Source organism: Salipiger bermudensis HTCC2601, from assembly GCF_000153725.1.
Lineage (GTDB): Bacteria > Pseudomonadota > Alphaproteobacteria > Rhodobacterales > Rhodobacteraceae > Salipiger > Salipiger bermudensis.
The window spans coordinates 48,958-102,412 of record NZ_DS022280.1 but is presented as its reverse complement, the minus strand read 5'-3'; the positions used below and the strand labels follow the sequence as shown (position 1 = coordinate 102,412).

Here is a 53,455-nt window from a genome sequence, read left to right as displayed (position 1 = left end):
CGGCGCAGCGCCGTCTTCGAGCCGCGCGCTGCGGATCACCAGATCGAGGCTCATCGCGGCACTGCCCCTGCCACCGTGGTCCATGTAAGTTGCCGCATTGTCTGACCTCATCTGCGTCGGCTGGTGTCCCGCCGGATTACGTGGCTGCCGCGTGGAGCCTGTCAAAACCCCTGCCGGGACATCGCGCAGATTTGCACCGAACCGGAGACGCATCGCCCGCCTTGCCGGCAGTCCTTGCAATTGCTGTAGGAAATCGCGCCCCGAAGGTCTAGCACGGGCGGGACAACACACCTGCCGCACTCGCCGAGGAGCCCCCATGTCCACGACCCTGTCCATCGATCCCGAAACCCTCGGCCCCGAAGCGCGTATCGTGCACGACTATCTCGAGGCCTCGATGGTGCCCGACCCCGAGCGCGCCGCGACCTACATGGCGGACGACGTGGTCATCACCTTTACCGGCGGGCGGGTCTATCATCACCCCTCGGGCCCGGCCGGGTTCAACGCCATGCGCTACGCCTGGGTGAAGAAGGACATGCGTCAGTTCGACGTGGCTCGGGGCGCCGAGGGCACGGTGGTCTATTCCACCGGCTACCTCTACGGCGAATGGCATGATGGCACGGCGTTCGAGGGCAACCGGTATGTCGATCGCTTCGTGGTCGAGAACGGCAAGATCGTAAAGATGGATGTCTGGAACGACAGCGCCGAGCGCATCCTCTCCGCACGCGGCATCGAGGCCTGACGCTCGCGGGACGCGGCTCCGAACCGCATCCCGAAGAGCTCAGAGCTTGATGTCGTCGAGACGCTGGTCGCCCGGCAGCTTGGAGCGCTCGAGGATGATCTGCGAGATCGCCCGCGCCCGCACCGGCGTCAGGGCCGCCATGATCGGGGCGGCGTCACGCTCGTTCATCGTGCCGAGCACCATGACCGAGACCTCGATGTCGAGATCGTTCATGATCGCCGCGGCGTCCTTGGGCTTCATGTTGCGATAGAGCGCCACGAGCCGGTCGACATCCGACGTATGCGCCGCCTTCACCTTGTCGAGCAGCGCCTCGAGCTCGGTCTTGAGGTCCGCGAGCCGCTGCTGCTCGACCTCGAGCGTTTCCGCGGTCAGATCGAGCTCTGCCTCGCGCTTGGCGTGCTGCTCTTTCTGTGCTTCGAGCAGTTCGCGCTCCTGCTGGATCGAGGCGAGCAGCTCTTCCGGCGCCTCGCAGACCTTCGGCTCGGGCGTCGCCGCCGGGCTGTCGGCATCGGTGGCGGCAGCGGAGGCGGCGCTCACGAAGGGCGTGTTGTCGTCGGCGCCGGCGCTGGAAAAGCCGGGCTCATCCATCAGCGTGACGCCGATCTTGGCCACGACCGCAAGGGCGAGGCCGGCGAGAACGAAGGTGATCGGACGCATTCGGGATCAGGCCTCGCGCTGCCGGACGGTTTCGAAGAAGCCGCGCACCAGTTCGGACTTGCCCGAGGCCTTGGTGGCGCCGGCAGGGCGCGTCGGGCGCTCGCGGGAGGTGCGGAAGGACGGCTCGGCGCGCGTCATCTCCGGCTCACGCTCACGCTCGCGCTGGGGCCGCGGCTTGGGCTCGGCCTGCTGGCCCAGCGAGCGCAGCACCGACACGGTGCTTTCGCTCCGATCCACGGCCTCGGAAAAATTGCCGATCATCGGCTCCATGTCGCGCAGGACCCGCATCAGGCTGCGAACACGCCGATCCACCACCCAAGCATAGGTCAAGGTACCCACAAGCAACACAAGAATTGCGATATCAATCACGAAGGTCATCGGGGGAGTCCTTTTCTTCGTAGAGCTTTTCGGAGAGTTTCAGCGCGATCCGCCCATTCTTGCGGTGGCCGACCTCGGCGCGGGCAATCTCCTTGCCGGCACAGCACAGCGTCACCGGATCGTCGACCTGGATGCCAAGGTCGAGCACCTGTCCGGGCGCCCAGGCCAAGACGTCGCGCATCGGCAGCACCGCCTGCCCCATCACCGCCGACATCGGCACGTTGGTGCTTCCGAGCATGTCGGTCATCTTGAGCCGCCAGCCGCTGTCACCGCCGAGCTGTCCGCCGGTGAATTGCTGCGACAGGATGTGGCTCACCTTCTCGAACGCGGTGTTGGGCAGAACAAAGACCATCTCGCCGATCCGACCTTCGATGTCGATTGTCAGCCGGGCGCGCACGCAGGCGCTGGTCGGCGGTGCAAGAAGAAGCGCCTTGGGGTTGGTCTCGAGATGGCTGATGTCGAAATTCACCGGCGTGACCTTGGCGAAGGCGTTCGACAGTTCGGTCAGTACCGTCTCGGTGAAATTCTGACCGATGCGCTTCTCGATGCTGGTGAAGTTGCGGGTCTTCTTCTCGCCGGTGGCGACGGTCCGCCCGCCGAAGGTGATCTCGATGATGCCGAACAGCAGCTCCGGCGTCATGATCGCAGCGATGGTGCCGCCCCACTCCTCGGCCGTGGTGACCGAGATCAGCGAGGGGTCGGGCTGATCCTTGAGCGCATCCTGACAGCTGAGATAGTCGATGCCGCCGAGGCTGACTTCGGCCATGGCGCCGAGATAGCTCTTCAGCGTCTGCGCCAGAGACAGCGAGAAGCGGTCGAACACCACTTCGAGCATCGGCAGCCGGGCGTAGGAAAGCTTGGCGCGCTCGACGATCAGCTCCTCGACGGCGCGGGTGTCGGGGGTGAGGGTGCGTGCGGTGCTCATTGTACGATCAGGTCCGCGATGAGGAACTCCTGTGGCGCGTCGCTGTCCGAGATGGCGCGGGCACGGCGCAGAAGTTCGGACTTGAGCCGCACCAGCCCGATCGAACCCTGCAGGTCGTTCTCGTTGAGCTGCCGAAGGTACTCCTGGAAGCTGTCGCGCAGGAAGAGCTTGCGGCTCTCGATATTCTCGGCGCCTGAGACCCTGTTGTCATAGGCCAGCGCCAGGTTGAGCTTGAGAAAGCGCGTGGTCTGGCGCCCGGTGGCGGTGGTCGCGGTGATGTTGACGATGATCTCCTGGAACGGCGTCACAACGATATGCTCGCCCGGCAGCCCCGCCGGGGTCGCGGGAGCTGCGCCGTGCCCGTCCCCGGCCGCGTGATCTTCGACGGCATCCTCGCCAGAGGCGGCTGCCTCGTCCTCGGGATCGTCCGCCAGCCCCACGAGCTCCATCGCGCCCTGCGGCCCGACCGACGCCACGAAGCCGCCCGCGAGGGCCACGACGCACAGCAACAGCAGCGCAAATATGCGCAGCAGTGTCTTCTTTTTCGGCGTCTCAGCGTCCTGGGATGTCCCGGTTGAGTCGGCCATCGCCCCTGTTCTTCGAAGTTGTTCTAATCTTGCACCACAATGCGCAGAATGACTGTTTAAAGCAAGTATAAAAGGTGAGCTAGTTCTTGCCGGTCAAGAATAATTATGGTTATCCTTGGGCAAGGCTGGGGAATAGGCAGAACTTCGCGTGCAGGGCATTCTAGACAATCTGAAATCGTTGGGGTGGAAGCGTCTTACGGTGCTCGGCGGAGCTGGCGTGGCGATGGTTTTCGCCATGTTCTTCGGGCTTTCCGCGGTGACCACACCGGATTACGTGGCGCTCTACCGGGACCTCTCTCCTGCCGAAGCGGGGCGCATGGTCGAATCGCTTGAGCAGGCCGGAATTCGTTCGCGTACCGACATGGCGGGCACCGCGGTCAGCGTTCCGGGCGAAGACATGGCCCGGGCCCGGATGCTGCTGGCCGGCGCCGGCCTTCCGAATGACGGCACCCCGGGCTGGGAGATCTTCGACGAGGCCAGCGGGCTCGGCATGAACACCTTCATGCAGCGGGTGAACCGCGCCCGCGCCATGGAAGGCGAGCTGGCCCGTTCGATCCAGACCATCGACGGGGTCGAGGCCGCCCGCGTCCATCTGGTTCTGCCCGAGCGCGAGCCGTTCTCGCGCGAACGCCCGCGCCCCTCGGCCTCGGTGATCGTGCGCGGCTCGCGCCAGGTCGGGATGCGGCAGGCCCGCGCGATCCGGTCGCTGGTCGCCTCGGCGGTGCCCGATCTCGCCCCCGCGCAGGTCACCGTGCTGTCGGCCACCGGCGAGACCATTCTCTCCGAAGACGGCGAGGCGGGCAGCGAGGCGTCGCTGCAATCGGCCCGCGCCCAGATCGAGGACCGGCTGGGACAGCGCATCGCCCAGATCCTGAGCGCCCGCGTCGGCGCAGGCAACGCGCGGGTGCAGGTCAGCGTCGACCTCACCACCGAGCGGCAGGTGGTGCGCGAGCAGACCTACGACCCCGATCAGCGCGTCGTGCGCTCCACCGAGACCCGCGAGGAAACCCGCGAGGACCAGACCGCGGCGGGCGGCGAGGTCGGCGTCGCCGATGATATCCCCGCGGCGCTGGCCGCCGACGTGCCGGGCAACAACCGCAACACCGCCAACAGCACCAACGAGATCGTCAATTACGAGATCGGCGGCACCTCCTCCGAGACGGTGCGCGAGCCCGGCGACATCGAGAAGGTCTCGGTCGCGGTGCTGGTGAACGGCATCTACAACGTACAGGACGGCGGCGCTGTCGACTACGAAGAGCGCAGCCAGGAAGAGCTGCAGCGGCTCGAAGCGCTGGTCCAGAGCGCCATCGGCTTTGATGAGGCGCGCGGCGACAGCGTCGAAGTGGTGAGCCTGCGCTTCATGGACTACTCGATGGATGTCGGCGAGCCGGTGTCGCGCAGCTTTGCCCAGACGCTGACCGAGAACACCGGCACCATCCTGCGCGGCGTCTTCGCGCTGGCGCTGGTGGCGGCAGTGCTCGCTCTGGGCGTCCGACCGGCGCTGAACCGGGTCTTCGACCAGCCGGCGATTGCCGAGGGCGGCAGTGCCGATCTGCCCGGCCTTCCACCCTCTGGCAACCTCCCCGCCACCACCACGGGCGAGAGCGCCACCGCGTCGAACGCGCAGGGCGGCGGTGAGCGACCGGTCTACCAGACCGGCACCGTGCTCGACCCTCTACCCCCCGGCGCCGACGAGATGGTCGAACTGGCCGCGGTCCAGGGCGGCGTGCCGCGCGGCCTGATCAACACCGTGAGCGAACTGATCGAGCGCGAGCCCGAAGGCGCGATCACCGTGGTCCGGTCGTGGCTTGCTGAAGGACCGAACGCATGAGCTTTGTCTTCGACCGCAACTTCGACGCCGAGTTCGACGCCGCCCGCCGCGGCGAAGAGCCTGTGATCGGCGCGGTGTTTACCCGCGCGCAATTCGAAGAGGCCGTGGCAAACGCGCGCCGCGAGGGCTTCGAGGCCGGTGTCGCGCAGGGCCAGACCGAGACGCTGCAGGCGACCGAAGCCTCGGCCAGCCAGCGCCAGCTGTCGGCGCTGGAGGCGGTGACCCCTGCCCTGCGCCAGCTCATCGACGATGCCGACCGGCACCACGCCACGCTCGAGGGCCAGATGGTGGGCTTCGTGCTCGAGGTGTTCGAGCAGCTCGCCCCGGATGTCTCGGCGACACTCGCCACGGGTCAGGCCGAGCGCGAGGCGAAGAACGCCGTGCGCATGGCGCTCGGCTCGGCGGTGCTGCGGATCTGGTTCGCCCCCGGCGCGGTCGAGAGCTCGGGCGCCGAGGTGCAGCACGCCGCGCGGATCGCCGGACTTGGCGGGCGCATCGACATCAAGGCAGATCCCGATCTCGGCCCCGGTGACGTGCGCGCCGAATGGGATCACGGCGTGATGGCCTACAGCTTCAAGGACATCTGCGCCCGCATCCTGTCCTCGCTGGGCCAGACGCGGGACGAGATCGACCGAAGCCTCGAACAGGACAGGCAGGAGAGCAGGACATGAGCGAAGAGCTCGGAGACGACGTACAGGACACCGTGGTGCAGGCCGTGGCCGAAGAGGCCGCCGCCGAGCAAGCCAGCAAGGGCGGCGCCAACAGCATCGACGCGATGCTCAACGTGGGGCTCAACGTGCAGATCGTTCTGGGCCAGACCCGGATGCCGATCGCCCAGCTGCTCAAGCTCAGCCGCGGCTCGATCATCGAACTCGACAAGAGCATCGGGCAGCCGGTCGAGGTGGTCATCAACGACCGGCTCGTGGCGCGCGGCGATCTGGTGAAGCTCGAGGATGACCGGCTTGGCGTCTCGCTGATCGAGATCGTCAAGGATTACGTGTCCGAGAAATGATCCGGTGCGGCGGCCTTTCCAGAGCGGTCCTTCTCTGCCTGCTGGCAGCGGGGCTGTGCGGGCTGGCCGCCACCGAAGCCCATGCGCAATCGGCAGGCTCGGACCTGTTGGGCGCCATCGGCGATGCGCTGAGCTCGGCACCGGCGGGCTCGGACGAGCGCGCCACACTGTCGGGCCGCATCATCCAGCTGATCGCGGCGATGACGGTGCTGTCGCTGGCACCGGGGCTGCTGGTCATCATGACCAGCTTCACCCGCTTCGTGATCGTGTTCTCGATGCTGCGCTCGGCGCTCGGCCTGAACCAGTCGCCGCCCAACATGGTGCTGACCTCGATGGCGCTGTTCATGACCTTCTTTGTCATGCAGCCGGTCTTCGAGGACGCCTGGGAAGGCGGCGTCCAGCCGCTGATGGCCAATTCGATCACCGAGGAGCAGGCCCTGATGCGGGTCGGCGAGCCGTTCAAGCTGTTCATGTATGCCAACACGCGCGAGAAGGATCTGGCGCTGTTCCGGGACATCGCGGCGCGCAGCGAGGGCACGGTGCCCCCCGAGGAAAGCGCACCTGCGCCGCAGAGCGCCGAGGATGTCGGCTGGCGCGAACTGGTGCCGGCCTTCATGATCTCGGAGCTGCGCCGGGCCTTCTCGATCGGCTTCCTGATCTACCTGCCGTTTCTGGTCATAGACCTGATCGTGGCCTCGGTGCTGATGAGCGCGGGCATGATGATGCTGCCGCCGGTGCTGATCTCGCTGCCGTTCAAGGTGATCTTTTTCGTCCTCATCGACGGCTGGTACATGCTGGCCGGGTCTCTCATGGAAAGCTATCTCCCGCTGGCAGGCGGCGGGTAGCGTAAGGAAGGGTGCAGACTATGGCCGTTGCAGACATCAAGCGGACGACCTCTTCGTCGACGGGCTCGGGCAAACCGGCGCGGCGCCCGAAGAAGCTGACCGGCCCGCAGAAGGCGGCCGTGCTGTTCCTGTCACTGGGCGAGAAGCGCGGCTCGGCGCTGCTGCAACAGCTCGACGACGAGGAAATCCAGCAGATGACCCGGGCGATGTCGGGCCTCGGCTCGATCTCGTCCGAGACCGTCGAGCAGGTGCTGACCGATTTCGTGCAGGACATCACCAATGGCGGCGGCGTCGTCGGCTCGTTCGCGGCGGCCGAGAACCTGCTGCGCTCGCTGATGCCGGGTGACAAGGTCGACGGCATCCTTAAGGACATCCGCGGCCCGCTGAAGGAGCGCGATCTCTGGGCGCGGTTCAACACGCTCTCCGAGAACGTCATCGCAAACTACCTCAAGGGCGAGCACGAGCAGACCATCGCGGCGATCCTGTCGAACGTGAACACCGACGTGGCCGCCAAGGTGCTGCCGATCCTCGGGCCGGAAAAGATGCACAACGTGGTCGAAAGGATGATCCGCATGGAGGCGGTGCCGCATCACATGATGCAGCAGATCGAGGAATCGCTGCAGGCCGACATCATGAACGCCGGCGCCCAACCGACCACCGCCGAGCAGCACCAGCGCATGGCCGACCTGTTCAACAAGCTCGACCGCAACGCCTTTGACAACATGGCGCCCGAGCTCGAGGACAAGATCCCCGACACGTTCAACGCCATCCGCGCCAAAATGTTCACCTTCGAGGATCTGGCCAAGATGGAGGCGATGGACCTCGCCAAGATCATGCGCGGCGTGCCGGGCAACACCCTTCCTACGGCGCTGCGCGGTGCCACCGATATCGCCCGCGACGCCTTCCTCAACGCGCTGCCCGCGCGGTCGCGCGACATGCTGACCGAAGAGATGGAGAGCATGGGGCCGGTGCGGCGGCGCGACGTGAACGCGGCGCAGGCGCTGATGCTCGACTACGCCCGCCAGCTCGCCGACGACGATCAGGTCCGCCTGCCCTTCGGCGAGGACGAAGAGGATATCTTCTGAGGCGGAGCGCGCCCCCGGGCTTTAGCGGGCCTTGTAGCCGCTGAAGCCCTGGATCGCATCGATGTCGATGGTCGCGGGGATATAGCTTCCCGACGCAGCGCTGAGCGCACCCGAAAGCAGGGTCACGGCGGCGTTCGAGCTGGTGGCGATGTCGGATGTTGCATCGCTGATCGCCACGTAGCGTCGCACCAGATCATCGACGACGTCCGGATCCGACAGGGTCTCGAGGTCCAGCCGGTCGTTGATGATCGCCGCCTGCCTGTCGATGTCGATGCCGGCCAGCGCTTCGGGAAGGCCAAAGGCGGTGCGAAAGAACTCGGACAGGTCGCTGTCGCGCAGGATGTCGTAGGCCGAGTTGATGCTGCCGGCCTTGCGTCGGAACTCGAGCACCGTGCCGATGGCCTCGTTCTCGTCGCCCTTGCCGTTGACATATTGCGTGTCGACATACTTGTCGACGACCGCAGCTTTCCAGCTGGCGTCAAGGGTGTTGAGGTTGCCCTGCCCCTCCGGGCCGAAGCCCATCGCGTTGTGGAAATCCTTGAAGCGGGAATCCGTCAGCCGGTTGACCAGCGCGCTGCTGTCGTTGATGTCGCTCTCGAGGAGCTTCTCCATCATCGCCTTGCCAAAGATCTGGTCCTCGAGATCGTAGGCTTTCATGACGAAGCTGTAGAGACGGTAATCCTCGGTCAGATCCTCCACATTCTCGACATTGCCGATGTTGTCGAGAAAATACGCGATCTCGCGCGCGTGCTGCGGCTCGTTGCGGATCAGCTCCTGATCCTTGTCCTCGGTCGCGTTGACCAGCTGCAGCGCCACCGAGCTTGACATGCCCGCGATCGAGATCATGCGTCGACAAGCTCCGATTGCTGCGGCCCGAAGACCTCGTCCTCGCGCTTCATCAGCGGGCGCAGGTCGCGCAGCGCCGTGAAGTACTCGCCCTTGCTGACGTTGTTGGCTGCCTCAAAGACATGCGACCGCAGCTCGCTGCCGAACACCGGCACCAGCTCGGCCAGGCGTGTCTGGATCTCCTTGAGCAAGCGCTCGCGGCGGGCCGGCTCGATCAGCGCATTCTGGATCAGAAAATACACGATCCGGACGGGCGTCGAGGCCGCATCCGGTTTCAGCAGATCCGTTTCGCGAATGATGTCGGCGCGGTTCTCGACGGTGATCGTCGATTTGCGACCGCCATTGCGCATCATGCAGCCGTTGACGACGAAGCGTTCAAACGGCTTGAGCGTGAGATTGAGTGCCATCTTGAGTCACCGCTGCTGGGGTCGGGCGCTGGCCGGAAAGGCCGCCGAGAATGTTCTGGTTCACGTCTATCAGGGCCGGAAGGCCGTCGCCGCCGCCGATCACCACGCCGCAGGTGCGATCAACCCACATGGCGATCGACAGCAGGTTGGCGCGCAGCTCGGCCGGAAGCTGGTTGTTTTCGTCGGTCAGGTCGGTCCGGAGCCTGCTCCACAGGACACGGTTCTCCGCCACTGCGTCGCGCAGGCCGTGTGCCAGAACTGCCGTGCGTGCGAACTTGTCGCGCGCCGCCAGCCAGTTGGCGCGATGCTGCTCCATGCTGCCAGTGATGCGGGCGAAGACGCGGGCTTCGATCTGCTTGGGCGAGGCGCTTTCGCGGATCGTTTGTTTGTATGCCGAGATGCTCATTCCATTACTGCCTTTTCTCCCCCGGCTCCTTGCGGGGTGTTCCATCACGCGGGCCCGGTTGATCCGGTGCTCCGTTGGTGAGAGGGCGCCCGAGGGCGCCCCCCGATTGTCAGGTCAGCCGGTGGCCAGAGCCACCGTGCTGGATCAGCGGAAGAGCGACAGGATGTTCTGCGGCGCCTGGTTGGCGATCGACAGCGACTGGGTTGCCAGCTGCTGCTGCACCTGAAGGGCCTGAAGACGGGCCGCTTCCTCTTCCATGTTGGCATCGATCATCGAGCCCACGCCGGCGTCGATGTTGTCGACCACCGAGGAGAGGAACTCCTGCTGGTTCTCGAGAGACTTCTCCGACTGGCCGAGCTTGGTGGCGATATCGGTCACGGCACCTGCAACACCTTCGGTCGACGCCAGAACGCCGGCAAGGAATGCCTCGCCGGTCGCCGCATCAGCGTTGGCCGCAAAGCCCGTTGCGATTGCCTCGAAGTTGGCGACCTGCTTCTGCACGTCGTAGGTGTCGACCGTGATCGAGGTGGTCGCATAGGTGCCACCGGCACGGGTGATGCCGGTCACGACATTGCGGGCCACCGGAGCGGCACCGCCCGAGTCGCCAGCGGAGGTCAGGGCACCGTTCGCGGCTGCAACAGATGCCGCGGTGCCTGCTGCGGCACCTGCCGCCAGCATGTCGTCGCCATTGAAGGTCGACTGCTGCAGAGTGGTCTTCATCTGCTTGACCAGCTCGTTGAGATCATTCTCGATCTCGGCCTGGCCACCGGTGGCGCCCTGCGCGAAGGCCACCTTGTCGAGGAACTGCTGCCCGAGGTCGTTGATGGTCTCGGCACCAAGGCGCGCGGTGGCAACCGAGTTTTTGGTGAGGGTCAGACCTTCGTTGATCGACGCGTAGACCGAGCTGTCGCCCTTCATGGTCTCGGAGATCTGGAAGTAGGCGGCGTTGTCCTTGCCGGACTCGACCTTGAGGCCGGTGGAAATGCGGCTCTGCGTGCTCTCGAGGCTCGAGTTGATCTGACGCAGGGTCGACAGTGCGCTCATCGCGCTGGCATTGGTATTGATTGAGGACATTTTAACTGCTCCGAATTCTATCGTTACTGCCCGTCATTCTGACGGAAACCTATATTTTAAGCGGGACGACCCGCCAGACCGGTGCGACCGGCCTGCCGGGTCAGGACGTTGCGGATCAGCGGAACAGCGAAAGGATGTTCTGCGGCGCCTGGTTGGCGATCGACAGCGACTGGGTTGCCAGCTGCTGCTGCACCTGAAGGGCCTGAAGACGGGCCGCTTCTTCTTCCATGTTGGCATCGATCATCGAGCCCACACCGGCGTCGATGTTGTCGACCACCGAGGAGAGGAACTCCTGCTGGTTCTCGATCGACTTCTCGGACTGACCGAGTTTCGTCGCAATGTCGGTGACGTTGCCCAGAAGGCCTTCGGCCGTGTTCAGGGCGGTGGCAAGGAAGTTGTCGGTGGTGTCGCCTGCTGCCGCAGTCTCGCCGAAGCCCGTCACTGCGGTGCCGCCAGTCGTGGTGCCCGCGACTTCGACGATGGCTTTGAACTGCGCAACCAGCGACGCCATGTCGTGGGTCCCGACGGTGATCGAGGTGGTGCCATAGGTGCCACCTGCGCGGCTGATGCCGGTCACGGTGTTGCGATCGGTTCCAACAGTCGCATCGCCGTTGACCACTGCGGTGCCGATCGTACCATCAACAGCAGCAACCGCGTTGGTGGAGCCGCCGGTGCCCGCGAGGATATCAGCGTAGGAGCCTGCGCCCAGCATGTCGTCGCCGTTGAAGGTCGACTGGCTCAGCGTGGTTTCCATCTGCTTGACCAGCTCGGCGAGATCGCTCTCGATCTCGGAATGGCCGCCGGTGGCGCCTTGGGCAAAGGCCACCTTGTCGAGGAACTCCTGCGCCAGACCGTTGATGGTCTCGGCACCGAGGCGTGCGGTGGACACCGAGTTCTTGGTGAGGGTCAGGCCTTCGTTGATCGACGCGTAGACCGAGCTGTCGCCCTTCATGGTCTCGGAGATCTGGAAGTAGGCGGCGTTGTCCTTGCCGGACTCGACCTGAAGACCGGTGGAGATGCGGCTCTGCGTGCTCTCGAGATCCTTGTTGATCTGACGCAGGGTCGACAGCGCGTTCATCGCACTGGCGTTGGTATTGATAGAGGACATTATTTTCTGCTCCGATTTCTATCGTTGTCCTTCGTCTTTCTGACGAAAACGGTCCTGCCGTATCGCAGGCGTAACACGCGAAATCGAAACAGTGTAAAATTTTGGTTCTGTCGATTTAGATCGACTTGTCGAACCGTTGCGAGGGAGTCACAGGTCCTTCCTTGGGTGTGCCGTCACGATCATAGAGGCCGCGAAGGCTTTGACGATCCCGGATTCTTTCAATTTCCCGCGCAACATCCCCTGTGGCTTGGGTCATTCGCTTCAAAAGCGCCAGATCGGTGTGGATAAGATCGCGCAGATCGTCGAGTTTCTTGCGCAGTTTCTGGCTCTGCGGGTCGTCACGCCCGAGATATTTTTCCGCGGATCCAAATGCCGTCTCAATTTCGCCAAGAAGCTCGGTTTTGCGGGGATAGAGCTCTTCGACACGCGCCAATTGGCCCTGCCCGATGGCGGCAATCTCGTCCCGTAGCAGCCGGGCCAGCCGGTCGATCAGCTGCGCGGCCTCGACATGGGTCATCTCGGACATCGGCGTCACTCCATCTCTCGGGTCTGGCTATAGGCGGACAGCGCCCGTTCGAGGCTGGCCGAGAGCCCGGCCCCGCCCTGGTCGACGATCTCGCGGCTGAACGCCTCGGCAAGGAAAAAGCGCCAGTTCTCTTCGGCCTGCCCGCCGCCGAAATCACCGATCTCGACCTGCTTGAGCATCTCGTCGACCATCTGGGTGAGGAACATCGCCTCGAATTCCTTGATCGCGCTGTTCGGCGCATCGGGCGCCGCGGCGCCGGGCTGGGCGACCTGGGCGCCGGTGACCTGAAGCGCGGCCATGTTCGTGCTCACGTTCATCGCGCGGCTCCTCAGATGATTTCCAGATCGGCGTGCAGGGCGCCTGCGGCCTTGATCGCCTGCAGGATCGAGATCGTCTGCATGGCGCTCAGCCCGATGGCGTTGAGCGCATCGACGAGCCGTTGCAGGCTCACGTCGGCGCCTTCGAGAATGGTGAAATGCGCTTCCTGCTCCTCGACACCCACGGTGGTGCGCGGCACCACCACGGTCGTGCCGCCGATGGTGATCGGGTTGGGCTGGCTGACCACCGGGTCCTCGCGCACCATCACCGTCAGCCCGCCCTGGCTGACCGCCACCCGGTCGATGCGCACGTTCGCGCCGATCACGATGGTGCCGGTCTTGGCATCGACCACGACCTTGGCGATGCTGTCCGGCTCCAGCCGCAGGTTCTCGACCTCCGACAGCACCCCGGGCACATCGCCCTTGCCCGCGCCTTGGATGGCAAGCTCGACCGTGCCCGAGTCCAGCACGCGTGAGGAATTGCCGCCAAGCCGGTCGTTGATCGCGTCCGACATGCGCACGGCGGTGGTGAAGTCCGGATTGCGGAGCGTGATGCGCACCGAGTTCAGCGAGGAGAGCTGGAAATCGACCTCGTTCTCGACCGTGGCCCCGTTCTCGATCCGGGCCACCGTGGGCACGCCCTCGGTAATCGACGCGGCAACGCCGGTGGCCGAGAAGCCAGCCACCGCGATCGGGCCCTGCGCCACCGCATAGACCTCGCCATCGGCGCCGGTCAGCGGCGTGACGATCAGCGTGCCGCCGCGCAGCGAGGTGGCATCGCCCAGCGAGGACACCACCACGTCGATGGTCGAGCCAAGCCGCGCGAAGGGCGGCAGCATGGCGGTGACCATCACCGCGGCGGTGTTGGTTGTCTTGATGTTGTCATCGGACAGATTTCCGACCCCGAGACGCTCGAGCATCGCCTCGATGCTCTTCTCGGTGAAGGGCGAGTTGCGCAGGCTGTCGCCGGTGCCGTTGAGACCGACGACAAGGCCGTAGCCGACAAGCTGGTTCTCACGCACGCCCTCGAAGGTGGCGATGTCCTTGATCCGAACATCGGCCAACGCCGGCAGGGCAAGGCTGAGCGCGCCGATCAGCGCTAAGAGGCAGGCTGCAATCCGCATGGTCTTCCGGTTGGATCGGTTTCCGTTGCCTCAAGATTAAACATGGAAAAGGAGATGTCAGCAATGATTAAATCATGGATATCCATACTATCCTTGTCTTATGCTTGACCACCGGGCTTTAACAAAGCATGATCGTTGCATCCGCTCATGGATAACAAGATCCGAAGGCCCATCGGGAGTGCGTGGTGCATATCTATCTTTACGAGCCGCGGCCCAACGCATTCAAGGGCCTGCTGATCAGGCTGGACGAGGCCCAGTGGGACCCAGTGGCGGTGAACGACGACCTGTTCGACCGCGAGCTGGACCTGCTCGGAGCGGATGGCTACGCCGACCGGCCGGTGCTGCTGGCCGAGCATCCGCGTCTGGTGGAGCATATCTCGCGCCTGCGCCGGTCCGGGTGCCGCAATCCGATCCTTGTGCTGCGCGTGGCGCGCGACCCCGAAGCGGCGATGGACGCGCTCGATGCGGGAGCCGATGACGATATCGTCGGGCCGGTGACCGGGCTCGAGCTGCGCAGCCGCGTCAACGCCATCACCCGGCGCTTTCACGGTCACGCCGCGGGCACCCTGCGGATCGGCGACATCACTGCCTATTTCGACGGCCGCGACCCCGATGTCGGCGGCCAGCCGATGAAGCTGTCGCAGCGCGAATTGGCGATCTTCCAGCAGATCGCGCTGGCGGCGCCGCGGGTGGTGTCGAAATCGGTGATCTACGATGCGGTCTACGGCATGGCGCAGGACCAGCCCTTCGACAAGGTGATCGACGTCTACATCTGCCGCATCCGCAAGAAGATCGAAGAGATGTCCCCCTTGGGCGACCCGCATATCCGCACCATTCGCGGGCGCGGCTACAAGCTCTCGCCGGAAAGCGAGGCGGAGACCGCGCAGGATCGTCCCGCGCGCCTCCGCGTTGCCGCCGGTTCGGGATCAGCGCATGAAGTTCAGAAAGCTCAGCTGTGACAGCCGGGCGGTGGCCGCGTAGCTGGCCTGAAGCTGGGTCTCGAGCGCGGTGATCGTGGTCGCCGCCTCGTAGCTGTCGACCTCGACCATCTCCGCCACCCGGTTCTTGTAGAGATTGGCCCGGTCTTCCATGCGGGTATTGGCCTCGTCGATCCGTGCAGAGGCGGTGTCGAGCTTCATCCGGCTGTCGAGCAGTCCCGCGAGCCCCGCACTGAGGCGATCGTTGGCGGTCGAAATCCAGGTCTCGTAGGCGGCGGGATCGTCGATCTTTGCAACATCGGTCGCGGCCAGCATCGACAGCCCCTGGAACACCTGCCGGAACGCCTCGTCATTGGCCTGCACGCCGTAGGTCACCGTGATGCCGTCACCGATGCCCACCGACATTGGCGCCGTCCCGGTCGCGCCGGTGAAGAACAGCCCGTCAAAGGTCTGATCCGGATCGGCGGCGGTGTTGTCGAAGATCGCGTCGAGCTCGGCGATGCGCGCTTCGGCATCGGCGGCAGTGTCGAGACCACCGGCGAGAATGCCGTCGATCACCGCCTTCGGGGTCAGCCCGGTATCTGCACGCGCGCTGTCATAGTCCTGGATCGCGGAGGTTCCGTCGCTCGGGCCGGCGAACAGCGGGATGCCGCCGTAATTGACGTTCGCCATCGAAAGCAAAGAGTCCAGAGACGCCTGCGCCTCGGTCTGGATCCCGGCAGCGGTGCCCCCGTTCGTGCCGGCATTGGCGATCGACAGATCCAGTGTCCTCTGAATGGCTTCACCCATCGAACCGAGCGCGCCGCTCATGGTATCGAGCCGGCCGCCGAGAAGCGTGTTGGCGGCGATCTGCGCCTCGTCGCGTTCGAGCGAGGCGTTCAGGTTCAGCGCCTCCGAGGCGCTCGGGCCGAGGGATTTGTAGATGTCGCTCTTGACGCCGCTCGCCAACTCCTGCTCGGCCTTGGCGAGCTGGGTCTGCATCTCGGCATTGGCATTGCGCCGCAGAAGGTTGCTGTAGAGCGTCGAGGGGGCACGGGTGAAACCGATCATCGTGAGCTCCGGGGTCAGATCGCGCTGAGCAGGGTGTCGAGCATCTCGGAGACGACCGACAGGGTCTGCGCGTTGGCATTGTAGGATTGCTGGATGGCCGCAAGCTGCTGCAGCTCGTCATCGACATTCACGCCCATGAAGGACAGTCGCGAGCTCTGCACGGCGATGGCGCCCGCCGCGAGGCTCTCGGCCGAGGTCTCGGCGCTGGCGCGGGTGGTGTTCTGACTGGCGATCAGCGTCGAGATGTAGCTCGACAGGCTCATGTTGTCGCCGAGCCCGAGGCTCTCGTCGAAATTCATCGCGCCATCGAGCGTATCGAGGAAGGCCGTGACCTGCGTATTGTCGCCGGCAGGGCCGGGCGCATCGGCCCCAAGCCCGTCGCGAATGCGCCAGAGCGAGCCGCCACTCTCCGGCACCACGGCATCATTCACCGAGATGCGGCTGGCCAGCCCCGGCTCGAACGGATCCGAGAGCGCCGCGCCGTTGTCGGTGAAGAGGCCGGCCTCACCGGCGGCAAGGCTGGCATCTGCCGCGACCATGCCGTCGATCAGCGCCCGCGCCACCTCGTCGAGCTGGGACCGCATCTCGGGCAACACGGTGGTGACCAGCTCGATCTTGCCCGAAAGAGAACCCTCCGAGATGCCGCGCTTGCCGGCGACGCCGGGCGTGATCTCGATCTCGCCCGCGGTCAGGATGCCGGTGTCGGTGTCGAAGCTCAGGGTCTCCGCCTCGCCCCCCGTGATCAGCGCAGTGCCGCCGCCGGTGAAGATCTCGATGCGGCCCTTGCTGTCGGTGCGGGTGGTGAAATCGATGTATTCGGACAACGCGTCGAGCTCGGCGCCCAGCTCGTCCTGCAGTGCAAGCCGTGCGTCGGCGGACTGGCCCTGACCGGCGAGCCGTTCGCTCAGCCCGGCGATCTTCTCGAGCGTGCTGTTCACCGCCGCCACGTCGGACGAGATGCCATCCCCTGCCCTGTCGAGCGCCGCATCGAGATTGGCGCCGGCACGGTTCAGCGCCTGCGTCAGTTCCTGCGCATCGCCGACCGTCGCCCGCTGCAGCGCGGTGTCGGCGGGAGAGACCGCCAGCAGCCCGAGCGAACTCTGGAAATCGGTCAGCCGGGTCAGCACGGTGTCGGTGCTTTCGGTGTCGCCAAGCAGAGAGGTGTAGCTCTCAAGCCCTGCCGCGATGGCATCCTGCTTTGCCGTGCGTCCGACTTCGCCGCGATACATCGCGTCAAGCGCGCCATCGACGGCGCGGGTGATCTCGCTCACCTGCGCCGCACCCTGGACGTTGGTGGTGACCTGGGTCTCGCGCCGCGCGTAGCTGGCATTGTTGGCGTTGGCGATGTTGGTCGAAACGGTTTCTGCCCAGCGGGAGCTGGTGCTCATCCCGCTGCGCGCCGCGTTCAGGGCGGTGATCAGGCTCATGTCGTATTCCTATCCGGCGACCACGCCGATCAGCGCTTGAGGTTCACGGTCTCGTTCAGCATCTCGTCCGCCGTGGTGATGATCTTGGCGTTCGAGGAGTAGGCGCGCTGACGCTGGATCAGGCTGGTGAGCTCTTCGGCGATGTCGACATTGGCCGACTCCACCCCGCCAGAGGTCATCGTGCCGGTTTCGCCGGTGCCGGGCTGGCCAAGGTAGTAGCTGCCCGAGGTGTTCGACGTGTGGAAGGTCGAGTTGTTGCTGGTCTCGAGTCCGTTGGGGTTGGCGAAGGTCGCCAGCGGGATCGAATAGAGCGCCTTGCGGGTGCCGTTGTCGAACACGCCCCAGACATCGCCGAACTCGTCGAACTCGACCCGGGTCAGCGTGCCGCTCTCGCTGCCGTTGGGCCTGACCGTCATCGGGGTGTAGTCGCCCGAGAACTGGGTCAGCCCCTCGAAGCTGCCGGGCGCGCCGAGCGCCATGGTGACGACCTGCGGCTCGGTGCCGTTGTCGATCGTCAGGGTCATCTCGCCCGTGGCCGGGTCGAAGGCAAAACCCGCGGGTGCGGCGGCGGTGACGGTGACATCGCCATAAGCTGCCGGCGCACCGGCATTTTCGCCGGTGTCGTTGAAGCTCATCGTCACGGTGCCATACTCGGTCGTCGCATCCGAGACCGTCACCACCCACTCGTCATCGTTGACGGAGGGCTGGAAGGACAGCGTGAGCCGCTCGGACTCGCCAAGCGCGTTGAAATACTCCGCCGAGGTGACGAAGGCGTCGCCGGGCGTGTCGAGGCCGGTCTCCTGCGACGGCAGGTTGCCCGAGATTGAAACAGCGGTCGTCGCCGTGCCGCTGATCGTCTGGTTGGCGATGTTCACCGGCTCGAGGTCGTTGAAGCTGGCGCGGTCGACGGCGCCGAGGGTGCCGTCATCGCCGTAGCCGAAGCCCATCAGGTAGAGGCCGGCTGCATTGACGAGATTGCCGTCTTCATCGGGTTCGAAGCTGCCCACCCGGGTGAACATGTTGCCGGCGGTATAGGATGCGTCGATGTTCGAATTGACCACGAAGAAGCCGCTTCCGGTGATCGTCAGGTTCGAATTGACCGACGTGTCCATGAAGCTGCCTTCGGCCGTGTTCGAGTGCGTCACTTCCGTGGCGACTCCGGTCGAGAAGCTGCCGGAAGCCGAGGTCGAGCCGGAGGTGACCATCTGCGAGAAGCTGCGCCGATAGCCAACCGTGTCCGCGTTCGCGATGTTGTAAGAGATCTTTTCGACAGCCTTGGAGTTCGCCATCAGGCCGCTGACCCCGGATGCCATCGCGTTGGAAATGCTCATGTCCGCCTCGCCTTTTTTGTATCGGTGATACCTCACCGTTCGTTAACCAAATACCAGATCTCGGTTACACCATGTTTAAAGATCTGTTTGCTTGGCAATTTTTACGCGAATCTTGCCAGAATTTGGTCTTGCGAAGCAAGCTAGTTGAGTTGCTCTGATCCCGGCAAGGTTTCGAGCATCTCCGTCGCACCGTCGATCCTTGCCCGGGCAGTCTCTTCGCGCAGCGGCAGCAGGTCCGGCGCGGCCTGCGTGAGGCTGCGCAGAATGTCTTCCCAGGCGGGCAGTTCTGTCAGCGCCGGAAAGGCGCGCGCGATGTCGGCGGTCTGCGCCATGTCGTCGCTGCGATGCGCCGCGAGCAGGTAGCGGATGCTGTCCGGAAGCGGCATCTCATCGCCGAGCCGGTCGTGCAGCCGGCCATAGGCGGCGACGGCCTCGGGCCAGTCTCCCTCGTCGAAGCGGGCCTGCGCCCGCAGGCGCAGAACCTGCTCAGGGGCCGCGTCGCCATTGGCGCCAAAAAGCTCGCTCACCCGGCCAGCCTGCTCCAGGTAGCGCGCTGACACCATGTCGTAGCGCTCGCGCAGCGCGGCATCGGCCGGTGCCAGCGGCTGCGCCAGGAGCGCGCCAAGGGTCTCCCATTGCCCGCCAGCCGCCAGCGCCTCGGCCTCTTTCACCTTGAGGCGCTCGAGATGCCCCTCGCCCGGCTCGCTGATGCCGAGGTCCTGCCCGGCGGTGAGATAGTCATGAATGGTGGCGTATTCGCGTGCCGCCATCGTCGTCGCTCCGGCCTTCAGAAAGGTGTCGGCAAGCAGCTCGGCCGCTTCCGCGAAATCGGCGTTGAAGCGGAAGAACGGCGCGATGCGCTCGTGGTTGGCCATGTAGCGCCCGAGCGAGATCTCACGCGAGGCGCCCTTGCGGTAAAGCTCGTCTATCAGCACCCGCGCCTTCTGCCGCGCTTCAAGCGCTTCGGGGCTCTCGGGGTGGCGCACGATGATCCGCCCGTAGGTTTCGACCGCGCTCGCGGCATCCTCGGCGATGAGTTGCAGCGACGCGAGATCCCGCAGCGTCCGCGCTCCATCCTCGCCCCCGCGCCACATCTCGGCCTCCTGCGCCAGCAGCTCGACCGCCTCTTCCGGCGCGAGAGCGTCGTGTTCGAGCCCGAGGTCGACAAGCGCCCTGCGCGCCCGATGGGCCCAGAGGTCGCTCTCACCCTGCGCCTGCACGTAGCTGTCAAACGCGGCGAGCGGCGCATCCCCGGCCTCTGCAACGCGGCCCAGCAGGAAGTGATAGGCCGACCCGCGCTTGAGCGAGGGATAGGCCTCGAACGCCGCGGCAAGGTCCCGGGCGAGCCGCCATTGGCGCGTCTCGATGGCGCATTCGAGCAGCCCGGGCAGAACCCGCTCCTGCACCGGCTTCGAGAACCGCGCCAGACGGGTCACCGCGGCATCGAGCAGCGCACCTGTCTCCTCGCAGCGGCCCTCACGCACATGATTCAGCACAAGAAACAGGGGCTGGTCCGCCCATTCGCCGTGGCCCGGCTCGAGCAGCGACCGCGCGCGCTCGCTCAGGGGCCGGTCGAGCGGGTCGATCAGCCCGAGGGCCAGCTCGAAGGCGCTGGCGCGCAACTCGTGGGCCAGCGGCAGCCCCGGCCCCTGTACCCCTCCAAGCACCGACAGCCCTTCGGACGCGAGCCCGTGTGCAAAGTAGAATTCGGCCAGATCGGTCAGCGCGCGGGCCTGCGCCGGCTTGTGGTCACCGGCGTCGCGCAGCTTGCGCATCAGCGTGCGGCGCTCCTCAAGAAACGGCAATATCTCGCGCCGCTCCAGATAGAGCGGCGGCGGATTGATCACCTCGAGAGGGCTGAGCAGCGCCGGCGAAAAGCGGTCCTCGAGTGTCGAGGCAACGACTCCCGCCTCCCGCTCCGCCTGCGCCGGGGCGGCGCAGAGCAGAAGCGCGACAGCGGCCGCAAACGAGCCTCGAAGAGCGCAAGGATAGGCCACTTTCTTTGATCGCCTCGCCATGATAATACTTGCGTTATCCTAGCAAAGCCCGCATTCTTCGCAAGAAAAGAATGAACCGGCAAACATTGACAGGCATCGTGCATGGATAATTCGACCTACGTCGCGATCTCCAAGCTGACCGCGCTCGAGCGCCAGCTGGACGTGACTGCGAACAATATCGCCAATGCCAATTCCAGCGGCTTCAAGGCTGAGCGCGTGCTGTTCGAGACCTACCTGCAGAAAGACGATGCCTCGCTCGCCGGCGAGGGCACCAACTACGTGCTCGACCGCGGCTCCTATGTCGATGACACGCCGGGCGTCGTGGTGCAGACCGGCAATCCGCTCGACCTCGCGCTGACCGGTCAGGGCTGGTTCGCCTACGAGATGCCCGATGGCCGCATGGCCTACGGCCGCGATGGCCAGCTCGTGCTCGACGCGCAGGGCCAGGTGACCACCGCCAGCGGCGCCCAGATCCTCGACCTTGGGGGCGCGCCCCTGAACATCCCGCCGGAATTCGCCGCTTCGGTGACCATCTCGGACGATGGCGTGATCTCGTCTCCCGAGGGTGGCGTGATGGGGCAGGTCGGCATCTTCGAACTGCCCGACCGCCAGACGCTGAGCCGTGGCGGCGCCGGCATGTTCGTGCCGAACGCGGAGGCGCAGGGGCTGGCCCCCGACGAGACCGGCTCCAGCGTCATCCAGGGCGCGGTGGAAAGCAGCAATGTGCAGCCGGTGACCGAAGTCACGCGGCTGATCAACATCCAGCAGGCCTATCAGCACGCGCTCAACCTGGTCGCATCGGATGACGAACTGAAAAAAGAGATGCTGACCCGCATCGGACGGAACAGCTAAGCGAGGGACTGGAAGATGAAGGCACTGGGCATCGCCGCAACCGGCATGATGGCGCAACAGACGAATGTTGACGTGATCTCGAACAACATCGCCAACGCCAACACCACCGGCTTCAAGAGCGCGCGGGCATCGTTCACCGACCTCATCTACGAAAATCAGTCGCGCGAGGGGGCGGTGACCGCAGAGGAGGGCACCACCCGCCCCATCGGTCTCGACATCGGCCTTGGCGTGCGCTCGGTGGGCACGCTGCGCCTGAACACGCAGGGCGGCCTGACCCAGACCGAAAGCCAGCTCGACCTCGCCATCGACGGGCGCGGCTATTTCACCGTCAACCTGCCCGACGGCGACCAGGCCTATACCCGCGACGGCTCGTTCCGGCTGTCGGCAGAGGGGCAGATCGTCAACCACCAAGGCTTCGAGATCGATCCGGGTGTCGTGCTGCCGGACAACACCACCGCGGTCGAGATCAGCGAGACCGGCATCGTCAGCGCCTATGTCGAGGGCGACCCGATCCCCGTCGAGGTCGGCCAGCTGACGCTGACCACTTTCGTGAACGACGCCGGCATGCGGCCGCTCGGGAACAACCTCCTCGAGGCCACCGTGGCCTCTGGCGACGCCATCCCTGCGCTGCCCGGCGATGCCGGTGTCGGCATCCTGCGGCAGGGCTATCTCGAGGCCTCCAACGTCGACATCATCCGCCAGATCACCGACCTGATCCAGGCGCAGCGGGCCTACGAGATGAACTCGAAGGCAATCGAGACCGCCGACCAGATGATGTCGGCCGCCAACCAGATCAAGTAAGCCCATGCTTCGCCGCCTCGCCACCCTGCTCTGCGCCCTGACGCTCACCGCCCTCCCCGCGCTGGCCGAGACCACGCAGGTTCTGATCGAGGAACAAGTGCGCAACACCTGGGGCGACACGTTGCCCGTCGAGGCCAGCCTCCAGATCCGCTTCACCGCCGGCCCGGTCGACGAGGCCGAGCTGATTTCGGCGTTCTGGATGGACAAGGACACCGGCAGCTTCCTCGCCAACGCGGTGACAGAGGATGGCATCACCCACCGGCTGCAGGGCCTCGCGGTGGCCAAGCTCAGCCTGCCGGTGCCGACCCGCCGGCTGATGCCGGGCGAGATCGTCTCGGCCGCCGACATCAAGATCGTCGATCTTCCGATCGCCCGTGTCGGCGTCTTCACCCTGACCGATGCCGAGATGCTCGAGGGCATGCAGGTGCGGCGGATGCTGGCGCAGGGCCGCCCGGTGATGCGCCAGTCGGTGATGGAACCGCTGGTGATCGGACGCGGCGACAAGGTGAATATTCTCTATGACGACGGTCGCCTGGTGGTGACCGCCCCGGGCCGCGCGCTCACCGATGCCCATCGCGGGCAGGATGTGCGCATCGTCAATCTGGTCAGCAACAACGCGCTGACCGCCGTCGCCCGAGAGGAAGGGCTTGTGGAGGTGATCCGATGAAAACCCGGCGTATCACGCTTTTCACGGGCTCGGCCCTGACCATCCTTGTCGGTTGCGGCACCCCCGCTTTCGACCGCGACCCGCAGCTCAGCCCGGTCGGTGTCAATCCCAGTGAACTGGCCGCCGCGCGCAATGTCAGCGTGCCGATGCCACCTCCCGAGGCAGTGCGCGTGCCCTACCGCGCCGAGGGCGCCTCGCTGTGGGAGCAGGGGTCGTCGGGCTTCTTCGGCGACCAGCGCGCCACGCAAGTGGGCGACATCCTGACCATCATCATCGAGATCGACGACGAGGCCAGCCTCAGCAACGAGTCCGACCGCAACCGGACCGGCAGCAGCACCCTCGCCTTCCCCAAGTTCTTCGGCTACGGCACCCAGATCGACAAGATCCTGCCCGGCGTCGGTCCCGAGGACCTGCCCGAGGGCAATCTCGTCGACATCACCTCGACCACAGGCGCCGCCGGCGACGGCTCGATCGAGCGCAACGAGGCGATCTCGCTGCGCATGGCCGCGCTCGTCGTGCAGCAGCTGCCCAACGGCAACCTCGTGGTGCTGGGCCGTCAGGAGGTCAAGGTCAACGAAGAGCTCCGCGAACTGCGTGTCTCGGGCATCATCCGCCCGCAGGACATCAACCGCGACAACTCGATCCCCTACGACAAGATGGCCGAGGCCCGGATCGGCTATGGCGGACGCGGCGCGATCAGCCGTCAGCAGACCCGTGGCTACGGCGAGGACGTGATGGACATTATCTTGCCGTATTAATTCCGGTTTGAGCCATGTTTGCATAAAACTGTCGCCCGAATTGGCGCGCATAACCGACCCTGACCAGGAACATGTGGGATTCGGTTATGAAGAAAGCCTATATCGCCTTTGCGGCCCTGCCGGTGCTTTTCGGGGCCGCCGGTTTTGCGGGTGGGCAATTCATCCCCTCCGACAAGACCCATGGCAGCAAAGAAGCCGCACATGAGGCACCGGCGCAGGGCGCTGACCGCGACGGCGAGGACATCGCGGGGCGCAGCGACGCCGAGAAGGTGCTCGACAAGCTCGCCAGCTCCGCGCCCGAGCAGCTTCCCGAGGAAGAGGGCGGCAGCCACGGCCACGCCCCGAGCCAGGCAGATGCCGGTCACGGCGCGAGCCCCGAGCATCAGTCTGCCAGCCTGATCCGCAAGGATCCCTTCGGCGACAGCAGCGTCGTGCGCCTCGGCCGCGTCAGCGTGCCAGTCTACCGCCCCAACAGCGTGACCTACGTGGTCTCGGAAGTCGGGGTCGCGATGCGCGACAGCGAGACCGCCGAGGTCTTCAACGTGGCCGAGAACGCCTCGCGCCTGCGCGACGTGATCCTTGCCTCGATGCACAAGGCGGCCGGAACCTCGGCCCTGCAGGGCCCGAGCATCGACACCGAGAAGCTGACGAAGACGCTTGTCTCCGACCTCAAGGCCGATTTCGGCGAGGGCGTGTCGGACGTGTTGTTCCTGTCGCTCATCAAGGCCGACGTGCCGCGCAGCTAAGGCTGCCCGGCGCGCCGGTCGCGACTCAGCGGATCTCTTCGATCAGCCCGGCGAGCGTGGTGCCGCCATGCGCCATCTGAAGCGTCGCCAGACCGTTCTCATAGGTCATTCCGGTGACCCGCGAGGCGGCATAGGTCTGCGCGGGCACGCTGTTGCCGGCGGCATCCGAGGCCGACACCACCATGTAATAGCTGCCCTCGGGCAGCGGCAGACCCTCGTAATCCATCCCGTCCCACGTGACGTTGTGCAGTTCTCCCGCGCTGCCCGAGAGACCGTCAAAGCTGCGCAGCAGGGTGCCGTCGGCCGAGACGATGGACATCGAGACGTTGCTGGCCTCGCCCGCGAGCCGGTAGCTCGCCACGGCCGCCCCGCCTGCCTCGAGTGCAAGCTGTTCGGTCGGGGCCACCACGCTGCGCCCGATCAGGTTCAGCCCGGCAATCGCCGACATGCTGGAAAGCTGCGACGAGATTCCCTCGAGATTGTCGTTCACCGCCACCGACTGCTCCACTTGGCTGAGCTGCGCCAGCTGCGAGATGAAGGTGGTGCTGTCCATCGGCTCCAGAGGGTTCTGGTTCTGGATCTGCGCCGTCAGAAGCGTGATGAAGCTCTCGTAATCCTCGCTGAGCTGGCTCATCGAGGAAGAGGCGGTGGTGCCTGCGCCGGTTACATTGCCGGTGCCGAATGGGTCGATCGCCACGGCGCTCTCCTCTCAGTTCAAACCTGGATGTCGACGCCGCCGGATAGCGGCAGCACGATCTGTTTCACGTCGACCTCGGGCTCTGTGCCCGCGGCCTCCGCATTGAAGGCAAATCCACCCGCACCCGGGGCGCCCTGCCCCTGCGACTGGCCTTGGGACTGGCCCTGCCCGGAATTGCGCGCGCCAAGATCCGAGAAGCTCAGCGACCTGGTGTCGACCTGATGCCCGGCATCGCGCAACATCGTGAGCAGCCCGTCGCGATCGGCGCGCAGGGCCGTCAGGACCGAAGCCTGCTCCGCGCGCACCGTGACCTTGAGCGCGCCGGTCTCGTCGGGCGCGAGGTCGATCTCGAGCGAGCCCATGCCCTCGGGCTTCAGCTCGACGCGGATGCGGCCGGTCTCGCTCACGTTGGCGCGGACCTGGTTCAGGATCTGCTCCGAACTCGACGCGGCCGGCATCTGTGCCGGGCGCGGCGCCTCGCTCTGCAGCAACGGCGCGGCCTCAGAGGTGCCCGCCGCCGGCGCGACCAAAGCAACCTGGATCTGCTGGCCAGGCTGAGGTCCGTCCTGCGTGACCGTGCTCGCGGCCTGCACGACCGGAACCACCTGCGGCTGCGCAGCGCGCTGGGTCATCGTGACCGGCGCATCGGCGCTGTCGAACGCGGCGCTGTCGAGCCCCGCCTCGGCCTTGCCACCGGCGCCCTGCGCAATCTCGGAAAGCTGCGCCCGGCGGGTCGGCTGCGCGATCTCTTCCGCCATGCCCAGCACCCGCCCCGCAAGCGCCTGTACCCCCGGCTCGGTCGCCACCTCGCGGGCGAGCCCGGTGGGCTCGCCCTCCAGCGCCGCGCGCAAAAGCGGCACGGCCTCGGCGAGGGTCCGCCAGCCGGCGTCGGGTGCCGCAGGCTCGGGGCGCAGCCCGGCCAGCGGCAACGCCGTCCCGGTGGCCACCGCCTCGGCACGCCGGGTCACGCCGTGCTCGCTGCCCGCCTCCGCCTCTGCGCGCCCAAGCCCGGTCTCGGTCAGCGCCATGCGCAACTGCTCCATCCGCGCGGGGACCGCGGCCAGCGCCGCAACAAGGTCATCGAGCATCGGCGCGAGAATATCCTCGAGCTCGGCATCCGTCAGATCGGGATCCGCGAGCGCCTCCTCTGCCTCGGACAGGATCGCGGAGAGGTCCGCGCCCTCGTCCCCGGGCACCGTCACAGCATCGCTGCGCAGGAACGCCATGATCGATGCGAAGGCGCCGTCACCCTCGCCCGCCCGTGCCGTGGCATCCGCGCCCTTGGGCTGGTCGGGCATCGTGCCGAAGATCGAGAGGAATTTCATCATGACAGCACGTTCCGCGAAAAGCCGCAGTCGATCAAGACGCGGCGCAGGCGCATCATCGCGCGCCGTTCGACCTGCCGAAGCCGGTCCTGGGTGATGCCGAGATCGGCGGCGATGTCCGCCAGCGTCTCGGGCTCGGGGGCAAGTCGGCGGCGACGGATCACCGCGACCTCTTCGGGCTCCATCCGCGCCAGCGCATCGTCGATGAGGCGCAGCAGCATCCGGCGCTGGCTTTGCAGGCTGGCATGTTCCTCCGGGTCGGGCTCGCTCGAGACAAGAAGCTGCGCTGGGTCGCGCCCGGCGTCTTCCTGATGGGTGTCGAGCGCGAGGGTGCCGCGCGTCGCAAGCTGGACGATGAACACATCCTCGTCCGAAAGCTTGCCCATCTGGGCGTCGAGATAGGTGCGCGAGGGAATGTCGATCACCGCCTTGATCCGCGATAGCGCCGACGACACGGCATTGCGCACCCACCACGCCGCATAGGTCGCGAAACGCACGTCCTGCGCCCGGTCGAAACTGTCAGCGGCGCGCAACAAGCCCATCACCCCTTCTGCCGCGAGATCCTCAAGATGCACCGGATTGTCGGTGAACCGCGCCGCGTGCGACCAGGCCTGCCGCGCATGGGAGCGCAGCAACACCTCGAGCGCCGCGCGGTCGCCGCGATCCTGCCAGCCACTGATCGCAGCCCGCTCCTGCTCGAAACTGAGCAGCGGTTCGCGCATCGCGGAGTGATACGACATGGACATCATGAAGAAAACGCAAAGTCATCCTTATCTGCAAGGACAAGTAAGCATAAATCTCAAAATGTCGGAAGGACTTAATGATTTACTGAAGGTTAAAGCGAGCCGCGAGCCGGCTTTGCAGGGTCGGAGTCTGGCGCTCCGGGGCGCCCAGAACCGCACGCAGCACCGCCTCCATCCGGCTGACCCATTCCGGCAGCACCAGCGGTGTGTCGGCCACGCGCAGCAGATCGCCGTTCACCATGCGCGGATCGGGCGCGGTGAAGCCCGGATCCAGCCGGGACAGGTAGCCCTGAAGCAGGGGCTGCCAGAGGAAATCGGGCCGCGAGAACAGCGTCGGATCGGGCAGGCGCCCCCCCTGCTCGACAACCCAGTGGCGCTCGAGGCTTTGCCCGAGCCCAAGAGCGAAGGCCTCGGTATCGAGCGCGCTGCCTTGCGCCCGCAGGCCCGCTGCCCGGCGCATCGCGGCGTGGGCCACGAGGTAGAGCGCATCGGTCTCGCGTTCCATCGGCAGGCCGGCCTGGTTGAGCAAGAGCTGAAGCGCCTCGCCCACGGCCGCGCCCATGAGCGCCGACAGGTCGGTGTCGCGCTCGGGCAGAAAGAGCACCAGCGTCCCGTAAGGCAGGTCGACCGGGAGTTCCTCTACAAGCACGTCCCCGAGCGGCAAGGCCGGGGCGAGCTCAAGCTCGTCGGACATAGCGAGCGGGCGGGTGCAGGACGCGCCGGCTAGAAGGCAGACCGCCCGGACCGGGAGAATGCGGCTGAACATGGTCTCGAAGGCGCGGTAGCCGTCATGGATCGGAAGCGTGACGCCATCCTGCCAGATCAGACTGAGCACCTCTCCGCTTCGCATGTTTGGCCCGTTCCCCGTATCGTGTGCTTGCCTGTCTCCACACTATTTCTGGGGTATGCACCGGGAAAGCCACCAAATGTTAAGCGCCGGACAAGATATAGGCGAACTAGAGGGACAGTACTCTATATAGGGTGCGCGCACCGGAATGGCTAAGGTGTTGTGTTTGCCTGATAATTCTCGAAAAGCCAAGAGGCTGATAGCGCAAAATCCCTCTCCACATCCTCTGACTTTTCTTAACATTTTGAAAAAAACGTGTGGATATAGTGGAGAAGCGCCCCAAAGGGACACTAGATGTGGTGAAATCTGCAACAGTTAGCCCGGCAGTGCGGACTCACTCTTGCGGGGCCGCTCCCGCCGCTGCCTCGGGATACTGCACGGTCACGCTGATGCGGCGGTTCTCCGGCGCATCGGGCGACCCCGGGTTCAGCGGCTCGGTGTCCGCCAGGCCAGAGATCCGCGTGATGCGTTCGGGGCTGACTCCATTGGCCATCAGCACCCTGCGGGTGGCGTTCGCACGATCGGCGGAAAGCTCCCAGTTCGAGTAGGTCGCGGCGCGCGTGTAGGGCACCGAATCGGTGTGCCCGGAGATGGTCAGTTCGTTCGGCAGCTCGACAACCGCATCGGCAATGATCCGGAGCAGGTCGCGGGTGCGATCCTGTATCCGGGCGCTGCCGGTGGCGAACATCGATTCTCCGCTCTTGTCGACGATCTGGATCTCGAGCCCGTTCTCCGTACGGTCAAAGCGCAGGTTGTCGGAGTAGCTCTCGAGCTCCGGGCTGCCGACCACTTCCTGCATGATCTGCTGCTCCAGACGCTCCTGTGCCTCGTCCCATTCCTGCTGGGCGCGTTCGGCGGCGACCTGGGCGCGGGCGGTCTCCATCGGATCACTGCCCTCGTTGATCGTCGCGCTTTCCTGACGGCCCTCCGGGCGGGTGTCGTACTCGACCTGGATATTCGGGTTGGTGTCGCGCAGCCGGCTGTCGAACACCGCCAGCGGATTCTCCTGGCCGAAACTCGGGAGCTGCACCGGCGTGGCCGGCCCGTCGGTCCCACTCATCACGCCGTCGTCTGCAAGCACCGTGCCATCGAGCAGACCGTCGCCGCGCCCACCGCTCTGCGACAGGCTCGGGGTGAAGTAGTCCGCCAGCCCGCGCAGCTTCTCTTCGTCAGATGCGGCGAGAATCCAGAGCAGCAGGAAGAACGCCATCATCGCCGTCATGAAGTCGGCATAGGCCACCTTCCACGCGCCACCATGATGGCCGTGCCCGTCATCCTCCTCGATCCGCTTGATGACGATGGGCTGCTCGTTATTTCCTGCCATGCGCTAGGTCTTAGTCCTGTCCGATCGGAAGGGTCCGGTCATATTTCCCAAGCCCGGCCTCCTTGGCGTGGGCCGCCTTCTTGCGCGAATAGCTGGGTGCCACGAGCGGAAAGTCCTCCGGCAGGCCAAAGGCGGTGCGATACTCGGCCTCGGTCATGCCGTGCTCGGCGCCGAGGTGACGCTTGAGCATCTTGAAGCCACGACCGCAACACAGGCAGTACACCTTGTCTTCGGTCACCGCCTGTTCGAGCGGCAGCGCCGGTTGCATGCCCGCTCGTGCCGGCGCCCGGGCCGGTGCGACCTCTGCCGGCACGTCGTCGAGCTCTCCGGACAGGCGGCGGTAAAGCGCTACGATCTCGTCGGGGGTGACATCGGGGCGCGAAGCGTAGGCCGCCACGATGCGGCTGACCTGCTCCTGCTTCTTATCCTCTGCACTCATGCTGCTGTCCCTGCCTTTATTCTTGTCCTTGTTGGGCCTCGGGTGCCGTTCCCACCTCTGGCCGCAAGTTCATTCGAGGGCTTCTGAAGTATAATTAATCGTCCCTCGTTGTTTTCCAAGCCTATCCTTGAAGCTTCATGGATTTGGCGGCATCCCGCCGAGCCGCGTACGCCGCCGAGACCATGGGATAATCATCCGGAAGGCCCCACTTCTTTCGATACTCCTCGGGCGTCATGCCCAGCGTCTCGCGGAGATGGCGCCGCAATAGCGGACGCCGCTGCCCTGTTTCGAGGCAGAGCAGAGTGCCCGGCCGGTCGTCAGCCCACTGGACCTGCGCCGGTTTGGCATGGCGGTCGCCGATCAGACGTTGCAGAATTCGGCGCAGGTTGATCCTCATTCCCGGCTCTCTTCTTGTTGTTGCTTGTTAATCGCGATGTCGTCTTGGTCTTGTCATCAGTTAAGAAATACGGAGGTAAGGTTAATCCTCGGTGAAAAGTTCTGAATTTGTCTGCGAATCCTTGTTTTCCTCCGAAACAGAGGCCGCCCTGACGGTAGCATGAAGAAAAGAGCATCCTTCTCGGTCGTCCTGGAGCGCGACACCGACCGCCGAAACGACTGGGCGGCATTGCTGCGGGCCGCCGGGCTGCGCCGTGTCCTGCGCCGCGCCCGGCCGGCCGAAATGAGCGACCTGATCGCGCCGGATGCGCCGCTCACCGCGATGATCGTCGGGCTCACGGCGCATGGGCCGCGCGATGACGCCATGCTCTCGCTGATCGCCAGTGTAAGAAGGCAGGTGCCGGGCGCCGTTATCCTTGCCGTGGATCATGGCAACCGGCCGCGCGGTGCGGCCGAGGCCTTTGCCGCCGGGGCCGACGATGCGCTGCGCGCCGATCACGATCCATCCGAGCTTCGCGCGCGGCTTGCCGCCCGCCTGCAGAGCGCCACGCAAGGCGGACAGCGGGCCGCCTGGCTGGCGCAGCTCGGGCTGACGCCGCTGGAGGAGCGGATCTTCTCGGCTCTCAACGCGCGGCGGAACGAGATTGTCAGCCGCCCGGCGCTGGCCGAGGCATTGGGCGAGGAGGAATGGCGCTACGGCGACCGCCGGATCGACGTGCATATCGCGCGCATCCGCCGCAAGCTCGACGCCCATTTCGATGGCGCAGTGACGCTCCGCACGGTGCGGTCCCAAGGTTATGTCATGGAAGGCGAGCCGCGGCTCTGACCAAGGTTGTCAGTCCGCGCCCTCGTCGAAGGCCACGAGGTTCGCCGGCGCCTCAAGCAGATTCGGGGTCTCGACGGCGTTGATCATGGTTCCGGCCGTCAGCCCGACCCCGGTCAGCAGCACCACCGCGACACGCACCGGGGTGAGGAACCGCCGACGCTTGCGCACCGGCGCCTTGAGCTTCGCCTCCGGCACCGGCTCCGGTTCGGGGATCACCGCGCCCGGAGCGACGAACACCCCCTGCGCCGTGATGGTGACCTCAGCCACCCGCGCCGCGCCCGAGAAGCGGGCCCGCAGACCGGCGGGGAACCGTTCCTCGGGAATGTCGATCACCAGAGGCTCGCCCGGCTTCCACCCCTCGACGGCCTTGCGCGGCAGAACGAACCGCGACAGGTCATCGCGAAAGCCGACCTCCTGCACCAGACGGGTGCAGGTCTTGATGTCGACAAGCTCTGGCGCCAGCGCCAGACGGACACCGCGGCGCCCGATCCGCAACTCGCCTTCGGCAAAGAAGCATTCGACTTCCGAGATCGCCTCGGCCGGGACATAGCCCTGCGGGATCTCGGGCGCCTTCGGCCTGGGCTGCCGTTTGGCGCGCACCTCGGAGAGATGCAGCCGCGGGCGCCAGAAGAACGGCTCGGAACTGCGCGCCGGGGCCTTCTGGACGGCGGCGCGTGCGGCCTCCTTCTCGCGGCGTTCACGCGCCTTGCGGTCCTTCTCGAAGTGGTAGTTGATCAGGTAGTCTGCGGCCATCTCGGCGAGATCGTCCTCATCCTCGACCAATGCGAGCAGTTTCTGCTCGTCCGAGAACAAGACGCGGCGGGTCGGGTAGCCCTCGACCGCCGGCACCACGGCGAACTCGCCGGGCCCGCGATCCAGCAAGGCACCGGCCTTGCGCAGAACCGTGCGGCCTTCCTCGTGATGGTGGAGCAGCATCTCGCAGGTGCCGGCATCATCCAGACACAGCGCCAGACCGACCTCCTCGGGCCAGTCCTCGAACACACTGCCGAGGTCGGAAGCATCGAAAAAGTAAGCCAGCTTCTCGGCGATCATGGTCTGCTGTCCCAACTGTCCTTATAATTGCCAATCTATCCTTGTTTATACTTGAAAGAAAGTCAAATTTACTTATGAATTGACATAGATTGCCGGTGTGCCGGCATGGTGACCACAGAGCAGAGACCGCACCCGATGACGATGATACTGGGACTTGCCCTTGTGTTCGGCCTTGTTTTTGGAGGCTTCATGCTCTCCGGCGGCAAGATGGACATTGTCCTGCACGCCCTGCCCTTCGAAGGCATGATGATCGGCGGCGCGGCGATCGGGGCGTTCGTCATCGCCAACAGCGTCGACGTGATCAAGAAATCCGCGGGCGGCATCGTCAAGGTGCTGAAGGGCCCGCGCTGGAAGGCCAAGGATTACGGCGACCTGCTCAACCTGATGTACGAGCTCACCCGCATCTACAAGGCCAAGGGCATCCTGGCGCTCGACAGCCATATCGAGTCGCCATCCGACAGCGACATCTTCAACCGCTACCCGCGCATCGCGGCGGATCACTTCGCCATCGACCTGATCCGGGACAGCTTCCGCATGCTGTCGATGCAGTTCGACGACAAGTACGCGACCGAGGACGTGATCAACCGCAAGATCAAGAAGCATCACCACGAGTCGCTGGCCTCGGTGCACGCGATCCAGCAGGTCGCCGACGGCCTGCCGGCGATCGGCATCGTTGCCGCCGTGCTCGGGGTGATCAAGACCATGTCCTCGATCGACCAGCCCCCCGAGATCCTCGGCAAGATGATCGGCGGCGCGCTGGTCGGCACCTTCCTCGGCGTGTTCCTGGCCTATTGCATGGTGCAGCCGATCTCGGGCCGGCTGAAGCAGATCGAAGAAGAGGACGGCGCCTTCTACATGATCATCCGCGACATCTTTGTCGCCATGGTCGCGGACCATCCGCCCAGCATCTGCGTCGAGATCGGCCGCGGCAATATTCCGACCCGGATGCAGCCCGATTTCTACGAGGTCGAGGCGGCGCAGAAAGAGTTGCCGGCGGCATGATCCGCCGGGCCCCCCTGCCCTGCCTGCTGGTCTTCGCCGGGATCGCCTCGGCGGCGGACGCCCCCGAGCCGGAAGCGAGCGACGAAGAAGAGACGAGCTTTACCTCCGCCGCGATCGGCGGTCGCTTCGATGCCCTGCCGCCGTCGGAATACGGCTTTCCCGTCGAGATCCTCGCCAGGATGCGCATTCGGCTGGGCGGCGAGCCGCCTGCCCCGGAACCGGTGGTCGAGCAGACGCCGGAGCCCGAGCCCTCCGATGGCCACTGACGCCGCCCGGCGCCGCCTCAAGGCGCTCGACGTGATGGAGCGTCTCAAGCGGCTCGACACCGAGCGCGAGGCCCGCAGCACCGCCCAACTGCGCGACCGGATGAACCGGCTCGATTCGGAAAAACAGGCTCTATTGCACCGTCTTTCCGGTGAATCGCGGATCGACGGCCTCGAGGGTGCCCCCTATCTGGGCCGGTTTATTCGCTCGATCCGTGCCGAGGTCGACCGGATTTCACACGAAGCCTCCAAGCTCGCGCCCGAGGTTGCCGCCGCCGAGGACCGGCTGCGCGCCGCGTTGGCGGAACAGAAAACCTATGAAATTCTGAGGCTTAAACGTCTCACCGAAGAGCGCGACGCACAGAAGAAGCGCGAAGCGAAGGATCTCGACGAGCTATCGCTCCTGCGCTGGAAGCGCTGAGACCCCTGTCTGGGAGCTAGTGTCTAACGGTTTTGCAGACACTAGATCTTGCAGAAAAATCTTGCCCGAATCCGTAAACGAAGGCATTCAATTACGGAGAAAAGCCAACAATACTAAAATAAGCGTAACAAACGCTTATGGCACGAGGGCAGAATTGATGACACGACAGGACCGGATCGACCTTCTTGTGGGCGATCATGCGGCCAGATTGTCGGAACGGCTGCAGGCGCACCGCGCCCAGCTGTTTCCCCCGCACGCGCGCAAGGAGCTGCGCAAGTTCACCTCCGGCGAGGTCGCGGCCCTGCTTGGCGTCAAGGATGCCTACCTGCGCAAGCTACATCTCGACGGCAAGGGCCCCGAGGTCGAGATCCGCGGCAATGGCCGCCGGTTCTACGCGCCCTCCGACATCGCCGAGCTGCGCAAGTTCCTCGAGAAAGGCGCCAAGGCGCCGGGCACGTACCTGCCCGGGCGGCGCGAGGGCGACCATCTTCAGGTCATCACGGTGATCAACTTCAAGGGCGGCTCGGGCAAGACCACGACAGCCGCCCATCTCGCACAGAAGGCGGCGCTTGACGGCTACCGCGTGCTGGCCATCGATCTTGACCCGCAGGCCTCGCTTTCGGCCCTGCACGGCTACCAGCCCGAGTTCGACATGCTCGACGGTGGCACGCTTTACGACGCGATCCGCTACGACGATCCGGTCGCCATGTCGGACGTGATCCAGAAGACCTATTTCCACGACCTCGACATCGTGCCGGGCAATCTCGACCTGATGGAGTTCGAGCACGAAACGCCGCGCGCGCTGGCCGAGCGCTCGGGCGAGATGTTCTTCACCCGCGTCGGCGACAAGCTCGCCGAGGTGCAGGACGATTACGACCTCGTCATCATGGACTGCCCGCCGCAGCTGGGCTTCCTGACCATGTCGGCTCTGTCGGCCGCGACCGCCGTGCTTGTCACCGTGCACCCGCAGATGCTCGACGTCATGTCGATGTGCCAGTTCCTGCTGATGACCTCGAATCTTCTGGGCGTGGTCAGCGAAGCCGGCGGCGACATGAGCTATGACTGGATGCGCTATGTCGTGACCCGCTACGAGCCGGGCGACGGTCCGCAGAACCAGATGGTCAGCTTCATGCGCTCGATGTTCGGCGAATATGTGCTGAACCACCCGGTGCTGAAATCGACCGCGATCTCCGACGCCGGCATCACCAAGCAGACACTCTACGAGGTGGAAAAAAGCCAGTTCACCCGCTCGACCTATGAGCGGGCGATGGAGAGCCTAAATTCCGCGAATGGCGAGATCCTCGATCTCGTTCAGAAAAGCTGGGGGCGCTGATGGCACGCAAGGACCTTCTCAAGAGCCTGATGGGAGATGCGCCCGCACCGGCGGCGGAGGCATCCGACCCTGCCGCGCCGCGTCAGGCCCGCTACCAGAAAGGCGCCATCGGCGCGGTCAGCCAGTCCATCGCGCAGCTCAAGAGCCGGGCGATGGTCGAGGTCCCCGCGAACCAGATCGAGGACGGCGGCTTGCAGGACCGTCTCGGCGAGGATCCGGCCGAGCATGAACGGCTCAAGGCGTCGCTGGCGGAATACGGCCAGCAGGTGCCGGTGCTTCTGCGCCATATCGAGGGCAGCGACGACCGCTTCCAGGTGGTCTATGGCCGCCGCCGGGTCGCCGCGCTGCGCGATCTCGGCCTGCCGGTCAAGGCGATGGTCCGCGAGCTGTCGGACCGGGACCTGATCATCGCGCAGGGGCAGGAAAACGCCGCCCGGCGCGACCTCAGCTTCATCGAGAAGGCCAACTTCGCGCGCCAGATGCGCGACGAGGGCTTCGAGCGCAAGATCATCTGCGACGCGCTGCATATCGACAAGACCGTGATCAGCCGAATGCTGAGCGTGGCCGACACCGTGCCGCAGGTGCTGATCGAGGCCATCGGACCGGCGCCCTCCGCCGGGCGCGACCGCTGGCGCAAGCTGGCCGACCAGCTGACCGCGGGCGGGTTCTCCCCGGACCGTGTCGCCGGCACCCTGACCGGCGAAAGCTCGGACGCGCGGTTCGAAGATGCGCTGCGCATCGTCAGCCGCCGGTCCGCGAAGCTGGCCCCTGCCCCGGCTCCCGATCGCGAGCTACGTGGCGAGAGCGGTCGCATCGGGCGGGCGAAGAAAACCGGTAAGAAAACGGTGCTGACCTTTGATGCCGCCGAAGCCCAGGGCTTCGAGGACTGGCTCATCGACAACATCGAAGAGATTCACCGCAACTGGCGCAGCCAGACCGGCGAATAAGGGCGCAAGCCCCAAGACATCGAGCAGAAACAAGGAGGCACGACACGGCAGGACCAAAGAAAAAGCCCCTCAGGACATAACATCCCAAGAGGCCTGATCTCGTTTTCGCACCTCGAATCTAGCCCCTTTTGTTGACAGCTGTCAACGCCGTGTGAGTCCGGCGGCCGGAAAAGTTTTGCCCAGTGAAACGATATGCAGAGACTGACAACGACGTCCTTCGGGCGGCGGCCGCTATCGGCTGCCCAACTGGAGGCGGTGACCCGGCTCGACCGCCCTGCCCCGGTCGCTTCCATGGACAAATGGGAGCTTCTGACGCAACTGACCGCCGCGCGCGAGAGCTACGAGCTTTCGGACCGGACACTGCGGGTTCTCGCAGTGCTGCTTGGCGTGCATCGCGAGCGTGAGCTGACCGACGGGGCGCCGCTGATCGTCTACGCCTCGAACGCCACGCTCTGTGAACGCGCCCACGGGATGCCCGAAAGCACACTGCGGCGCCACCTCGCAGCGCTGGTGGCAAGCGGCCTCATCGCCCGCCACGACAGCCCCAACGGCAAGCGCTACCAGCGCCGTGATGCCTCGGGCGCCGTTGTGCGTGCTTACGGGTTCGACCTCCGGCCCCTGCTCCTGCGCGCCGGAGAGATCGCCCACCACGCCCGCGCCGCCGAGATCCGCAGCAACGAGATCGCCCTGCTGCGAGAAGAGGTTGTCTTGCTGATCCGCGATGCCTCGGACCTGGCGCAGCTTGGCCATGCCTCCGAGCTCGACGAAGGGCTCGATGCCATTGAAGACGCCGTGATCCTCGCCAAGCGCCAGTTGCGTCGCAAGCTTGGTCTTGAAGATCTCTCGACCATCCGTGACCGCCTGCAACCGCTCGTCGCCACGCTTGTGGAAAAGCTCACTCCAGAGGTCGAACCGACCGACCCCGTGACGCCTGAACTGATCGCCTCGGACAGCCAAAATGAGCGGCACATACAAGTTTCAGATAAGACTCTTATTGATCTGAAAGAGCGCGTCCCCGAGCCTCACAAGGCACAGTCGGTACAGAAGGCGCTAAGCCCGATCCTCACCGCCTGCCCCGATGTCCTGCCATATGCTGAGAAGCGTGTGTCCGACTGGACGAGCTTTGTCCAATTGATGGCCCGTATCGCCCCGATGACCGGGATCGACCCGTCGACATGGCAAGAGGCCTGCCGGGCTATGGGTCCGGAGGATGCCGCGACAACACTCGCAGGTATCGTTCAGAATGTTGGGACGATCCGCTCGCCGGGGGCGTATCTGCGAAGCCTGTCGCGGAAAGCGCAGGAGGGAAGTTTCACGCCGGATGCGATGATCTCGAGCCTTCAGAGGAAAGCCGCGTGAGCGGGGTGACGGGGGCCGAGTTGACAGCTGTCAACTTCACGGCGCCCCTCCAGATCTCATTCCGTCGGAACGGAGATACCGGCCTCGGTCAGGCAGGCATGGATGCGGGCGAAGGTCTCGTTCGGTTCCATCGCGTCCCGCTTGCTCTGGCGCAGAAGATCTTCGAGCGGCTGGAACAGCTTGATCGCGGCGTCGACCTCGGCATCGCTGCCGGGCCGGTAAGCGCCGATGCGGATCAGCTCTTCCATGTCGGCATAGCGCGCCATGGCGCAGCGGGCGGCGCGGTAGATCGCGTATTCCTCGGGGCCGTGACAGTCCGGCAGCATCCGCGAAATCGAACGCAGCAGGTTCACCGCCGGAAAGCGGCCCGTTTCCGCGATGCGCCGGTCGAGCACGATGTGGCCATCCATGATGCCGCGCACCGCATCGGCGATGGGATCGTCCATATCGTCACCATCGACGAGAACGGTGTAGAGCGCGGTGATGTCGCCGCCCTCGCCGCTGCCCGGTCCGGCACGCTCCATCATCCGCGGAAGCTCTGCAAACGTGGTCGGCGGATAGCCCTTGGCGGTGGGCGGCTCGCCGCCAGCCAGGCCGATCTCGCGCTGTGCCATGGCGAAGCGCGTGACGCTGTCGAGCAGCAGCAGAACCTGCTTGCCCTGATCGCGGAAATGCTCGGCCACGGTGGTGGCGGTCCAGGCAGCTTGCCGGCGCATCAGCGGCGGTTCGTCACCGGTCGAGACCACGACGACGGCGCGGGCTAGGCCCTCTTCTCCAAGATCGTCCTGCAGGAAGTCCTGCACCTCGCGGCCACGTTCGCCGACCAGCCCCACGACAATCACATCCGCCTGGGCGTTGCGTGCCAGCATCGCCATCATCGTCGACTTGCCGACCCCAGAACCCGAGAACACACCCATCCGCTGGCCACGGCAGAGCGGGGCGAACACGTCCATCACCTTGAGCCGCGTTGACAGCCGGTCGCCGACGCGGCGGCGGGTGAAGGCTGGGGGCGGCGCGGCGCGCAGCGGGCGCGGCCTGTCGCCCTCGGGCAGGCGACCCTTGCCGTCGAGCGGTTGCCCGAGCGCGTTCACCACTCGGCCGATCCAGGCGTCATCGGGGCGCAGCTCGGCGCCGGACTGGGTGACGGCCACCGGATCGCCGGTGCGCACGCCATCCCAGCTTCCGAAGGGCAGGAGCCTTGTCCCGCTTTCGTCGATGCCCACCACCTCGGCCAGAACCGGGCCATTGGCACCTTGTACGACGCAATGCGCGCCGATGCCCACGGCGCGCTCAAGACCCGAGACGGTAAGCACCAGCCCAAGCGCCGACGTGACCTGCCCGGTTATGCTTGCCCGTTCTATGGTCCGCGTAAGGCTAGAAAGCTCTGAAAAGGCTGTATGCATGGTTCTATCCATTGCTAAGCAAGATTTAATCATGCTATCTTTGATTGAGACAAAAGGAAACTGTTCATGAAGCTTGGTGGAATGTCCTTTTTTCAGCTGGCCTCGCAGCGCATGACATGGCTGGGAGCCCGTCAGGCTGTGATCTCTGAAAACGTCGCGAATGCCGATACGCCGGATTACAAGGCGAAGAAGGTCAGCGGGTTCGACGCAATGCTCGAGAACGCCGACGCGATGCAGGGGCTCAAGGTCACCGATACGCGGCACATCACGAGCAGCGGCGAGACGCCGAACGGCGTGCGCGTGACCGCGGATGAGGACGCCTGGGAGGGCAGCATCGACGGCAACACCGTGGCGCTCGAACAGCAGACCATCGACGCGGCAGAAGTTGCCGGCAGTTACCGGCTCGCGGCCGAGCTTTACCGCCGTGGACACAGCCTGCTGACCATCGCGGTCACCGGCGTCAGATAAGAGGGCAGGGCATGGACACGCTCAAGACAGTTCTTTCCGTCGCCGCAAGCGGCATGCGCGCTCAGGGCGAGCGGCTCAAGGTGGTGTCGGAGAACGTCGCCAACGCCAGCTCGACCGGCAACAGCAACGGCGAGGATCCGTACCGCCGCAAGATCATCTCGTTCCAGGAGATGGTCGACCGCGACAGCGGCGCTTCGATGGTCGAGGTCGATGGCGTGCGTCGCGACGATGCCGATTTCCAGCTGAACTACGACCCCTCGCACCCGGCCGCCGATGAGGATGGCTTCGTGAAGGTGTCGAACGTCAACACCATCCTCGAGATGAGCAACATGCGCGAAGCATCGCGCAGCTACCAGGCCAACCTGAACATGTTCGAGACCGGGCGGAGCATGCGCTCGCAGCTTCTCGATCTGCTGAAATAAGACTGAAGATCCATGGCGACCGATACCAACTCCTTCCTCTCGATCAATGCCGCATCGGGGGCCTACCGGGCCTCGCAGGACATGACGGCCGCGCCCGTCGCCGACCTCGGGTCAGATGAAGGCAAGCCCAGCTTTGCCGACATGGTGGCGCAGGCCGGCTCGGACGCCGTGCAGACGATCCGCGAAGCCGAGGTGACGGCGCAGACCGGGCTGCGCGGCAATGCCGATACCCAGGCGGTGGTCGAAGCCACGCTCGAGCTCGACTCGACGGTCAAGACCGCGGTGGCGGTGCGCGACAAGCTGGTCGAGGCCTACCAGGAAATCATCCGCATGCCGATCTGATCGGAGGGGAGGCGGTCGTGACCGAAAGCGATACCTACACGATCCTGTCCGACGCCTTCCTCGCCGTGCTCTACGGTTCCGGCCCGATCATGGCCATCGCGCTGGTGGTGGGGCTGATCATCGCGTTCTTCCAGGCCCTGACCCAGGTGCAGGAAATGACCCTGACCTTCGTGCCCAAGATCGTCGCGATCTTCATCGGTCTGCTGGCCTTCACACCGCTGATGTACACCGTGGTCAAGCGGCTCTCGGACCGTGCCTTCGACCTGATCGTGAGCGGCGGTCTGTGATGCGCGCGCTGCGGATCCTTCTGACGGTTCTGGCGCTGGTTGCGGGGCAGGGGGCCCTGGCCGACTGGAGCAATTTCTACCGCCCCTCCGAGCGCGTCTCGCAGGCGCCGCAGGCGATGGGGCCGCGCTCTACCGGCAACCCGGCGGGGGTCTGCATTCACGAGATCCTGCGCGCCCAGCTGCGTCACCAGATCCCGGGCAACCTTCTGCTCGGCATCGGCCTGCAGGAAAGCGGCATGATGCATGAGGGCGAGCTGACGATCTGGCCCTGGGTCGCCAATGCCGACGGTGACGGGCGCTTCTTCGAGACGCCGCAATCGGCGGCGAGCTGGGTGCGGGCGCGGCAGTCAGCCGGGGTCGAGTCTATCGATGTTGGCTGCATGCAGGTGAATCTGCGCTGGCATCCGGATGCTTTTGTCCAGCTCGAAGAGGGGTTCGACCCAGCGCGCAACGTCGACTACGCGGCGCGGTTCCTGGTGCAGCTCTATGAAAAGACCGGCGACTGGATCAAGGCGGCCGGGCATTACCACTCGGCCACCGAGGTGCACCAGGGTGTCTATCTCGATCGGTTGAAACAGAATGTCTCCATCGCCAACGAGCGGCTCGACATCTTCCGCCAGCTTGCGGCCTCGGGCAGCGGCGGCGGGGCAGGGGGGCTCGGTCTTGCCGCGGTGGCGGCGGTCACCTCCGAGCCGTTGCCCTCGGGGCATTTCTGGACCTCCGACATGACCCTCCGTTCCGGCGCCGCCAACAGCGGCGCCCGCAGCCTGTTCGGGCGCGAGACGCTCTCGCCCGTGCTGCCAGCCTTCCGAAAGATGTTCTGATGTCGATGTCCAATCCTTCCACGAATTCCCTGCCGGGCTGGCTGGGCCGGGGCCACGGCAACCGCGACATCGGCTTCGCCATCGCGGTGACGCTGATCCTCGCGGTGCTGTTCGTGCCGCTGCCCGCGGCAGTGCTCGATTTCGGGCTGGCGGTGTCGCTCTCGGTGTCGGTGCTCGTGCTGATGGTGGCTCTTTGGATTCCCAAGCCACTGGAATTCAATAGCTTTCCGACCCTCTTACTTGTCGTCACGATGCTGCGCCTGTCGCTCAACGTGGCCTCGACACGGCTGATCCTGTCGGAAGGCCACACCGGCCCCAGCGCCGCCGGCGGGGTGATCGAGGGCTTCTCGCGCTTCATCGTCTCGGGGAACTTCATCATCGGGATCGTGGTCTTCGCGATCCTCGTGGTGATCAACTTCGTGGTCATCACCAAGGGCTCGACCCGGATTGCCGAGGTCTCGGCCCGCTTCTCGCTCGACTCGATGCCCGGCAAGCAGATGGCCATCGACGCCGATCTCGGGGCCGGCATCATCGACGAGGAGCAGGCCCGCTCCCGCCGCAAGGAGCTCGAGGACGAGAGCGGCTTCTTCGGGGCGATGGACGGTGCCTCGAAATTCGTCCGCGGTGACGCGGTGGCGGGTCTCATCATCACGCTGATCAACGTCATCGGTGGCATCCTGATCGGCGTGGCGCAGCACGGGCTGTCGCTCTCCGAGGCGGCGGATTTCTATACCGTGCTGACCATCGGCGACGGGCTTGTGACGCAGGTGCCGGCGCTGATCGTGTCGCTGGCTGCGGGCCTCATCGTCACCAAGGGCGGCACCGAGGGCGCCGCGAACGAGGCGGTGCTGGGGCAACTCTCGAAGTTCCCCAAGGCGCTGTTCATGGCGTCGGTCCTGCTTTTCGGCATTGGCCTCCTGCCGGGCTTCCCGAGCCTGATCTTTACCGCGCTGGCGGCGATCATGACCTTCCTCGGAATGATGGTGATGCGCCAGGCCGAAGCAGCGCGGGTCAGCGCCGACCGGGTCGAGGCGGCCAAGCAGCGGGCCGAGACCGCCGCCCCCGAGGACAACATCAAGGACACCCTCAAGCTTGACGGTCTGCGGCTCGAGCTGGGGCAGTCTCTCGTGCCGCTGATCTCCAACAGCGACGCGGCGCTGGCGGGCAAGATCAAGAGCCTGCGCAACCTGTTTGCCCGTGAGTTCGGCTTCGTGCTGCCCTCGGTGCGGATCAAGGACGAGCCGATGCTGCCGGGCCAGACCTATGCCATCATGGTGCAGGGGGTCGAGGTGGCGCGCGGCGAGATCCGCCCGAACGGGCTCATGGTGGTCAATCCCGGCGAGTGCGGCCTGTCGGGCGAGCGCGGCAAGGATCCGACCTTCGGGCTCGAGGCGCTCTGGGTCGATCCCGAGACCGGCGCCCGGGCCGAGGCCATGGGCCTGACGGTGGTCGATCCCGAAAGCGTCATCATCACCCACCTGACCGAGGTGGTGAAGGAGCACCTGCCCGAGCTGATGACCTACGGCGCGACGCAGACCCTGATCGAGGGGCTCGACCGCGAGTACCAGAAGCTGGTCAGCGACATCCCCGGCAACGCGCCGATGGTGCTGGTGCAGCACGTGCTGCAGACCCTGCTGGCCGAGCGCGTCTCGGTCCGCAACCTGCCGCTGATCGTCGAATCCATCGCCGAGGCCAAGCGCACCACATCGAGTGTGACACAAATCACCGAGGCGGTGCGGCGGCGGCTGTCGAACCAGATCTGCAAGTCGCTGGTCGATGACAACGGCTTCATCTCGGTGATCTCGATGTCGCCCGCATGGGAGAAGGAATTCCTCGAGGCGCTGCGGGTCAACGGCGACGAGCGCAACTTCGTGATGTCGCCGCAGCGGGTGCAGGAATTCGTGCTGCAGGCCCGCCGCGAGATCCAGAAATTCGCCGAACAGGACCAGTGGCCGGCGCTGCTGGTTAGCCCCGAGGTGCGCAGCTTCGTGCGCTCCATGCTCGAGCGCGTCAGCCCGATGACCGTGGTGCTGTCGCACAACGAGATCCATCGCAAGACCGCGCTGCGCACCGTGGCGACCGTGGGCCAGTAGGGTGAACCTCGCGGCGCTCATCACCGTCGAGTTCCTCGGCGTGGCGCTGGTCTTCGCCCGCATCGGCGGGATGCTGATGTTCGTGCCGGCGCTTGGCGAGACCGTCATCCCGGTGCGCCACCGGCTGGCCTTTGGGGTGCTGCTGTCGCTGGCGCTCTACCCGGCGGTGCCGCAGGGCCCGGTCTCGCTCGATGCGCCGGGGCCGCTGGTCGGAGCGCTGGCCATCGAGCTGACGCTGGGGCTGTGGATCGGCGTCACCGCCCGCATCCTGCTCAGCGCACTGGAATTCGCGGGCTACCAGATCGGGCTGGTCTCGGGCCTGTCGAACGCGTTCTCGCCCAGCCTGGGCTCGTTCCAGGGCTCGACGCTGATCTCGACCGGGCTGATGCTGGGCGGCGTGGCGATGATCTTTGCCACCGACCTGCATCACCTGATCATCGGCGCCATGGTCAGCAGCTACGACCTGTTCCCGCCGGGCCAGATCCTGCCTTCGGATCTGGCCCAGCAGATCGTCAAGGCGGTGTCGCAGAGCTTCTATCTCGGCCTGTCGATCGTGGCGCCGTTCTACGTCATGGGGCTTCTGGTCAATCTCGGCATGGGGCTTGCGGCACGCATGATGCCCTCGCTGCCGGTGTTCTTCGTCGCAGCCCCGGTGCTGATCATGGCGGGGCTTCTGGTGCTGGTCATGGCCACGCCGGTGATGCTTCGTGAATTCGCCGAACGGTTCGGCGAATGGCTTGGCCTGCTGGTGTTCTAGACCATGGCGGATCAGGACGAGGACAAGGACAACAAGACCGAAGAGCCAACAGAGCGAAAGCTTCGAAAGGCGCGCGAGAAGGGCGACGTTGCCTCCTCCAAGGAGGCTGGCAACGTCATGGCGGTGCTGTCGCTTTTCGCGATCACCGCCTTCGTGCTGCCATCGGTCTCGGCGCCGTTGGCGGGGGTGTTCCGCAACGTGCTCGAGAGCGCCGGGCAGGTTCATGTGGGTACCGATCTGAGCGGGCTGCGCGATCTGGGCGCGGTGAGCTGGAAGGTGCTGCGCGGCGTGGGCATCCTGCTCGGGCCGCTGATGGCGCTGATGGTGATCGGCGCTCTGGCGGGCGTCGCGCTGCAGGGCGAGGTGGTCGTGGCCTCCGAGCGTCTGAAGCCGAAATGGTCCAAGATCTCGCCAATCTCGGGCTTCAAGCGCCTGTTCTCGCTCGCCGCCTTCGTCGAGTTCTTCAAGAGCGTTACCAAGGTGCTGCTGGTCGGTGTGATCGCGGGCTGGGTGGTGCTGAACGCGGTGGGGCAGATCTGGCAGACGCAAGGCCTCGTGCCTGAGATGGTGACCGATTTCATTCGCGCCGAGGCGGCGCGGATGCTGCTCATCACGCTGGCACTGGTGAGCGTGATCGCGGTGGCTGACATTCTGTGGAAGCGCTTCGATCACCGCCGCAAGCAGCGCATGTCGATGAAAGAGATCAAGGACGAGGTCAAGGAGACCGAGGGCGACCCGCTGATCCGATCCAAGCGCATGAACATCCGCCGGGAGCGGGCGCGACAGCGCCTCGCACAGGCAGTGCCGCGCGCCACGGTGGTGCTGACCAACCCGACCCATTTCGCGGTGGCTCTGAAATACGAGAACGGCGTCGACATGGCGCCGGTCTGCGTGGCCAAGGGGGCCGACCTGCTGGCGGCGCGGATCCGCGAACTGGCCAAGGAGAACGAGATCCCCATGGTCGAGAACCGGCCCTTGGCGCGCGCCCTGCATGACGTGGCCGAGCTCGACCGCCCGATCCCGGTCGAGCATTGGGAGGCGGTCGCGGCGATCATCGGCTACATCATGGATCTCGAGCGCAACATCCGTCGGACCCCGCCGGAGGGCTCGAGCCTGCGTGAAGACGCGTAGGGCAGGGCGGCAGGTAGGACCGGGAGGAGCGTATGACGGACGGCAACACAGAGGCGGCGCAGGACTGCGTCTGGGAGGTGGACGGGCTGCGGCTTGCCGGGCGCGTATGGGGGCCGGCGGACGGCACGCCGGTGCTGGCCCTGCATGGCTGGATGGATCACGCCGACAGCTTCCAGGAGCTGGCGCCGAGGCTTACGGGCTGCCGCGTGGTGGCGCTTGATCTGAGCGGGCAGGGGCTCAGCGGCCATCGTGCGGCGCATGCCACCTACAACATCTGGGATGACCTGCCGCAGATCGCCGAGCTGCTCGACCTGCTGGGCTGGCAGGACTGCGTCCTGCTCGGCCATTCGCGCGGCGCCAATATCGCGGGGCTGTTCGCGGCGGCGCAGCCAGACCGGGTGCGGGCGCTGATCGCGCTCGACTCGCTGGCGCCCGAGACCGATCCCGACGAGACCATCGTCACCACGCTCAGGGCCTTCATCGAGCAGACCCGCAAGCAGAAGGCCCGTCCGCCACGTCTATTTGCCTCTCCCGAGGCCTATATCGAGCGTCGCGCGGGGCAGGGCAACGCCCGCCGCACGTCCGCGGCGCTGGCGGCGCGGGCGCTCGAGCCGCATCCCGAAGGGGTGCGGATGCGCGGCGACCCCCGGCTCTTCGCGCGCTCGGCGGTGAAGCTGAAACAGGCGGATGTGGAGGCCGTGATGCGGGCGTGGCGCTGCCCGGTGCTGAACATCTGGGCCACGGACGGCATCAAGAGCCGCCGCAATGCAGTGGCGCAGCTCGCGGCGCGGGCGGAGGCGCTGGTGGCGAGGTATGAGACCGCCGAGATCGCCGGCGACCACCATTTCCACCTCGACCCCGGCGCGGCGGGGGCGATCGCCGAGGTGGTGAGCGCGTTTCTCGACCGGCACGGTTGTCGCTGACCGGTCACCCGAGAAAGAGCGTTCGGAAGCGCTCGGCGGTGGGGGACAGCGCCCGGCGCGCCGGGCTCAGCAGGTAGAGCTTGCGCTCGAGCACCAGGTCGCTGACCGGCACGAAGACGATGCCCGGGTCGTTGAACAGCCCCACCGCGTTGCGCGGCAGCAGCGCCACGCCAATGCCTGCCCGCACGAGGCAGAGCTGGGCGATGGTGGAATGGCTGCGCAGGGGGCCGGTCTTCAGCGTCTCGGGCAGGCCGGGATGCGCGGCAAGCAGGCGGGAGGAGCCGGTCTCGGTGCCAAGGTGAATGAGCTCCTGCGGATCGATATCGGCCAGCCGCACCGGGGCGCGCCTGCGCGCCAGCGGGTGCTCGGCGCAGCAGGCGAGGCCGAAGGGATCGGCGGCGATCTCGGTCTGGACGAGATCGGGCGAGCTGCGGGCGCGCCCGGCCACCGCCAGATCGAGCCGCCCGTCGGCAACCATGGTGGCCAGCGTCTCGGCGACGTCGTCATGCAGGGTGAGGATGACCTGCGGATGCTCGGCGCGGAAGGCTGCTATGGCCGGGGCGATGAGCGGGGTGATCGCCGAGGGCGCGGCGCCGAGGCGCAGCGCGCCGTGCAAGCCGCGCGCCTGCGCCCGCAGCCGGGTCAGGGACTGGTCGAGCGCATCGAGCAGTGGCGCGGTGTCCTTCAGGAAAGCCAGCCCCAGCGGCGTCGGCACCGGCGGGCGGCTGCGCCGGTCGAACAGAGATCCGCCGGCGATCTCCTCGATCTGCCGCACCGTCTCGGTCAGTGCCGAGGGCACCACGCCCAGCCGGTCGGCGGCGCGGGCAAAGCTGCCCTCGGCCCAGATCGCGTGGATCGCCCGCAGGTGCCGCAGGTTGAAATTCGTATTTTCTGCATCAATCTTCATATCTTTCAATTTTATAGAACCCCACGCTTCGGTCAATATGCGCCCGCACAGGAGACCCACATGACCGCCACCGACAGCCGCTTCGCCGACGCCATCGCCAAACTTCCCGCCGCCCTGCGCGCCGCGGGCTTCAGGGGAGAGGTCGAGCGCGACAGCGCCCTGCGCGCAGCCATGTCGACCGACAACTCGGTCTATCGCATCCTGCCCGACCTGATCGTGGCGCCGCGCGATGCCGAGGACGTGGTGACGGCCATGTCGGTGTTTGAGCTTCCCGAGTTCGCGCATCTCGCGCTCACCGCGCGCGGCGGGGGCACCGGCACCAACGGGCAGAGCCTCAACCGGGGCGTCATTCTCGACATGCGCCGCCACATGCACCGGCTGCTCGAGGTCGATCCCGAAGGCCAATGGGCCGATGTCGAGCCCGGTATCGTGCTTGACGACCTCAACGCGCAGCTGCGGCCGATGGGGGTGTTCTTCGCACCGGAGACCTCGACCTCGACGCGCTGCGTGGTGGGCGGCATGGTCTCGACCGATGCGTCGGGCAAGGGCTCGCGGATCTATGGCAAGACCTCCGACAATCTCGTGGGTGTCGAGATCGCCCGGGGGCAGGGGCTGGTCTCGAGCCTTGAGGCCGCACCGGGCTGGGCGCAACCAATGCTGGAGGCCGCCGAGCGCGCTGCGCGGGCGGGGCGGGCGGCTTTCATCGCCAACACACCGCGGCTCAACCGCCGCTTCACCGGCTACGATCTCGAACGCGCCTGTCCCGAAGACGGCGGCTTCGACTGGTGGCGTCTGTTCCCCGGCTCCGAGGGCACGCTGGGGCCGATCACCCGCATCCGGGTGAAGCTTCGCCCGCTGCCGAAGCAAAAGCGCCTCGTGGTGGCGGGCTTCGCCAGCTTCCGCGACTCGCTCGCCGCGGCGCTGCCGCTTATGCAGGACGATCCCACCGCCATCGAGGTGATGGACGAGCGCGTGCAGGCGCTGGCCAGCGAGGCCGGGCTCCTGGGGCGTCTGCCCGAGGCGCTGCGTCCCAAGGGCGGCGAGGCGCTTGCCTATACCTTCGTGGAGTTCAACGGCGACAGCGCCGAGGAGCTCGAGGCCGGGCTCGCCGCCTGCGAAGCGCGGCTGCGCGGTCTGCCGGGCATCCGGGCGGTGCACGTGGCCTCGGGCGCCGACGAGATCCGCGAGCTATGGGCGATCCGCTCGGCGGGCGTCGGGCTGCTCGGCAAGGTCGAGGGGCGGGCGCGGCCGGTGGCCTTCGTCGAGGATTGCGTGGTGCCCCCCGAGGAGCTGCCGGCCTTCCTTGACGGCTTTCTCGAGATCCTCACTCGGCATGGGCTGAGCTTTGGCATTTACGGCCATGTCGACGTGGGCTGCCTGCACATCCGACCGGCGCTCGACATCGACGCCGAGGAAGACCGCGCCCGTCTGGTCGAGGTCTCGGACGAGATCTATGCGCTGGTGAATCGCCATGGCGGCATCTTCTGGGGCGAGCACGGCAAGGGCGTGCGCGGGGCCTATCTCGAGGGCTGGATCGGGCCCGAGGCCTATGCCGCGCTGCAGGGCGTGAAGGCGGCCTTCGACCCGGCGGGCCGGTACAACCCGGGCAAACTGGTGGCCACCGACACGCCGGTGATGGGCATCGCGACGACGCCGTTCCGCCCGTTCAACGCGCCCGAGGGTGACGCGCTGGAAAAGGCCTTCCGCTGCAACGGCAATGCGCAGTGCCTGAGCTATGCGGCGGCCACGCCAATGTGCCCCTCGTTCAAGGCGACCGAGGACTTGCGTCATTCGCCCAAGGGCCGGGCCGACGCGATGCGGGCTTGGCAGGAGGGCAAGCGGACCGGCGCGCAGACCGTCGAGGAGGCCGACCTGCTCGGTACGCTCGACACCTGCCTCGGCTGCAAGGCCTGCGCCTCGACCTGCCCGGTGCAGGTCGACATCCCTTCGATGCGTGCGGCGGTCTATGCCGATGTCTACGCCCGCAAGGCGCGCCCGCTGACCGATCGGGCCATGCTGCTGGCCGAGCGGCTGAGCCCGTGGCTGCTGCGCGCGGCACCGCTGACGCGGCCGTTCTGGCCTCTGGCGCGCAGGATCACCGAGCGCCTGCTTGGCGTCACCGACCTGCCGGGCAGTCTCGCCCGACCGCTGCCGCGTGCGGCGCGGATCTCGGTGCGGGAGCTTGAGAGCGAGACCTTGCCGGAGCGCACCGTGCTGGTCTGGATGGACTGGTTCTCGGCGCTTTATGACGAGGCGACCCAGCGCGACGTGCAGCGCGGGCTCACCGCGCTCGGCTATGCGCCGCGCTTCGTCGAGATGCTGCCGGCGGGCAAGGTGGCGGGCGATCTGGGCGATCCGGCGGGGTTCCGGGCGATGGCAGACCGGCTTTCGGAGGCGCTGCGGAAGGGGGCTGCCACCGGCGCCCCGATGATCGGGCTCGACCCGGCCTTCGTGATGGCGTTGCGGCAGGACTACCGCAAGGCGGGGCTCGACGTTCCCGCGCTGCTGCTGCCGCAGGAGTTCCTCGCGTCGGAAGTGCGCTCGGGCGTGCGCCTGCCGCAGGCGAAGGGCGGGGGGCTCAGCCTATTTACCCATTGCACCGAGAGCACCGGTGCGCCGGCGGCCCGCAAGGACTGGCAGGCGGTCTTCGCCGGGATCGGGCTCGAGATCGAGACGCCCGCGACCGGCTGCTGCGGCATGGCGGGCATGTTCGGTCACAAGGACCGCCATCAGGAGATGTCGCGCAAGCTCTTCGACCTGTCCTGGGCCGGGCCCGTGGCCGAGGCCGAGGAGGCCGCGGCGACCGGCTTTTCCTGTCGCTGCCAGAGCGAGCGGCTCGGCGGCAAGGCGCTGCGCCATCCGCTGGGGCTGATCGCCGACCGGCTGGGTGATCCCGGCTGATCGTGGGCCACCTCAGGCCCGGGTCCCGTCGATCCCTGCTGAGCGGTTGCGATATCGTCCGGTTGGATATACATATAGTCGAGTATATCCAACTCCGGAGGAGGCCGCCATGCAGGTCGCGAAATGGGGCAACTCGCTTGCCGTGAGGCTGCCCGCCGAGCTGGTCCGCAAGCTTGGGCTGAAGGAAGGCGACGAGATCGACCTCACCGCCGGTGACGACGGTTTCGCGGTGACGCGCCACGCGCGCCCCGACGAGGTGCTGGCCGGGCTGCGGCGGTTCCGTGGCCGGCTTTCGGCGCAGGATCGGCTGAGTCGCGACGCCGCGCATGAGCGCTGAGTTTCTCGACACCAACGTCATCCTCTACCTGCTCGACGACGGACCGAAGGCGAACCGCGCCGAGGCTCTGCTGCTGCGCGCGCCGCGGATCAGCGTGCAGGTGCTGAACGAAGCGCTGGTGAACTGCCGTCGCAAGGCCGGGATGGACTGGGATGAGGCCGGCGCCTTCCTGTCTGGCATCGAAGAGCTGTGCCAGGTCGAGGATCTCACGCCGCGCACCCACGCGGTCGGCCGCGCCCTGGCCGAGCGCTACCGGCTCTCGGTCTACGACTCGATGATCGCCGCCGCGGCGCTGCTGGCGGGATGCACGGTGCTGCATTCCGAGGACATGCAGTCCGGCCTGCTGATCGAAGGGCAGCTTCGGATCACGAACCCCTTCCTCTGACCCGCCGGAGGGCCGTCAGCCCTGGATGCTGGCAGTGGTGTCGAGCAGGACCGGCAGGATCTCGCGCCGCACGCGGTCGAAATCGTAGGTCAGGCTCGACAGCGACACCTGCACGGCGGCATCGGCGCGGCCATCGGTGCCGATGATCGGCACCGCCAGACTGATCTCGTTCAGCAGGACTTGCGCTTCGGTGATGGTGTAGCCGTTGCGTCTCGCGGCAATCACGTCATCTTCGACGACCGCGCGGTCGGTGATCGTGAGCGGCGTCACGGCAGGCAGGGGCCAGGTGGCGCAGGCCTCGCGGTACTCTGCTTCGCTCCGCGTCGCGAGCATCACCCGTCCCGACGCGGTGGCCAGCGCCGGCACCCGCCGTCCGACGATGCTCGCGGCAAAGTGGGTGCGGTGATTGGGCAGGCGCAGGGCATAGATGATGTGATCTCCCGACATCTGCGCCAGGTTCACCGTCTCGCCGACCGTGCGGCTGAATTCGATCAGCTTTGGCAGGGCCCGGGAGATCAGCGGATCCGACCAGTAGTAGACATAGGCCAGCTCGAGCCAGGCGTGGCTCGGGCGGTAGCGCCGCGTGTCGGGGTCGCGGTCGAGCATCCCTTCGACATGCAGCGTGTGCGCCAAGCGCTGCACCGCGCTCTTCTCGAGCCCGGTGCGTTCGACCAGCTCGGTGAGCGTCAGGGAGACATGGGCTTCGTCGAAGGCACGCAGCAGGCGCAGCCCCTTTGCGAGCGTTCCGACGTGGAGAGAGTTCTGCTTCATTTGCAACCGCTGCCTTCATCAACCGGCGCGCTTCCCGCTTTTGGTGAAGAGGGGGCTTGACGACAGCCATGCCTGTCCGGCTAAGATGATTAAATAATAATCTAATGTATCAAATAATGATACTCAAATGTCAACCAACGGGAGTTAAAATGAATAGAAGACCTCTGGACCGCTCCGCGATCCTCGCCCTTACGCTGGCGATGACCACCGCAATGCCTGCCTTCGCGGACAAGGCTTCCGGCACACTGAACGTGGCCTTCACCAAGGAGCTTGAGAACGTCGACAGCTACTTCAACTCGTCGCGCGAAGGCGTGGTGATGCAGCGCGCCGTCTGGGACGGCCTGATCTATCGCGACCCCGAAACCAACGAATACGTCGGCAACCTTGCCGAGAGCTGGGAGTGGATCGACGACACCACGCTCGAGTTCAAGCTGCGCGAGGGCGTGACCTTCCACAATGGCGAGGCGTTCAACGCTGACGACGTGGTCTACACGGTGAACTTCGTCGCCAAGGAAGAGAACGGCGTGAAGACCCAGCGCAACGTCAACTGGATGGAGTCTGCCGAGAAGATCGACGACTACACCGTGCGCATCAAGCTCAAGGAGAAGTTCCCCGCGGCAATCGAGTTCCTCTCGGGTCCCGTCTCGATGTACCCCAACGAGTACTACGCCGAGGCCGGCCCGTCGGGCATGGGCCTGAAGCCTGTCGGCACCGGCCCCTACAAGGTGCTCGACGTGGTGCCGGGCCAGCACTTCGTGCTCGAGGCCAACGAGAACTACCACGACAGCCCCAAGGGCCAGCCGAAGATCGAAAAGATCGACATCCGCACCATTCCCGACGTCAACACGCAGATGGCCGAGCTGTTCTCGGGCTCGCTCGACCTGATCTGGCAGGTGCCGGCGGACCAGGCCGAGAAGCTGGGCGAGATGGGGCAGTTCACCGTCGCCAACGAGTCGACCATGCGCGTGGGCTACCTGCAGATGGACAGCGCGGGACGCTCGGGCGACACCCCGTTCACCGACCCGCTGGTGCGCAAGGCCGTGAACCACGCCATCAACCGTCAGGAACTGGTGGACGCGCTGCTTCAGGGCTCGTCCAAGGTTGTCTACACGCCCTGCTTCCCGAGCCAGTTCGGCTGCATCCAAGACGTGACCGAATACGAGTACGATCCCGAGAAGGCCAAGGAGCTGCTGGCCGAGGCCGGCTATCCCGACGGCTTCAGCACCGAGTTCTACGCCTATCGCGACCGTCAGTACGCTGAGGCAATCGCGTCGTACCTGAACGCCGTTGGCATCGATACCGACTTCAAGATGCTGCAGTATTCGGCGCTGCGCGAGCTCAACATGGACGGCGAGGTGCCGCTGTCGTTCCAGACCTGGGGCAGCTACTCGATCAACGACGCCTCGGCCATGGTCAGCCAGTTCTTCAAGCACGGCTCGCTCGACAGCACCCGCGACGAAGAGGTGCTCGAATGGCTCAACGTGGCCGACAGCTCGACCGACCCGGACGAGCGCATCGAGTACTACACCAAGGCCATCCAGAAGATCGCCGACGAGGCGTTCTGGGCCCCGATGTTCACGTACAACACCAACTACGTGTTCTCGGACACTGTCAGCTACACGCCCACGCCCGATGAAGTGCTGCGCTTCGTCGACATGAGCTGGAACTGATCCAACACGGGTGAGGGGCACGGCCTCTCACCCGCTTCCCAGACCACCGAGATACCAGACGCACGGGCCATGCGGTCCGGCGCGAGAGGGTTCGCATGCTTCCATTCATCCTGAAACGGCTGGGGCTGGCGCTGCTTGTCGCCTTCACCGTCAGTTTCATCAGCTTTTCCCTGCTTTTCCTCTCGGGCGATCCGGCCGCCGCGCTGGCGGGCGAGACCGCGAGCGGCGAGGACATCGAGGCGATCCGCCGCATCTACGGCTTCGACCGACCGATGCTGGTGCAATACGGCGACTGGCTGTTCTCGGCCCTGCGCGGCGATTTCGGCGAGAGCTACTACTTCAAGCTCCCGGTTGCGAGCCTGATCGCGGAACGGCTTCAGGTCACCATGACGCTGGGCGTCTGCGGCATCCTCTTCGCGCTTCTG

61 protein-coding genes (1 of these 61 cut by a window edge) are annotated in these 53,455 nt (G+C 65.8%); 33 read left to right on the top strand and 28 right to left on the bottom strand.

The window, feature by feature from the left end; translation table 11 throughout:
* Positions 1-54 carry the 5' end (the start) of an amidohydrolase family protein gene (locus R2601_RS25355; protein WP_007804003.1) on the bottom strand. Its footprint begins 1,170 nt before the window's first position, so only the first 54 of its 1,224 coding nucleotides appear in the window; it begins with the start codon at positions 52-54; its stop codon lies beyond the left edge, outside the window.
* A gap of 262 nt (positions 55-316) precedes the next feature.
* Between R2601_RS25355 and R2601_RS25350 the strand changes: the two genes are divergently transcribed.
* Entirely contained in the window at positions 317-739 is a 423-nt protein-coding gene (locus tag R2601_RS25350; protein ID WP_007804001.1) for a nuclear transport factor 2 family protein, read from the top strand.
* Positions 740-778: 39 nt separating this feature from the next.
* Here the strand turns inward: R2601_RS25350 and R2601_RS25345 are convergent, their stop codons facing one another.
* From R2601_RS25345 to R2601_RS25330, 4 genes are read right to left on the bottom strand one after another with little or no spacing between them, the layout of a single operon-like run.
* Entirely contained in the window at positions 779-1,396 is a 618-nt protein-coding gene (locus R2601_RS25345; protein WP_007804000.1) for a MotE family protein, read from the bottom strand.
* A gap of 6 nt (positions 1,397-1,402) precedes the next feature.
* The gene (locus R2601_RS25340; RefSeq protein WP_007803998.1) at positions 1,403-1,774 is read right to left on the bottom strand and encodes a hypothetical protein; all 372 of its coding nucleotides are present in this window, start codon (positions 1,772-1,774) and stop codon (positions 1,403-1,405) included.
* On the bottom strand, positions 1,758-2,699 hold the full coding sequence (locus R2601_RS25335) for a flagellar motor switch protein FliM (protein ID WP_007803996.1): 942 nt from the start codon (positions 2,697-2,699) through the stop codon (positions 1,758-1,760). Before R2601_RS25335 ends, R2601_RS25340 begins: the two co-directional genes overlap by 17 nt.
* A complete protein-coding gene (locus tag R2601_RS25330) occupies positions 2,696-3,286 on the bottom strand; it encodes a flagellar basal body-associated FliL family protein (RefSeq protein ID WP_007803994.1) in 591 nt (196 codons plus the stop codon). The genes R2601_RS25335 and R2601_RS25330 overlap by 4 nt, the downstream gene beginning before the upstream one ends.
* 148 nt (positions 3,287-3,434) lie before the next feature.
* Here R2601_RS25330 and fliF point away from each other — a divergent pair, with 148 nt between their 5' ends.
* The 5 genes from fliF to R2601_RS25305 are packed head-to-tail and all read left to right on the top strand — an operon-like array spanning position 3,435 to position 8,059.
* Positions 3,435-5,117, top strand: coding sequence for a flagellar basal-body MS-ring/collar protein FliF (gene fliF, locus R2601_RS25325; RefSeq protein ID WP_040546131.1), 1,683 nt, complete (start codon positions 3,435-3,437; stop codon positions 5,115-5,117).
* The gene (locus R2601_RS25320; protein ID WP_007803991.1) at positions 5,114-5,788 is read left to right on the top strand and encodes a FliH/SctL family protein; all 675 of its coding nucleotides are present in this window, start codon (positions 5,114-5,116) and stop codon (positions 5,786-5,788) included. Before fliF ends, R2601_RS25320 begins: the two co-directional genes overlap by 4 nt.
* On the top strand, positions 5,785-6,129 hold the full coding sequence (locus R2601_RS25315; protein WP_007803990.1) for a FliM/FliN family flagellar motor switch protein: 345 nt from the start codon (positions 5,785-5,787) through the stop codon (positions 6,127-6,129). Before R2601_RS25320 ends, R2601_RS25315 begins: the two co-directional genes overlap by 4 nt.
* Positions 6,126-6,974, top strand: coding sequence for a flagellar type III secretion system pore protein FliP (gene fliP, locus R2601_RS25310; RefSeq protein WP_007803988.1), 849 nt, complete (start codon positions 6,126-6,128; stop codon positions 6,972-6,974). Before R2601_RS25315 ends, fliP begins: the two co-directional genes overlap by 4 nt.
* 20 nt (positions 6,975-6,994) lie before the next feature.
* Positions 6,995-8,059, top strand: coding sequence for a flagellar motor switch protein FliG (locus R2601_RS25305; RefSeq protein WP_007803985.1), 1,065 nt, complete (start codon positions 6,995-6,997; stop codon positions 8,057-8,059).
* Positions 8,060-8,080: 21 nt separating this feature from the next.
* Here R2601_RS25305 and R2601_RS25300 read toward each other — a convergent pair whose 3' ends face one another.
* From R2601_RS25300 to R2601_RS25265, 8 genes are all read right to left on the bottom strand, one after another.
* Positions 8,081-8,905 (bottom strand): DUF1217 domain-containing protein, encoded by an 825-nt coding sequence (locus R2601_RS25300; RefSeq protein WP_007803983.1) that lies wholly within the window; start codon positions 8,903-8,905, stop codon positions 8,081-8,083.
* Positions 8,902-9,312, bottom strand: coding sequence for a flagellar biosynthesis repressor FlbT (locus R2601_RS25295; RefSeq protein WP_007803980.1), 411 nt, complete (start codon positions 9,310-9,312; stop codon positions 8,902-8,904). Before R2601_RS25295 ends, R2601_RS25300 begins: the two co-directional genes overlap by 4 nt.
* Positions 9,281-9,718, bottom strand: coding sequence for a flagellar biosynthesis regulator FlaF (locus R2601_RS25290; protein WP_007803977.1), 438 nt, complete (start codon positions 9,716-9,718; stop codon positions 9,281-9,283). Before R2601_RS25290 ends, R2601_RS25295 begins: the two co-directional genes overlap by 32 nt.
* Before the next feature lie 144 nt (positions 9,719-9,862).
* The gene (locus R2601_RS25285; protein ID WP_007803976.1) at positions 9,863-10,792 is read right to left on the bottom strand and encodes a flagellin N-terminal helical domain-containing protein; all 930 of its coding nucleotides are present in this window, start codon (positions 10,790-10,792) and stop codon (positions 9,863-9,865) included.
* Between the two features lie 115 nt (positions 10,793-10,907).
* Complete coding sequence (locus R2601_RS25280) at positions 10,908-11,900, bottom strand: flagellin N-terminal helical domain-containing protein (RefSeq protein ID WP_007803974.1); 993 nt, start codon at positions 11,898-11,900, stop codon at positions 10,908-10,910.
* Between the two features lie 115 nt (positions 11,901-12,015).
* Positions 12,016-12,426 (bottom strand): flagellar protein FlgN, encoded by a 411-nt coding sequence (locus R2601_RS25275; protein WP_007803972.1) that lies wholly within the window; start codon positions 12,424-12,426, stop codon positions 12,016-12,018.
* Between the two features lie 5 nt (positions 12,427-12,431).
* Positions 12,432-12,743: a hypothetical protein gene (locus R2601_RS25270; protein WP_007803971.1), complete on the bottom strand. Its 312-nt coding sequence runs from the start codon at positions 12,741-12,743 to the stop codon at positions 12,432-12,434.
* Between the two features lie 11 nt (positions 12,744-12,754).
* Positions 12,755-13,867 (bottom strand): flagellar basal body P-ring protein FlgI, encoded by a 1,113-nt coding sequence (locus R2601_RS25265; protein ID WP_007803969.1) that lies wholly within the window; start codon positions 13,865-13,867, stop codon positions 12,755-12,757.
* 185 nt (positions 13,868-14,052) lie between these two features.
* Here R2601_RS25265 and R2601_RS25260 point away from each other — a divergent pair, with 185 nt between their 5' ends.
* A complete protein-coding gene (locus R2601_RS25260; protein ID WP_110740148.1) occupies positions 14,053-14,826 on the top strand; it encodes a winged helix-turn-helix domain-containing protein in 774 nt (257 codons plus the stop codon).
* Here R2601_RS25260 and R2601_RS25255 read toward each other — a convergent pair.
* The 4 genes from R2601_RS25255 to R2601_RS25240 all read right to left on the bottom strand — a co-directional run bounded on the left by R2601_RS25255 (position 14,794) and on the right by R2601_RS25240 (position 20,610).
* On the bottom strand, positions 14,794-15,855 hold the full coding sequence (locus tag R2601_RS25255) for a flagellin (protein WP_007803966.1): 1,062 nt from the start codon (positions 15,853-15,855) through the stop codon (positions 14,794-14,796). The two genes, R2601_RS25260 and R2601_RS25255, sit on opposite strands and share 33 nt — an antisense overlap.
* Positions 15,856-15,869: 14 nt before the next feature.
* The gene (gene flgK / locus R2601_RS25250) at positions 15,870-17,282 is read right to left on the bottom strand and encodes a flagellar hook-associated protein FlgK (RefSeq protein WP_007803964.1); all 1,413 of its coding nucleotides are present in this window, start codon (positions 17,280-17,282) and stop codon (positions 15,870-15,872) included.
* A 29-nt stretch (positions 17,283-17,311) separates the two neighbouring features.
* On the bottom strand, positions 17,312-18,613 hold the full coding sequence (locus tag R2601_RS25245) for a flagellar hook protein FlgE (RefSeq protein WP_007803962.1): 1,302 nt from the start codon (positions 18,611-18,613) through the stop codon (positions 17,312-17,314).
* Positions 18,614-18,753: 140 nt separating this feature from the next.
* A complete protein-coding gene (locus tag R2601_RS25240; RefSeq protein WP_007803960.1) occupies positions 18,754-20,610 on the bottom strand; it encodes a hypothetical protein in 1,857 nt (618 codons plus the stop codon).
* Between the two features lie 102 nt (positions 20,611-20,712).
* Between R2601_RS25240 and R2601_RS25235 the strand changes: the two genes are divergently transcribed.
* The 5 genes from R2601_RS25235 to R2601_RS25215 all read left to right on the top strand — a co-directional run bounded on the left by R2601_RS25235 (position 20,713) and on the right by R2601_RS25215 (position 24,434).
* Entirely contained in the window at positions 20,713-21,462 is a 750-nt protein-coding gene (locus R2601_RS25235) for a flagellar hook basal-body protein (RefSeq protein WP_007803959.1), read from the top strand.
* Positions 21,463-21,477: 15 nt separating this feature from the next.
* The gene (gene flgG, locus R2601_RS25230; RefSeq protein ID WP_007803957.1) at positions 21,478-22,263 is read left to right on the top strand and encodes a flagellar basal-body rod protein FlgG; all 786 of its coding nucleotides are present in this window, start codon (positions 21,478-21,480) and stop codon (positions 22,261-22,263) included.
* A gap of 4 nt (positions 22,264-22,267) precedes the next feature.
* A complete protein-coding gene (flgA, locus tag R2601_RS25225; protein ID WP_007803956.1) occupies positions 22,268-22,930 on the top strand; it encodes a flagellar basal body P-ring formation chaperone FlgA in 663 nt (220 codons plus the stop codon).
* A complete protein-coding gene (gene flgH / locus R2601_RS25220) occupies positions 22,927-23,688 on the top strand; it encodes a flagellar basal body L-ring protein FlgH (protein ID WP_007803954.1) in 762 nt (253 codons plus the stop codon). Before flgA ends, flgH begins: the two co-directional genes overlap by 4 nt.
* 86 nt (positions 23,689-23,774) lie before the next feature.
* The gene (locus R2601_RS25215) at positions 23,775-24,434 is read left to right on the top strand and encodes a hypothetical protein (RefSeq protein ID WP_007803952.1); all 660 of its coding nucleotides are present in this window, start codon (positions 23,775-23,777) and stop codon (positions 24,432-24,434) included.
* Positions 24,435-24,459: 25 nt separating this feature from the next.
* Here the strand turns inward: R2601_RS25215 and R2601_RS25210 are convergent, their stop codons facing one another.
* The 7 genes from R2601_RS25210 to R2601_RS27645 all read right to left on the bottom strand — a co-directional run bounded on the left by R2601_RS25210 (position 24,460) and on the right by R2601_RS27645 (position 30,206).
* Complete coding sequence (locus R2601_RS25210; protein ID WP_007803950.1) at positions 24,460-25,131, bottom strand: flagellar hook assembly protein FlgD; 672 nt, start codon at positions 25,129-25,131, stop codon at positions 24,460-24,462.
* Between the two features lie 17 nt (positions 25,132-25,148).
* The gene (fliK, locus tag R2601_RS25205; protein ID WP_007803948.1) at positions 25,149-26,459 is read right to left on the bottom strand and encodes a flagellar hook-length control protein FliK; all 1,311 of its coding nucleotides are present in this window, start codon (positions 26,457-26,459) and stop codon (positions 25,149-25,151) included.
* On the bottom strand, positions 26,456-27,196 hold the full coding sequence (locus R2601_RS25200; RefSeq protein ID WP_224888175.1) for a sigma-70 family RNA polymerase sigma factor: 741 nt from the start codon (positions 27,194-27,196) through the stop codon (positions 26,456-26,458). The genes fliK and R2601_RS25200 overlap by 4 nt, the downstream gene beginning before the upstream one ends.
* An 85-nt stretch (positions 27,197-27,281) precedes the next feature.
* Positions 27,282-28,049 carry a hypothetical protein gene (locus tag R2601_RS25195; RefSeq protein ID WP_007803944.1) on the bottom strand — a complete coding sequence of 256 codons (768 nt, stop codon included), beginning with the start codon at positions 28,047-28,049 and terminating at the stop codon, positions 27,282-27,284.
* 331 nt (positions 28,050-28,380) lie between these two features.
* A complete protein-coding gene (locus tag R2601_RS25190) occupies positions 28,381-29,370 on the bottom strand; it encodes a flagellar motor protein MotB (protein WP_007803942.1) in 990 nt (329 codons plus the stop codon).
* 10 nt (positions 29,371-29,380) lie between these two features.
* Positions 29,381-29,809 (bottom strand): Ros/MucR family transcriptional regulator, encoded by a 429-nt coding sequence (locus tag R2601_RS25185; protein ID WP_007803940.1) that lies wholly within the window; start codon positions 29,807-29,809, stop codon positions 29,381-29,383.
* Positions 29,810-29,930: 121 nt separating this feature from the next.
* Entirely contained in the window at positions 29,931-30,206 is a 276-nt protein-coding gene (locus R2601_RS27645; protein WP_007803938.1) for a MucR family transcriptional regulator, read from the bottom strand.
* A gap of 159 nt (positions 30,207-30,365) precedes the next feature.
* Here R2601_RS27645 and R2601_RS25175 point away from each other — a divergent pair, with 159 nt between their 5' ends.
* Positions 30,366-31,031: a helix-turn-helix domain-containing protein gene (locus R2601_RS25175; protein WP_007803937.1), complete on the top strand. Its 666-nt coding sequence runs from the start codon at positions 30,366-30,368 to the stop codon at positions 31,029-31,031.
* 9 nt (positions 31,032-31,040) lie between these two features.
* On the opposite strand, the gene R2601_RS25170 is transcribed toward R2601_RS25175, so the two are convergent.
* Positions 31,041-32,084, bottom strand: a complete 1,044-nt coding sequence (locus R2601_RS25170; protein WP_007803935.1) for a hypothetical protein — start codon at positions 32,082-32,084, stop codon at positions 31,041-31,043.
* A 135-nt stretch (positions 32,085-32,219) separates the two neighbouring features.
* Here R2601_RS25170 and motA point away from each other — a divergent pair, with 135 nt between their 5' ends.
* The 6 genes from motA (at position 32,220) to repC (ending at position 37,409) form a co-directional block, all read left to right on the top strand.
* Positions 32,220-33,086 (top strand): flagellar motor stator protein MotA, encoded by an 867-nt coding sequence (motA, locus tag R2601_RS25165; RefSeq protein ID WP_040546128.1) that lies wholly within the window; start codon positions 32,220-32,222, stop codon positions 33,084-33,086.
* Positions 33,083-33,352: a hypothetical protein gene (locus R2601_RS27135; RefSeq protein ID WP_007803931.1), complete on the top strand. Its 270-nt coding sequence runs from the start codon at positions 33,083-33,085 to the stop codon at positions 33,350-33,352. Before motA ends, R2601_RS27135 begins: the two co-directional genes overlap by 4 nt.
* Complete coding sequence (locus tag R2601_RS25155; protein WP_007803929.1) at positions 33,342-33,770, top strand: flagellar export protein FliJ; 429 nt, start codon at positions 33,342-33,344, stop codon at positions 33,768-33,770. The genes R2601_RS27135 and R2601_RS25155 overlap by 11 nt, the downstream gene beginning before the upstream one ends.
* Positions 33,771-33,927: 157 nt before the next feature.
* Positions 33,928-35,103 carry a plasmid partitioning protein RepA gene (gene repA, locus R2601_RS25150; protein ID WP_007803927.1) on the top strand — a complete coding sequence of 392 codons (1,176 nt, stop codon included), beginning with the start codon at positions 33,928-33,930 and terminating at the stop codon, positions 35,101-35,103.
* Positions 35,103-36,050 (top strand): plasmid partitioning protein RepB, encoded by a 948-nt coding sequence (gene repB, locus R2601_RS25145; protein WP_007803926.1) that lies wholly within the window; start codon positions 35,103-35,105, stop codon positions 36,048-36,050. Before repA ends, repB begins: the two co-directional genes overlap by 1 nt.
* Before the next feature lie 192 nt (positions 36,051-36,242).
* Positions 36,243-37,409: a plasmid replication protein RepC gene (repC, locus tag R2601_RS25140; protein WP_083794035.1), complete on the top strand. Its 1,167-nt coding sequence runs from the start codon at positions 36,243-36,245 to the stop codon at positions 37,407-37,409.
* Positions 37,410-37,465: 56 nt separating this feature from the next.
* Here repC and fliI read toward each other — a convergent pair whose 3' ends face one another.
* Entirely contained in the window at positions 37,466-38,812 is a 1,347-nt protein-coding gene (fliI, locus tag R2601_RS25135; protein WP_040546126.1) for a flagellar protein export ATPase FliI, read from the bottom strand.
* An 81-nt stretch (positions 38,813-38,893) separates the two neighbouring features.
* Here fliI and flgB point away from each other — a divergent pair, with 81 nt between their 5' ends.
* The 9 genes from flgB to R2601_RS25090 are packed head-to-tail and all read left to right on the top strand — an operon-like array spanning position 38,894 to position 46,059.
* Complete coding sequence (gene flgB / locus R2601_RS25130) at positions 38,894-39,280, top strand: flagellar basal body rod protein FlgB (RefSeq protein WP_224888185.1); 387 nt, start codon at positions 38,894-38,896, stop codon at positions 39,278-39,280.
* Positions 39,281-39,291: 11 nt separating this feature from the next.
* The gene (gene flgC / locus R2601_RS25125; protein ID WP_007803917.1) at positions 39,292-39,702 is read left to right on the top strand and encodes a flagellar basal body rod protein FlgC; all 411 of its coding nucleotides are present in this window, start codon (positions 39,292-39,294) and stop codon (positions 39,700-39,702) included.
* Positions 39,703-39,714: 12 nt separating this feature from the next.
* On the top strand, positions 39,715-40,044 hold the full coding sequence (gene fliE / locus R2601_RS25120; RefSeq protein WP_007803915.1) for a flagellar hook-basal body complex protein FliE: 330 nt from the start codon (positions 39,715-39,717) through the stop codon (positions 40,042-40,044).
* A gap of 17 nt (positions 40,045-40,061) precedes the next feature.
* The gene (locus R2601_RS25115) at positions 40,062-40,331 is read left to right on the top strand and encodes a flagellar biosynthetic protein FliQ (protein ID WP_007803913.1); all 270 of its coding nucleotides are present in this window, start codon (positions 40,062-40,064) and stop codon (positions 40,329-40,331) included.
* Positions 40,331-41,155 carry a lytic transglycosylase domain-containing protein gene (locus R2601_RS25110; protein ID WP_007803911.1) on the top strand — a complete coding sequence of 275 codons (825 nt, stop codon included), beginning with the start codon at positions 40,331-40,333 and terminating at the stop codon, positions 41,153-41,155. The genes R2601_RS25115 and R2601_RS25110 overlap by 1 nt, the downstream gene beginning before the upstream one ends.
* A gap of 5 nt (positions 41,156-41,160) precedes the next feature.
* Entirely contained in the window at positions 41,161-43,248 is a 2,088-nt protein-coding gene (flhA, locus tag R2601_RS25105) for a flagellar biosynthesis protein FlhA (RefSeq protein ID WP_040546152.1), read from the top strand.
* Between the two features lies 1 nt (position 43,249).
* The gene (locus R2601_RS25100; protein ID WP_007803907.1) at positions 43,250-44,005 is read left to right on the top strand and encodes a flagellar biosynthetic protein FliR; all 756 of its coding nucleotides are present in this window, start codon (positions 43,250-43,252) and stop codon (positions 44,003-44,005) included.
* A 3-nt stretch (positions 44,006-44,008) separates the two neighbouring features.
* A complete protein-coding gene (gene flhB, locus R2601_RS25095) occupies positions 44,009-45,136 on the top strand; it encodes a flagellar biosynthesis protein FlhB (protein WP_007803905.1) in 1,128 nt (375 codons plus the stop codon).
* Between the two features lie 32 nt (positions 45,137-45,168).
* Complete coding sequence (locus R2601_RS25090) at positions 45,169-46,059, top strand: alpha/beta fold hydrolase (protein WP_007803903.1); 891 nt, start codon at positions 45,169-45,171, stop codon at positions 46,057-46,059.
* Between the two features lie 4 nt (positions 46,060-46,063).
* On the opposite strand, the gene R2601_RS25085 is transcribed toward R2601_RS25090, so the two are convergent.
* On the bottom strand, positions 46,064-46,966 hold the full coding sequence (locus R2601_RS25085) for a LysR family transcriptional regulator (protein ID WP_007803901.1): 903 nt from the start codon (positions 46,964-46,966) through the stop codon (positions 46,064-46,066).
* 60 nt (positions 46,967-47,026) lie between these two features.
* Here R2601_RS25085 and R2601_RS25080 point away from each other — a divergent pair, with 60 nt between their 5' ends.
* The 3 genes from R2601_RS25080 to R2601_RS25070 all read left to right on the top strand — a co-directional run bounded on the left by R2601_RS25080 (position 47,027) and on the right by R2601_RS25070 (position 50,589).
* Entirely contained in the window at positions 47,027-49,867 is a 2,841-nt protein-coding gene (locus tag R2601_RS25080) for an FAD-binding and (Fe-S)-binding domain-containing protein (protein ID WP_007803899.1), read from the top strand.
* Between the two features lie 109 nt (positions 49,868-49,976).
* The gene (locus R2601_RS25075; RefSeq protein WP_007803897.1) at positions 49,977-50,204 is read left to right on the top strand and encodes an AbrB/MazE/SpoVT family DNA-binding domain-containing protein; all 228 of its coding nucleotides are present in this window, start codon (positions 49,977-49,979) and stop codon (positions 50,202-50,204) included.
* Entirely contained in the window at positions 50,194-50,589 is a 396-nt protein-coding gene (locus R2601_RS25070) for a PIN domain-containing protein (protein ID WP_007803896.1), read from the top strand. The genes R2601_RS25075 and R2601_RS25070 overlap by 11 nt, the downstream gene beginning before the upstream one ends.
* A gap of 15 nt (positions 50,590-50,604) precedes the next feature.
* Here the strand turns inward: R2601_RS25070 and R2601_RS25065 are convergent, their stop codons facing one another.
* The gene (locus tag R2601_RS25065) at positions 50,605-51,360 is read right to left on the bottom strand and encodes an IclR family transcriptional regulator (RefSeq protein WP_007803894.1); all 756 of its coding nucleotides are present in this window, start codon (positions 51,358-51,360) and stop codon (positions 50,605-50,607) included.
* A 149-nt stretch (positions 51,361-51,509) separates the two neighbouring features.
* On the opposite strand from R2601_RS25065, the gene R2601_RS25060 reads away from it, so the two are divergent.
* Entirely contained in the window at positions 51,510-53,030 is a 1,521-nt protein-coding gene (locus tag R2601_RS25060) for an ABC transporter substrate-binding protein (RefSeq protein WP_040546121.1), read from the top strand.
* Positions 53,031-53,125: 95 nt separating this feature from the next.
* The coding region (locus R2601_RS25055; protein WP_007803890.1) for an ABC transporter permease family protein at positions 53,126-53,455 on the top strand (330 nt) is incomplete at its 3' end.

What these genes read in the sequence shown, in the direction of transcription:
- R2601_RS25305 (WP_007803985.1), top strand. Translation starts at nt 6,995, where the DNA reads ATGGCCGTTGCAGACATCAAGCGGACGACCTCTTCGTCGACGGGCTCG.
- R2601_RS25155 (WP_007803929.1), top strand. Translation starts at nt 33,342, where the DNA reads ATGGCCACTGACGCCGCCCGGCGCCGCCTCAAGGCGCTCGACGTGATG.
- R2601_RS25195 (WP_007803944.1), bottom strand. Translation starts at nt 28,049, where the DNA reads ATGCGAAGCGGAGAGGTGCTCAGTCTGATCTGGCAGGATGGCGTCACG.
- flgA (WP_007803956.1), top strand. Translation starts at nt 22,268, where the DNA reads ATGCTTCGCCGCCTCGCCACCCTGCTCTGCGCCCTGACGCTCACCGCC.
- R2601_RS25200 (WP_224888175.1), bottom strand. Translation starts at nt 27,196, where the DNA reads ATGTCGTATCACTCCGCGATGCGCGAACCGCTGCTCAGTTTCGAGCAG.
- R2601_RS25085 (WP_007803901.1), bottom strand. Translation starts at nt 46,966, where the DNA reads ATGAAGATTGATGCAGAAAATACGAATTTCAACCTGCGGCACCTGCGG.
- R2601_RS25280 (WP_007803974.1), bottom strand. Translation starts at nt 11,900, where the DNA reads ATGTCCTCTATCAATACCAACGCCAGTGCGATGAACGCGCTGTCGACC.
- flgK (WP_007803964.1), bottom strand. Translation starts at nt 17,282, where the DNA reads ATGAGCCTGATCACCGCCCTGAACGCGGCGCGCAGCGGGATGAGCACC.
- R2601_RS25335 (WP_007803996.1), bottom strand. Translation starts at nt 2,699, where the DNA reads ATGAGCACCGCACGCACCCTCACCCCCGACACCCGCGCCGTCGAGGAG.
- R2601_RS25170 (WP_007803935.1), bottom strand. Translation starts at nt 32,084, where the DNA reads ATGATCGCCGAGAAGCTGGCTTACTTTTTCGATGCTTCCGACCTCGGC.
- R2601_RS25215 (WP_007803952.1), top strand. Translation starts at nt 23,775, where the DNA reads ATGAAGAAAGCCTATATCGCCTTTGCGGCCCTGCCGGTGCTTTTCGGG.
- R2601_RS25175 (WP_007803937.1), top strand. Translation starts at nt 30,366, where the DNA reads ATGAAGAAAAGAGCATCCTTCTCGGTCGTCCTGGAGCGCGACACCGAC.
- R2601_RS25080 (WP_007803899.1), top strand. Translation starts at nt 47,027, where the DNA reads ATGACCGCCACCGACAGCCGCTTCGCCGACGCCATCGCCAAACTTCCC.
- fliK (WP_007803948.1), bottom strand. Translation starts at nt 26,459, where the DNA reads ATGATGAAATTCCTCTCGATCTTCGGCACGATGCCCGACCAGCCCAAG.
- R2601_RS25245 (WP_007803962.1), bottom strand. Translation starts at nt 18,613, where the DNA reads ATGAGCATTTCCAACGCGATGGCATCCGGGGTCAGCGGCCTGATGGCG.
- R2601_RS25300 (WP_007803983.1), bottom strand. Translation starts at nt 8,905, where the DNA reads ATGATCTCGATCGCGGGCATGTCAAGCTCGGTGGCGCTGCAGCTGGTC.
- R2601_RS25090 (WP_007803903.1), top strand. Translation starts at nt 45,169, where the DNA reads ATGACGGACGGCAACACAGAGGCGGCGCAGGACTGCGTCTGGGAGGTG.
- flgG (WP_007803957.1), top strand. Translation starts at nt 21,478, where the DNA reads ATGAAGGCACTGGGCATCGCCGCAACCGGCATGATGGCGCAACAGACG.
- R2601_RS25295 (WP_007803980.1), bottom strand. Translation starts at nt 9,312, where the DNA reads ATGGCACTCAATCTCACGCTCAAGCCGTTTGAACGCTTCGTCGTCAAC.
- flgC (WP_007803917.1), top strand. Translation starts at nt 39,292, where the DNA reads ATGGACACGCTCAAGACAGTTCTTTCCGTCGCCGCAAGCGGCATGCGC.
- flgH (WP_007803954.1), top strand. Translation starts at nt 22,927, where the DNA reads ATGAAAACCCGGCGTATCACGCTTTTCACGGGCTCGGCCCTGACCATC.
- R2601_RS25315 (WP_007803990.1), top strand. Translation starts at nt 5,785, where the DNA reads ATGAGCGAAGAGCTCGGAGACGACGTACAGGACACCGTGGTGCAGGCC.
- R2601_RS25185 (WP_007803940.1), bottom strand. Translation starts at nt 29,809, where the DNA reads ATGAGTGCAGAGGATAAGAAGCAGGAGCAGGTCAGCCGCATCGTGGCG.
- R2601_RS25320 (WP_007803991.1), top strand. Translation starts at nt 5,114, where the DNA reads ATGAGCTTTGTCTTCGACCGCAACTTCGACGCCGAGTTCGACGCCGCC.
- R2601_RS25065 (WP_007803894.1), bottom strand. Translation starts at nt 51,360, where the DNA reads ATGAAGCAGAACTCTCTCCACGTCGGAACGCTCGCAAAGGGGCTGCGC.
- motA (WP_040546128.1), top strand. Translation starts at nt 32,220, where the DNA reads ATGACGATGATACTGGGACTTGCCCTTGTGTTCGGCCTTGTTTTTGGA.
- R2601_RS25340 (WP_007803998.1), bottom strand. Translation starts at nt 1,774, where the DNA reads ATGACCTTCGTGATTGATATCGCAATTCTTGTGTTGCTTGTGGGTACC.
- R2601_RS25265 (WP_007803969.1), bottom strand. Translation starts at nt 13,867, where the DNA reads ATGCGGATTGCAGCCTGCCTCTTAGCGCTGATCGGCGCGCTCAGCCTT.
- R2601_RS25190 (WP_007803942.1), bottom strand. Translation starts at nt 29,370, where the DNA reads ATGGCAGGAAATAACGAGCAGCCCATCGTCATCAAGCGGATCGAGGAG.
- R2601_RS25235 (WP_007803959.1), top strand. Translation starts at nt 20,713, where the DNA reads ATGGATAATTCGACCTACGTCGCGATCTCCAAGCTGACCGCGCTCGAG.
- fliP (WP_007803988.1), top strand. Translation starts at nt 6,126, where the DNA reads ATGATCCGGTGCGGCGGCCTTTCCAGAGCGGTCCTTCTCTGCCTGCTG.
- R2601_RS25285 (WP_007803976.1), bottom strand. Translation starts at nt 10,792, where the DNA reads ATGTCCTCAATCAATACCAATGCCAGCGCGATGAGCGCACTGTCGACC.
- R2601_RS27135 (WP_007803931.1), top strand. Translation starts at nt 33,083, where the DNA reads ATGATCCGCCGGGCCCCCCTGCCCTGCCTGCTGGTCTTCGCCGGGATC.
- R2601_RS25110 (WP_007803911.1), top strand. Translation starts at nt 40,331, where the DNA reads ATGCGCGCGCTGCGGATCCTTCTGACGGTTCTGGCGCTGGTTGCGGGG.
- fliI (WP_040546126.1), bottom strand. Translation starts at nt 38,812, where the DNA reads ATGCATACAGCCTTTTCAGAGCTTTCTAGCCTTACGCGGACCATAGAA.
- flhA (WP_040546152.1), top strand. Translation starts at nt 41,161, where the DNA reads ATGTCCAATCCTTCCACGAATTCCCTGCCGGGCTGGCTGGGCCGGGGC.
- repC (WP_083794035.1), top strand. Translation starts at nt 36,243, where the DNA reads ATGCAGAGACTGACAACGACGTCCTTCGGGCGGCGGCCGCTATCGGCT.
- repA (WP_007803927.1), top strand. Translation starts at nt 33,928, where the DNA reads ATGACACGACAGGACCGGATCGACCTTCTTGTGGGCGATCATGCGGCC.
- R2601_RS25070 (WP_007803896.1), top strand. Translation starts at nt 50,194, where the DNA reads ATGAGCGCTGAGTTTCTCGACACCAACGTCATCCTCTACCTGCTCGAC.
- R2601_RS25330 (WP_007803994.1), bottom strand. Translation starts at nt 3,286, where the DNA reads ATGGCCGACTCAACCGGGACATCCCAGGACGCTGAGACGCCGAAAAAG.
- R2601_RS25345 (WP_007804000.1), bottom strand. Translation starts at nt 1,396, where the DNA reads ATGCGTCCGATCACCTTCGTTCTCGCCGGCCTCGCCCTTGCGGTCGTG.
- R2601_RS25270 (WP_007803971.1), bottom strand. Translation starts at nt 12,743, where the DNA reads ATGAACGTGAGCACGAACATGGCCGCGCTTCAGGTCACCGGCGCCCAG.
- R2601_RS25290 (WP_007803977.1), bottom strand. Translation starts at nt 9,718, where the DNA reads ATGAGCATCTCGGCATACAAACAAACGATCCGCGAAAGCGCCTCGCCC.
- R2601_RS25255 (WP_007803966.1), bottom strand. Translation starts at nt 15,855, where the DNA reads ATGATCGGTTTCACCCGTGCCCCCTCGACGCTCTACAGCAACCTTCTG.
- R2601_RS25060 (WP_040546121.1), top strand. Translation starts at nt 51,510, where the DNA reads ATGAATAGAAGACCTCTGGACCGCTCCGCGATCCTCGCCCTTACGCTG.
- R2601_RS27645 (WP_007803938.1), bottom strand. Translation starts at nt 30,206, where the DNA reads ATGAGGATCAACCTGCGCCGAATTCTGCAACGTCTGATCGGCGACCGC.
- R2601_RS25275 (WP_007803972.1), bottom strand. Translation starts at nt 12,426, where the DNA reads ATGTCCGAGATGACCCATGTCGAGGCCGCGCAGCTGATCGACCGGCTG.
- R2601_RS25075 (WP_007803897.1), top strand. Translation starts at nt 49,977, where the DNA reads ATGCAGGTCGCGAAATGGGGCAACTCGCTTGCCGTGAGGCTGCCCGCC.
- flhB (WP_007803905.1), top strand. Translation starts at nt 44,009, where the DNA reads ATGGCGGATCAGGACGAGGACAAGGACAACAAGACCGAAGAGCCAACA.
- R2601_RS25350 (WP_007804001.1), top strand. Translation starts at nt 317, where the DNA reads ATGTCCACGACCCTGTCCATCGATCCCGAAACCCTCGGCCCCGAAGCG.
- repB (WP_007803926.1), top strand. Translation starts at nt 35,103, where the DNA reads ATGGCACGCAAGGACCTTCTCAAGAGCCTGATGGGAGATGCGCCCGCA.
- flgB (WP_224888185.1), top strand. Translation starts at nt 38,894, where the DNA reads ATGTCCTTTTTTCAGCTGGCCTCGCAGCGCATGACATGGCTGGGAGCC.
- fliE (WP_007803915.1), top strand. Translation starts at nt 39,715, where the DNA reads ATGGCGACCGATACCAACTCCTTCCTCTCGATCAATGCCGCATCGGGG.